This window comes from Klebsiella sp. 2680, assembly GCF_900198535.1.
GTDB lineage: Bacteria > Pseudomonadota > Gammaproteobacteria > Enterobacterales > Enterobacteriaceae > Klebsiella > Klebsiella indica.
In genome coordinates this window covers 1-57671 of record NZ_FZNJ01000009.1, presented here as the reverse complement: position 1 = coordinate 57671, position 57671 = coordinate 1, and the positions used below count along the sequence as shown (strand labels likewise).

Here is a 57671-nt window from a genome sequence, read left to right as displayed (position 1 = left end):
AAACTGGTGTCGGCGCGTCTGTCGGCTGACGTGATGGGTGTACCGACGCTGCTGATTGCCCGTACCGATGCGGATGCGGCGGATCTGATAACCTCGGACTGCGACGCGTACGACAGTGAATTTATTACCGGCGAACGCACCAGCGAAGGCTTCTTCCGCACCCGTGCCGGTATTGAGCAGGCGATCAGCCGTGGGCTGGCGTATGCGCCTTACGCAGACCTGGTGTGGTGCGAGACCTCCACGCCGGATCTCGCAATGGCACAGCGCTTTGCCGATGCTATCCATGCGAAATATCCGGGTAAACTGCTGGCCTACAACTGCTCGCCGTCATTCAACTGGCAGAAGAATCTGGACGATAAAACCATCGCCAGCTTCCAGCAGCAACTGTCGGATATGGGCTACAAGTACCAGTTCATCACCCTGGCGGGTATCCACAGCATGTGGTTCAACATGTTCGACCTGGCACACGCTTACGCGCAGGGCGAGGGGATGAAGCACTACGTTGAGAAGGTTCAGCAGCCGGAGTTTGCGGCGGCTAAAGATGGCTATACCTTCGTCTCTCATCAGCAGGAAGTCGGCACCGGTTACTTTGATAAAGTCACCACCATCATCCAGGGCGGCGCATCATCCGTGACCGCACTGACCGGCTCCACAGAAGAATCGCAGTTCTGAACCATGCCGGATGGCGCTGACGCTTATCCGGCCTACCCTGAACCGTAGGCCGGATAAGGTGCCTGCGCCGCCATCCGGCAACCGATGAGGGCAAACCATGTCGCGTGGCCTGGAATTACTGATTGCTCAAACAATTTTGCAGGGCTTTGATGCCCAATACGGCCGTTTTCTTGAAGTGACTTCCGGCGCCCAGCAGCGCTTTGAGCAGGCTGACTGGCATGCGGTCCAGCAGGCGATGAAACAGCGCATTCACCTCTACGATCACCATGTCGGCCTGGTCGTTGAGCAGCTACGCTGCATTACCGATGGCAAAAATACCGATAGCGATTTTTTGCTGCGGGTAAAAGCGCACTATACCCGGCTGCTGCCGGATTACCCACGCTTTGAAATTGCCGAGAGCTTTTTTAATTCCGTTTACTGTCGGTTATTTGACCATCGATCGCTCACTCCTGAGCGGCTTTTTATCTTTAGCTCCCAGCCTGAGCGCCGGTTTCGCACGATTCCGCGCCCGCTGGCGAAAGACTTTTTCCCCGATCGCGGTTGGGAGACGTTATTGCGCAAGGTGTTATCCGATTTGCCATTCCGCCTGCCGTGGCAAGATAAAGCGCGTGATATCGGCTATATCACCGCCTGCTTACAGGAGGCGCTCGGCAGCGATCTGCTTTCCCGCTCGCATTTACAGGTTGCGAACGAACTGTTTTATCGTAATAAGGCTGCCTGGCTGGTGGGGAAACTGGTGATGCCAATGGCGACGCTGCCTTTTCTTTTGCCAGTCCATCGTAGCGATGAAGGTGAGTTATTTATTGATGCCTGTCTGACCACCCATGCTGAAGCGAGCATTATTTTTGGCTTCGCCCGCTCCTATTTTATGGTTTATGCGCCGCTGCCCGGCGCGCTGGTGGAGTGGCTGCGCGACATTCTGCCAGGTAAAACCACCGCCGAATTGTATATGGCGATTGGCTGCCAGAAGCATGCGAAAACAGAGAGTTATCGAGAATATCTGCACTATATCTCCGGCAGCGATGAGCAATTTATTGAAGCGCCGGGGATCCGCGGCATGGTGATGCTGGTGTTTACTCTGCCGGGATTTGACCGGGTATTTAAGATCATCAAGGATACGTTTGCCCCACAAAAAGAGATGTCGGCCGCCCATGTGCGCGCCTGCTATCAACTGGTCAAGGAACACGATCGCGTGGGGAGAATGGCTGATACCCAGGAGTTTGAGAACTTTGTGCTGGAGAAGCGGCGAATCGCGCCAGCGCTGATGACGCTGTTGCGCCAGGAGGCGCCGGAGAAAATTATCGACCTGGGCGATCAGATAGTGATTCGCCATCTCTACATTGAGCGTCGTATGGTGCCGCTGAATATCTGGCTGGAGCAGGTGGAGGGCCAGCAACTGCGTGACGCGATTGAAGAGTACGGCAATGCGATTCGCCAGCTTGCCGCCGCCAATATCTTCCCCGGCGACATGCTGTTTAAAAACTTTGGCGTTACCCGCCACGGTCGGGTGGTGTTCTACGATTACGATGAAATTTGCTATATGACAGAAGTAAATTTCCGCGATATCCCGCCAGCGCGCTACCCGGAAGACGAGCTGGCGAGCGAGCCGTGGTACAGCGTGTCGCCGGGCGATGTTTTCCCGGAAGAGTTTCGCCACTGGCTGTGCGCCGACCCGCGTATCGGGCCGCTGTTCGAAGAGATGCACGCCGACCTGTTTCGTGCCGACTACTGGCGGGCGTTACAGACGCGTATCCGCGAGGGACATGTGGAAGATGTGTATGCTTATCGTCGCCGCCAGCGTTTTAGCGTGCGCTACGGCAACCTTCAGCAGGCAGGGTAAACCGGCAGCCTGGCTCAGGCTACCTCAATAACCGTAAATTCTTCGTACACCAACTCCATATCTGGCGCCCATGTGCCTTCACGTTCAAAAAACGCCTGATGCGCCGATTGCCAGTAAGCGAGGCTCAAATCACCTTCTCCTTCCAGCGCGGCGAGCTCAGGACTCATTTCGTTAAAACGGATGAGCCTGAGCGTGAGGGTGCGTATCACGCATACGGCTTTACCTTTGCCATCCAGCACTATGTGATATGCCCCTGGCGTTACGGGAGGCTGCTCTTGCTGATAGCTGGCAAGTGAGCCGCAGGTACCGCGCTTCTTTCCCTTGACGACCAGGGCCGCCAGCTCGTCGGCAAGCTCAGCTGAATCGCCGAAAGACCAGCAAAAAGCTGAAGGGTATTTATCCTGCCAGTAGGATTTCAGATCGCTCATTTATCGCACTCCACCATATGCCAGCGTTACCTCTTTTGCCGCCTTAATCACCATCGCGCCAAATTCGGTCACGCGGTCGTCGGTAATCCGGGAAATTGGCCCGGAGATAGAAATCGCGGCAAACGGCTCGCGGTGTTCATCATAAATACATGACGCTACGCAGCGCAGGCCAAGCGCGTGTTCTTCATCATCAAAGGAGTAGCCGCGCTTGCGCGTCTGGGCCAAATCCTCTTTCAGATGCACCGGTGAGACCAGGGTCGCATGAGTGTATGCGTGCAGGCCTTTACGGTGCAGCAGGTCGGTAAGCTGATTTTCACTCAATTGCGCCAGAAAGGCTTTTCCTGCCCCGGATGCGTGCATGGGCAGCTTACCGCCAATCGGCGCCGACATACGCATCAACTGCGTACACTGCACCTGGTCGATAATAATCGCCTGGTGATCGCTTTGATCCAGCACCGCCAGATTGACCGTCTCGCCGGAGTCTTCCATCAGTTTGCGCAGAACAGGATGGACAATCGCCAGCAGATTACGGCTCTGCAAAAAACTGCTGCCGACGACAAAAGCGTGAGCGCCTACCGACCAGTGCCCCAGATCGCCAACCTGGCGAACAAACCCCAGTTGCTGCATAGTGGTCAGCAGGCGGTGAGTTGTCGAATTAGGCAAACCGGCCTGTTGCGCCAGTTCGGTCAGCGCGACGCTGCCGTGAGATTCAGCAATCCATTCAAGCAGTTTCAGACCGCGAGTCAGGGACTGAACTTGTCCGCCAGCCTGAGCGGCCGCGGGAGCGGCAGGTTTTCTGCCGCGTTTTGCGGGAGCGGGAGTCGCCATCGCAGTCTCCTTTTTTCTGTATCGTGGAAATGATTTTCGTTTTATTTGGCGATAATGCAATCACTACCCGACTGATCGGATGAGTGAAGCTGAACATGTCTCATCTTATCCGCTGTTCTCTTTTCCACCTGCCATGTTTATGCCAGTATGCTTTGTTGGCCTTTTACGGTCCAGGTTGAGTGTTGTCGGGAGCAAGTCGTGAGTAGCAAAGTTGAACAACTGCGTGCGCAGTTAAATGAACGCATTCTGGTTCTGGATGGTGGCATGGGTACCATGATCCAGAGCTATCGTCTGAGTGAAGAGGATTTCCGCGGCGAGCGCTTTGCCGACTGGCCCTGCGATTTGAAAGGCAATAACGACCTGCTGGTACTCAGCAAGCCGGAGGTGATTACCGCGATTCATGACGCCTACTTTGCGGCGGGGGCGGATATCATTGAAACCAACACCTTTAACTCGACGATCATTGCGATGGCGGATTACCAGATGGAATCCCTGTCGGCGGAAATCAACTTTGCCGCAGCAAAACTGGCCCGCGCCTGCGCCGATGAATGGACGGTGCGCACGCCGGAAAAACCGCGCTACGTTGCGGGGGTGCTTGGCCCCACCAACCGCACCGCGTCCATCTCGCCGGACGTGAACGACCCGGCGTTTCGCAATATCTCCTTCGATCAGCTGGTCGCGGCCTATCGCGAATCCACCAAAGCGCTGGTGGAAGGCGGGGCGGACCTGATTCTGATTGAAACCGTGTTTGATACGCTGAACGCGAAAGCCGCCGTTTTTGCAGTGAAAGAAGAATTTGACGCGCTGGGCATCGAGCTGCCGATTATGATCTCCGGCACGATTACCGACGCCTCCGGACGCACGCTCTCCGGCCAGACCACCGAAGCGTTCTATAACTCGCTGCGCCATGCCGAAGCGCTCACCTTCGGTCTTAACTGCGCGCTGGGGCCGGATGAACTGCGCCAGTATGTGCAGGAACTGTCGCGTATTGCCGAATGTTATGTTACCGCGCACCCGAACGCCGGTCTGCCTAACGCATTTGGCGAATACGATCTTGATGCTGATACGATGGCAAAGCAGATCCGCGAGTGGGCGGAGTCGGGCTTTCTTAACATTGTCGGCGGCTGCTGCGGCACCACGCCGGAACACATTGCCGCCATGAGCCGCGCGGTTGATGGCTTAGCGCCGCGTAAACTGCCCGATATTCCGGTAGCCTGCCGCCTTTCCGGCCTTGAGCCGTTGAATATTGGCGATGACAGCCTGTTTGTAAACGTGGGGGAGCGTACTAACGTCACCGGTTCCGCTAAATTTAAGCGGCTGATCAAAGAAGAAAAATATAACGAAGCGCTGGATGTCGCCCGTCAGCAGGTGGAGAACGGCGCGCAGATTATCGATATCAACATGGATGAGGGGATGCTCGACGCCGAAGCGGCGATGGTGCGTTTCCTCAACCTGATTGCCGGTGAGCCGGATATCGCCCGCGTACCGATCATGATCGACTCCTCGAAGTGGGAGGTTATCGAAAAGGGCCTGAAGTGTATCCAGGGCAAAGGTATCGTGAACTCGATCTCGATGAAAGAGGGCGTTGCGCCCTTTATCCACCATGCGAAGCAGCTGCGTCGCTATGGCGCGGCGGTGGTGGTGATGGCCTTTGATGAACAAGGGCAGGCCGATACTCGCGCGCGTAAGATCGAGATTTGCCGCCGGGCGTACAACATTCTCACCAAAGAGGTGGGTTTCCCGCCGGAAGACATTATCTTTGACCCGAACATTTTTGCCGTAGCGACCGGGATTGAAGAGCACAACAACTACGCGCAGGACTTTATCGGCGCCTGTGAAGATATCAAACGCGAACTGCCGCACGCGCTGATCTCCGGCGGCGTCTCTAACGTCTCCTTCTCGTTTCGCGGCAACGACCCGGTGCGCGAAGCGATTCATGCGGTGTTCCTCTACTATGCCATTCGTAACGGCATGGACATGGGGATCGTCAACGCCGGGCAACTGGCGATTTATGACGACCTGCCCGCCGAACTGCGCGACGCGGTGGAAGATGTGATCCTTAACCGCCGCGACGATAGCACCGAGCGTCTGCTGGATCTGGCGGAAAAATACCGTGGCAGCAAAGCTGATGATTCCGCCAATGCGCAACAGGCGGAATGGCGTACCTGGGAAGTGAAAAAACGCCTCGAGTATTCGCTGGTCAAAGGCATTACCGAGTTTATCGAACAGGATACTGAAGAAGCCCGTCAGCAGGCGACGCGCCCAATTGAAGTGATTGAGGGGCCGCTGATGGACGGTATGAACGTGGTGGGCGACCTGTTCGGCGAAGGCAAAATGTTCCTGCCGCAGGTGGTGAAATCGGCCCGCGTCATGAAGCAGGCGGTGGCGTATCTGGAACCGTTTATTGAAGCCAGCAAAGAGCAGGGCTCCAGCAACGGTAAAATGGTTATCGCCACCGTGAAGGGCGACGTGCATGACATTGGCAAAAACATTGTTGGCGTCGTTTTACAGTGCAACAACTATGAAATCATCGATCTTGGCGTGATGGTGCCGGCAGAAAAAATCCTCAAAACTGCGAAAGAAGTGAATGCGGATTTGATAGGCCTTTCCGGCCTGATTACTCCGTCGCTGGATGAAATGGTCAATGTGGCGAAAGAGATGGAGCGGCAGGGTTTCACCATCCCGCTGCTGATCGGCGGCGCGACCACCTCGAAAGCGCACACGGCGGTGAAGATCGAGCAGAACTACAGCGGCCCGACGGTCTATGTCCAGAACGCCTCGCGCACCGTTGGAGTAGTGGCGGCTCTGCTCTCCGATACCCAGCGCGATGAGTTTGTCGCCCGTACCCGTAAAGAGTACGAAACGGTGCGCATCCAGCATGGGCGTAAAAAGCCACGCACGCCGCCGGTGACGCTGGCCGCCGCGCGCGAAAACGATCTGGCTTTTGACTGGCAAAGCTACACGCCGCCGGTTGCTCATCGTCTGGGCGTGCAGGAGGTTGAAGCCAGTATCGAAACGCTGCGCAACTACATCGACTGGACGCCATTCTTTATGACCTGGTCGCTGGCGGGCAAATATCCGCGCATTCTCGAAGACGAAGTGGTGGGCGAAGAGGCGAAACGCCTGTTTAAAGACGCCAACGACATGCTGGATAAGCTGAGCGCGGAGAAGACGCTCAACCCGCGCGGCGTGGTGGGTCTGTTCCCGGCAAACCGCGTTGGCGATGATATCGAAATTTATCGCGATGAGACGCGTACCCATGTGCTGGCGGTCAGCCATCATCTGCGTCAGCAAACGGAGAAGGTGGGGTTCGCCAACTATTGCCTGTCTGACTTTGTTGCGCCGAAACAGAGCGGCAAAGAGGATTACATTGGCGCCTTCGCCGTCACGGGCGGTCTGGAAGAGGATGCGCTGGCAGAGGCATTCGAGGCGCAGCATGATGATTACAACAAGATTATGGTCAAAGCGATTGCTGACCGTCTGGCGGAAGCCTTTGCGGAATACCTGCATGAGCGGGTGCGTAAAGTCTACTGGGGCTATGCAGCGAATGAGAACCTCAGCAACGAGGAGCTGATTCGCGAAAACTATCAGGGGATTCGTCCGGCACCGGGCTATCCGGCCTGCCCGGAGCACACTGAGAAGGGCACCATCTGGCAACTGTTGGAGGTGGAAAAACACACCGGCATGACGCTGACCGAATCCTACGCCATGTGGCCGGGCGCGTCGGTCTCCGGCTGGTATTTCAGCCATCCGGACAGCAAGTATTTCGCGGTAGCGCAAATTCAGCGCGATCAGGTGGAGGATTATGCGCAGCGTAAAGGGATGACGGTCGCGGAGGTGGAACGCTGGTTGGCTGCCAACCTGGGCTATGATGCTGACTAATTCATAAAACTGTCATTTTTTCTTACAACAAACAGGGCGCTCATCGGGCGCCCTGTCTCTTTATTGTGCCGGAACCCTTATACTGAAGGTTCATGGGGCTGCTTGCCGGATGTGACGTAAACGCCTTATCCGGCCGACAAATATCTCCGTAGGTCGGATAAGCGCAGCGCCATCCGGCAAAAAAGGCTGAACATCATAATAATGATAAGGAGTACCTGATTCTGTGCTAACTCTGCTACACCTGCTGTCTGCTGTTGCTCTTCTGGTATGGGGTACCCACATTGTGCGTACCGGCGTGATGCGTGTTTACGGTGCTCGTCTGCGAAGCGTGCTGAGCAGTAGCGTGGAGAAAAAGCCGCTCGCCTTCTGCGCGGGGATTGGCGTTACCGCGCTGGTCCAGAGCAGCAATGCCACCACCATGCTGGTTACTTCTTTTGTCTCCCAGGATCTGGTGGCGCTGGCCCCGGCGCTGGTGATGGTGCTGGGGGCCGACGTCGGTACCGCGCTGATGGCGAGGGTGCTGACTTTCGACCTGTCATGGCTTTCGCCGCTGCTGATTTTTATCGGCGTGATTTTCTTTCTTGGGCGTAAGCAGACGCGTGCGGGCCAGCTTGGACGCGTGGGGATTGGCCTTGGGCTGATACTTCTGGCGCTGGAACTGATCGTCCAGGCGGTGCATCCCATCACTCAGGCCAGCGGCGTACAGGTTATTTTCGCTTCACTGACCGGCGATATTTTATTGGATGCGCTGATCGGCGCGGTGTTTGCGATCATCAGTTATTCAAGCCTGGCGGCGGTGTTGCTGACCGCAACCTTAACCGCAACCGGCGTGATTTCATTTCCGGTCGCGCTGTGCCTGGTGATTGGCGCGAACCTCGGCTCCGGGCTGCTGGCGATGCTTAACAATAGCGGCGCTAATGCTGCGGCGCGGCGCGTCGCGCTGGGTAGCCTGCTGTTTAAGGTGGTGGGTAGCCTGATTATTCTGCCATTTGTCCATGTGCTGGCGGCGGTCATGCAGAAACTGCCCCTGGCGGAATCTGAACTGGTCATCTACTTCCATGTTTTTTACAACCTGATTCGTTGTCTTGCCATGGTGCCGTTAGTCGGGCCGATGGCGCGATTCTGTAAGCGTTTAATTCGCGACGAGCCGGAGCTGGATGCTCGTCTGAAGCCGAAGCACCTTGACACCTCGGCACTCGATACCCCTGCGCTGGCGCTGGCTAATGCCGCCCGCGAAACGCTGCGTATTGGCGATGCCATGGAGCAGATGCTGGCCGGTTTGCACAAGGTGATGCACGGTGAGCCGCGCGAGGAGAAGGCGCTGCGGCGAATGGCGGACGATATCAACGTACTGTATACCGCCATTAAGCTCTATCTGGCGAGGATGCCGAAAGAGGAACTGGCGGATGAGGAATCCCGTCGTTGGGCGGAGATTATCGAAATGGCGCTTAATCTTGAGCAGGCGTCGGATATCGTTGAAAGAATGGCCAGTGAAATCGCCGACAAATCTCTGGCGGCGCGTCGGGCGTTCTCTATGGAGGGGTTAAAAGAGCTGGATGCGCTCTACGACCAACTGCTCAGCAACCTGCAACTGGCGATGTCGGTATTTTTCTCCGGCGATGTGCCCAGCGCCCGCCGTCTGCGCCGCAGCAAGCACCGTTTTCGCATTATGAACCGTCGTTACTCTCATGCCCACGTTGACCGCCTGCACCAGCAAAACGTGCAGAGTATTGAAACCAGCACGCTGCATCTGGCGTTGCTGGGAGATATGAAGCGTCTGAATTCGCTGTTCTGTTCGGTGGCCTATAGCGTGATGGAACAACCGGATGAAGATGATGAGCGGGATGAGTATTAGGCTGTGCTCCGCACCAGGTCGTGACACAGCCAGGGTTGATAGCCTGAACCGGGAGGAAGCGCCGCTGCCGGGAAAAATCCCCGGGCGATGGCTGGCGCCTTACCCGGGGGTTATGCTTACGCTCTGGCAAATGCGGCCGCTTCAGCGACCAGCGCATCATCCGGGCGCACGCCGGTGTAGAGTACGAACTGCTCCACCGCCTGCAGGGCAATCACTTCCGCGCCGCTGATAACCTGCTTATCCAGCTGCTGCGCCAGTTTGATCAGCGGCGTTTCCGGCGGCAGAGCGACCACGTCAAATACCACGCTGGCCTGTTCCACCATCGTCTGGCTGAAAGCCAGCGTTTCGCTTTCCGCACTGCCCGCCATGCCGAGCGGGGTGACGTTGACCAGAATATCCACCGCATTTCCTTCCGGCTGCGGCTGCCACTGGAAGCCGTACTGGTTCGCCAGCGTCAGGCCATTATCGCGGTTGCGGGCAGCGATAATGACGTCGCGGAAACCGGCATCGCGAAAGGCGGCGATCACCGCTTTGCCCATCCCGCCGCTGCCCTGGATCATCACTTTCGCGGAGGAATCGAGCTGGTTGCTGTCAATCAGGCTTTTCACTGCGATGTAGTCGGTATTCAGCCCGGTCAACCTGCCGTCGTCATTAACGATGGTGTTGACCGAGTCAATCACTTTTGCCGAAGGATCGATAGCGTCGAGAAACGGCATGCAGCTCTCTTTAAACGGCATTGATACCGCGCAGCCGCGAATACCTAACGCGCGCACGCCTTTTACCGCCGCTTCAATATCCTTTGTTGTAAACGCTTTATAGATGTAGTTCAGTCCCAGCTTCTCATATAAATAGTTATGAAAGCGGGTGCCGAAGTTGCCGGGACGACCGGCCAGGGACATGCACAGTAGCGTATCGCGATTAATCATGGGTAATATCCTCTGTATGGGCCAGAAGATACTCTTCCGCCTCTTTTGACCAGATACCGTGATGGCGTTCCATTATCGCCGCCAGTTCCGGGTCGGTAATTTCCCCCAGCGGTGTTAACGGTATGTTTTTCCCGGTATACACTAATTTTTTACCGCCGCCAACCTTCGGTAAATCCAGCGTCGTCTCGCCCGCCGCGTTCAGCCCCAAAATATGGGTCACCACTTTCGCGGTCTGAACTTTTTTCGCCTGCATTATTTCACTGGGTAAAGTTGCCTCCGGTTTAATGGCTCACTTTTGTGTTGAAAGGCGCGATAGATCACATTTAGCGTGAAGCGGCGAGAACGCGATTATTTTTTATTGTCCGCAAGGTAGGATATATTTCGCGTTTTAAACATAAACGCATTCAAGTTTTATCAGGGCGGCATGCGCGTAAATTCCTGGAGGTATAGATTTCTATGCCTCCGGGATGAGTGAACGTAGCCAACACAGAGACAACTTGAAGGATAATCTGTTTCAGGAGAGTTATGCTGCCCGATCCATCAACCCGACTTAACAAATACATCAGTGAAAGCGGAATCTGCTCGCGCCGCGAAGCGGACCGCTTTATCGAACAAGGTAACGTTTTTATCAACGGCAAGCGCGCCACTATTGGCGATCAGGTTAAGCCGGGCGATGTGGTTAAGGTCAATGGCCGATTGATTGAGCCGCGTGAAGCGGACGATTTAGTACTGATTGCGCTGAATAAACCCGTCGGTATTGTCAGCACCACCGAAGATGGCGAACGCGACAACATCGTTGATTTCGTTAATCACAGCAAACGCGTTTTTCCGATCGGTCGTCTGGATAAAGATTCCCAGGGGCTGATCTTTCTGACCAACCATGGCGATCTGGTTAACAAGATCCTGCGTGCCGGCAACGATCACGAAAAAGAGTATCTGGTGACCGTGGATAAGCCGGTAACCGATGAATTTGTGCGGAGTATGGGGGCGGGTGTGCCGATCCTCGGAACGGTGACCAAAAAGTGCAAAGTCAAAAAAGAAGCGCCGTTCGTGTTTCGCATTACGCTGGTGCAGGGGCTAAACCGCCAGATCCGCCGGATGTGCGAACACTTTGGCTATGAAGTGACGAAGCTTGAACGTACGCGGATTATGAACGTTAGCCTGACCGGCATCCCTTTGGGCGAATGGCGCGATTTGACCGATGATGAGCTGGTTGATCTGTTTAAGCTGATTGAGAATTCATCATCGGAAGCGAAACCGAAGGCAAAAGCCAGGCCGAAAGCGACCGGTATTAAACGCCCGGTGGTGACGCTCGAAAAAACCAGCGGGAAACCCGCTCGCCCGGCAACGAATGGCAAGCGCTTTACCGCGCCGGGGCGTAAAAAGAAAGGGCGTTAACGCCTGCCGCGCGTTGATGTATTTGCCGACCAGGAAAACGACGCTTCAGTATCCGGTTTATAAGCCTGCTTTTTCTTTAGCTGGCGGGCCTTTTTGGCTTCGGCTTCGCGTAGCGCCATCAGTTTATCGATGTACTCTTTTTTCACGCTGTTGGTTTCCGCATTGGTCAGCGGACGCCCATGAGCGATGCGCGCGCGGTCGAGCAACGTTTTCAGTTCGCGCTGCTCGCGCTCGGTCATCTCTTTTTGGGTGATGCGGGGGAGTGCCATAATGGTGCCCTCAGGTAGCTGATGGCTTCAGTGTACGGTAAAGAGGCAGACGTCTCACTGTAAATCGTCGTGCGTCGAGGAAAATTCCGGCGGCGCTGCGCCGCCGGGGGTTGTCGATTCTCTACCGTTATTCGCGTTCTTGTGCCCTGTTGCGCGCTTTATCAGAAATCGGTTTCCCTGACCAGTAACCGGCCAGCAACGACCCGGAAAGGTTGTGCCAGACAGAGAACAGCGCGCCTGGTAGTGCTGCCAGCGGGCCAAAGTAGATTTTCCCCAGCGCGGCGGCAAGCCCGGAATTCTGCATCCCAACCTCAATCGCCAGCGTGCGGCAGGTGGATTCGTCAAAGCCAAACAGACGCCCGCCCCAGTAGCCGCCGAGCAGGCCAATGGTGTTGTGCAGGATCACCGCGATAATCACCACCAGGCCGACGGAGGCGATATGCGAAGCGGAACCCGCCACCACGGCGCAGATAATCGCCAGAATACAAACCATTGAAAACGCCGGGAGGAATGGTTCCACCGCCCTCACCACTTTTGGCAGTAGGTGATGCACCACCAGCCCCAGCGCAATCGGGATCACCACGATTTGCAGAATACTGAGCAGCATCCCCATCACATCCACCTGAATATGCGCATCCACGTACAGACGCGTCAGCAGCGGCGTCGCCACCACGCCGACCAGCGTGGAGACCGATGAGATAGTCACCGAGAGCGCGACATCGCCTTTAGCCAGAAAGATCATGACGTTGGATGCCGTACCGCTGGCGACGCTACCGACCAGCACCATCCCGGCAGAAAGCTCCGGCGGCATCTGAAAAATCAGCGCCAGCAGCCAGGCGGCAAATGGCATCACCAGATAGTGCAAAAAAATCCCCGCCGCGACCGGCGCGGGACGGGAGAGAACGCGTTTAAAGTCATCCACTTTCAGGTGCACGCCCATGCCGAACATAATCAGCATCAGCAGCGTGGGAACCCACGGACCAACGGGAGTGAAAGTGGCGGGTGTGTAATACGCGATAACGGAGAGCAGTAGCGCCCATAATGGGAACAACCGCGTAAGCGTGGCGAGCATAGTGTTTTCCTTGCGATTGACTTGCCATACTCAGGAAAACCCAAGTGATGGTGAGTCCGTTGTGTTGATCTTGTTATAAATAGGCCGGGTCACGCCCGGCCAGAGGTATTGTTTATCGTGAGAAGGGAGATTATTCAAATAAATTATGGTGAAGTTTCTGCACCACTTTCTCTGCATCCGCCCCCGGCACCAGGAAGCACAGGTTATGGCTGGAGGCGCCGTAGCAAATCATACGAATGTTGAACGGCTCCAGCACAGAGAAGACCTCTTTACCAACGCCGCAGGCTTTTGACAGTTCGTTACCAATCAAGGCAATCAGCGCCAGGTCCTGCTCGACCTCTACGCGGCACAGGGACGACAGTTCGGTCAACAGCGCCTGGGTCAGCAGCGTATCGCCAACCGAGGTTGAGCCGGTGGTATCCAGGGTTAGCGCCACGCTGACTTCTGAGGTGGTGATCAGATCCACGGAGATATTATGCCGCGCCAGAATACTGAAGACTTCGGCGAGAAATCCGCGTGAGTGCAACATATTCAGGCTGTGCAGCGTCAGTAGCGTCTGTCTGCGACGTAGCGCCAGAGCGCGGAATAGCGGAGGGTGTTCGGTGGTTTTGCACACCAGCGTGCCGCCGGCCTCAGGCGCTTTGCTGGAACCGACAAATACCGGAATATCGCTGCGCACGGCGGGAAGCAGGGTCGCCGGATGCAGCACTTTCGCGCCGAAGGTCGCCATTTCCGCTGCTTCTTCAAAGGCGATAACGTCAATGCGCTTGGCTGCCGGAGCGACGCGCGGATCGGTGGTGTAGATGCCCGGAACATCGGTCCAGATATCAACGCGGGTCGCCTTTAACGCTTCGCCCAGCAGAGCGGCGGTATAGTCGCTGCCGCCACGGCCCAGGGTGGTGGTACGGCCTTTGGCCTCGCTGCCGATAAAGCCCTGGGTGATCACCAGCCCTTCCGCAAGACGCGGAGCCAGCAGTTGCTGAGTTAATTCAGCAAGCGCGGCGATATCCGGTTCCGCACGACCAAAGCGATCGTTGGTGCGCATTATTTTACGCACGTCGAACCACTGGGCGGCGATACCGCGCTCACGCAGGATTTCGACAAACAGCAACGTGGACATCAATTCACCGTGGCTGACCAGTTCATCCGTCAGCGCGGTCGAACTGGCCAACGATGCGGCTTCCGCCAGCGCGGTGATATTTTCCAGCAGGCGCTCAATTTCCTCGCGAATTACGTTCGGATAGCGCAGGCGTTCCAGAATATTGAACTGGATCTGGCGTATGGCATCGAGCTTTTCGAAGCGTTCGGTCGGCTCCAGCCCTTCCGCCAGCGCGACCAGAAGGTTGGTCACGCCCGCAGAGGCGGAAAGCACCACCACGCGGGTACTGGCATCGAGCAGCGCGACCTCTATGCTGCGGTTCATGGCATCGAAATCGGCAACGCTGGTGCCGCCGAATTTGGCTACAACTAAATCTGTCATAACAACCTCGTGTCAGGGGCCTGACTTATTAAAACGCTTCCTGACAATTCATACTGATGGGGCAGGAGGCCGCCGGATTGCAAAAAATGTCTTAATAAGTCAGGCCAAATTATTCAGCCATGGCACAAGGGAAGAGCGAAAAACAGGGTGGGCGCAGAGCGATAAACAAACTACGATGTCACCCAGAAGTGCTCCACCTTGTAGACTCGCATCGCTGATGCGGCGAGTATGAAACGCCCGACTGCGAACGTTTCTGGTGACAACCCAGGGGATTCAGCCCCTGCGGCCGGTGATGGGCGTAACCAGACGCTTTTCACCTCGGCGTTGCTCCCCCTCACGTATTTTCTCCGGACTGGTTCCTCCAATACGGTTACCTGGGCAACGCACCTCTTCTGGCAATTACCGACGTCTTTCACTTTGCCTGGGGTCATCCCCCTGCAATACTCTTTCGCTGTAGCGTGAAATTCGCGATCGATACATACCGACGTCTTGTCGGTACTGCCGTTATATAAAGGCTTCAGACGAAGTATGTCAATGTCAGGGTTATGCGGATTTTTCATGCTCAAGTTACTGACAGAAAAAAGCCTTATGATGGCTATACTGGCAGAGACATTTTGCGCCAAATAGCCTCTGTTCCTGACGCGTATCATAGGCATAACACAAAAATCATCACAATTTTTCGCCACCGGCGCTACAATCGACCGCAGTCACAATTCTCAAATCAGAAGAGTATTGCTAATGAAAAACATCAACCCAACGCAGACTTCTGCCTGGCAGGCATTACAGAAACATTTTGATGAAATGAAAGACGTTACTATCAGCGATCTTTTCGCCAAAGATAGCGACCGTTTCTCTAAATTCTCTGCGACCTTCGACGATCTGATGCTGGTGGATTTCTCTAAAAACCGCATCACCGAAGAGACGCTGGCAAAATTGCAGGATCTGGCGAAAGAGACCTTCCTGGCCGACGCCATTAAATCAATGTTCTCCGGCGAGAAGATTAACCGCACAGAGGACCGCGCGGTGCTGCACGTTGCGCTGCGTAACCGTAGCAATACGCCGATTCTGGTTGATGGCAAAGATGTGATGCCGGAAGTGAACGCGGTGCTTGAGAAAATGAAAACCTTCTCAGAGGCCATTATCTCCGGCAGTTGGAAAGGCTATACCGGCAAAGCCATTACCGATGTGGTTAACATCGGTATCGGCGGATCTGACCTTGGTCCGTTTATGGTGACCGAAGCGTTGCGTCCGTACAAAAACCACCTCAACATGCACTTTGTCTCTAACGTCGATGGTACCCATATCGCCGAAGTGCTGAAGAAAGTGGACCCGGCAACCACGCTATTCCTGGTGGCTTCCAAAACCTTTACCACGCAGGAAACCATGACCAACGCCCACAGTGCGCGCGACTGGTTCCTGGCGACCGCGGGTGATGAGAAACACGTGGCGAAACACTTCGCTGCGCTTTCCACCAACGGTAAAGCGGTTGGCGAGTTCGGTATTGATACCGCCAATATGTTTGAGTTCTGGGACTGGGTCGGCGGTCGCTACTCTCTGTGGTCGGCGATTGGTCTGTCTATCATCCTGTCTGTCGGCTTTGACAACTTCGTTGAACTGCTTTCCGGCGCGCATGCGATGGACAAACATTTCTCCACCACCCCGTCTGAGAAAAACCTACCGGTGCTGCTGGCGCTGATTGGTATCTGGTACAACAATTTCTTCGGTGCCGAAACCGAAGCGATTCTGCCGTACGATCAGTATATGCACCGTTTCGCCGCCTACTTCCAGCAGGGCAATATGGAATCCAACGGCAAGTATGTTGACCGTAACGGCAATGCCGTGGATTACCAGACGGGCCCAATCATCTGGGGCGAGCCGGGCACCAACGGTCAGCACGCGTTCTACCAGTTGATCCATCAGGGGACCAAAATGGTGCCGTGCGATTTTATCGCCCCGGCGATGACCCACAACCCGCTGTCTGACCACCATCAGAAACTGCTGTCTAACTTCTTTGCGCAGACCGAAGCGCTGGCGTTCGGTAAATCCCGTGAAGTGGTTGAGCAGGAATATCGCGATCAGGGGAAAGATCCGGCGACGCTGGAGCACGTGGTGCCGTTCAAAGTGTTTGAAGGCAACCGCCCGACCAACTCCATCCTGCTGCGTGAAATCACGCCGTTCAGCCTGGGGGCGCTGATTGCGCTGTATGAGCACAAGATCTTCACCCAGGGTGTGATTATGAACATCTTCACTTTTGACCAGTGGGGCGTTGAGCTGGGTAAACAGCTGGCTAACCGCATTCTGCCGGAGCTGAAAGATGGCAGCGAAGTGAGCAGCCACGACAGCTCGACCAATGGCCTGATTAATCGCTACAAATCCTGGCGCGTATAATCAGACGGATGCCTGAATGCCGGCCCATGTGGCCGGCATTTTTGTTTAGAGTCGTCGCAACAGTTTCGCCGGATTTCCTGCCCACACGCCTTTCTCGGTAATTGACCGGGTAACCACGCTGCCCGCGCCTATCACTACGCCATCGCAAATGCTGATCGCCAGAATGGTCGCGCCGCTGCCGATCGACACATCGTTGCCAAGGACAATTCTTCCCCAGCTTTCGCGGTCGGCATTCGGTTTGCCATCGCGGAACATATCGTTGGCGAACATCACTCCGTGACCGATAAAGCAGCGTTCGCCGATGGTGACATACTCGCAAATAAAAGTATGGGACTGAATTTTGCTGTCTCTGCCAATATGAGTATGGCCCTGAATTTCAACGAAGGGACCAACAAAAACGTTATCGCCGAGCGTGCAGTCGTAGAGGTTAGCGGGTTGGTAAATCACCACATTCTCTCCGCTGGTGACGTTGCGAATAGCGGTTTCACGAAAGGTATGCATGTTGCCTCTCAGAGTGGTTTGGCCAGAATATGTAGCGTGCTGTGTTGGGTAGCGGAATGAAAAACGGTGTCTTTGATGTGCCGCATTCCCTGACGTTCATAAAAACGTCGGGCACCGGGATTTGCCGCGAGCACCTCCAGCCATAGCCAGCTTTCGCCGGCCTCTTTTGCTTGTTTTTCGATGGCGCTAAAAAACTGCTCGCCATAGCGTAGCCCCGTCGCGCCAGGCATCAGGTAGAGCTTATGCAGCAGCGTGCCGGATGGACCCCCTGGGTTAATATCCTGGCGGCAGGTATATTTAGCGAAGCCGATGGGCTGCTCTGCCTGCGCAATCAACCAGCGGGACTTCTTATCGGAGAGGCTGCGCGCCAGCGAGGCGACGGAATACTCCTGCTCCAGGAAAAGCGCCAGTTCGTCGGCGTTATGCCAAAGGTGAGCGAAGTGGTGGCGGTAGCTGGCGTTGCCCATTTGATTGAGCAGGGCTGCGTCTTTTGGTCGCGCAGTGCGAATTTTCAGCATGATTATTTCCTTTTTAACCCGCAAACCTGACGAACGATTGTTACATTTACGCCAACGGTGGCAAAAATCTAACGAATAATGTCGATCTTGATCACATTTTTACGTTATACAGGTTACATGGAATCATGATGATGAGGTGTGTATATGGCGCCGGTTTATCGTCCGTTGGTCAATTTTATCGCCACGGCAATGCAAACGATTTTGAATCTTGGCCTGGTATGTCTCGGGATCATTCTGATCGTTTTCCTGGGCAAAGAGACGCTGCATCTGGCGCACGTATTGTTCACCCCCGATCCGGTCAGTAAGTACAAGCTGGTGGAAGGGCTGGTGGTCTATTTTCTCTATTTCGAGTTTATTGCGCTGATTGTGAAGTATTTCGAATCGGGGTTTCACTTCCCGCTACGCTATTTCGTCTATATCGGGATCACCGCTATCGTGAGGCTGATTATTATCGATCATGAGTCGCCGATGGCGGTGCTGATTTACTCCGCGGCGATCCTGATTCTGGTGATTACGCTCTGGCTGTGTAACTCCAACCGTCTGAAACGCGAGTAAAAAAAAGCGGCCACAAGGGCCGCTGACCAACAGTCACAAATATCATTTATGTCGGGTCCAGTTGAGGGTCGCAGTGGCATTTGCCTTACTTTTTCAGATGAGGGCGGTGGCTGCCGTACCCGGTTGGGGGCGCGTACGGCGACTGAACCACCGACCCTCTTCTGAAATTTGGGGCGGTATACTCGTCATACTTCAGGTTGTTGATGCATTGACCGCTCCCGTTTGCCCCGGTCACATAGCGCTCTATGCTCCGGGGATAAGCGGGGGGTATCGCCTTCCCGCAACCTGAATTATTTAGAGTATCTAACAATAAAACTTAACCTTTCACTCCGCCTGCCGTCAGACCGTTAACTAACCAGCGCTGGGCCAGCAGGAACACCACGGTAATCGGGATGGCGGAGAGTACCGCGGCGGCGGCGAAGTCGCCCCACAGATAGTTCTGCGGGTTGAGATACTGCTGCATGCCGACGGCCAGGGTGTAGCTGTTCACATCGCGTAGCAGTAGCGAGGCGACCGGCACTTCAGTAATCGCAGCGATGAACGACAGAATAAACACCACCGCCAGAATCGGCACCGACAGCGGGAGCAGCACCAGGCGGAACGCCTGCCACGGGGTGGCGCCATCCAGTGCCGCCGCTTCTTCCAGAGAGCCGTCGATGGTTTCGAAGTAGCCTTTAATCGTCCAGACGTGCAGCGCAATACCGCCCATATAGGCGAAGATTACGCCGCCGTGGGTATTCAGACCGACGAACGGAATATACTGACCGAGACGGTCAAACAGGGCATACAGCGCGACCAGCGACAGAACCGCCGGGAACATCTGGAAAATCAGCATCCCTTTCAGCAACGTGGCTTTACCCGGAAAGCGCATGCGGGCAAAAGCGTATGCGCAGGTGGTAGAGAGCGCGACGATGCCAATGGCGGTAATACCGGCCACCTTGATGGAGTTCCACAGCCACAGCAGGACCGGGAAGGGGGGCGGCGTAACCCGGCCATCAGCATGTTCAACGCTAAAACCTAACGCCAGCCGCCAGTGCTCCCAGGAGATACGTTCCGGGATCAGGCTACCGGTGGCGAAGTTACCTTCGCGCAGAGAGATAGTGATAACCATCAGCAGCGGGAACATAATCGCCGCGATAAAAATCAGTAGCAGGAGATGCGTGATGAACAGGCGCAGCTTCTGAGATTTGGGTTGAACCATAGCCATAATATTTTTACTCCCCTTGATACCGCTCCAGGTTATTTTGCTTGCCATTTTGAACTCAGGCAGTGCTCAGACAAAAGTCACCGCGTTTTGAACGTCCTTCAGGACGACCCGAAGGGTGAGCGTAGCGAATAATCCTCACGTACTACCTGTACGCGCCGGTTCTTCCACGCTGGCCGAGCTCTGGCTGGCCGCGCCAATGACGTCTGGTTATTCCAGTTAATCAAACTTCATACGTGTGGCTTTCAGGTTAACAATCGCCAGCGCGCCCACCAGCAGGAAGATCAGCGTGGCGATGGCCGCAGCCAGGCCGAAATCCTGACCACCGCCGCCTTCAAAGGCGATACGGTAGGTGTAGCTCACCAGCAGGTCGGTATAGCCCGCAGGCGTGGTCGTGCCGAGGCGATCCGGTCCGCCGTTGGTTAACAGTTGAATCAGCACGAAGTTGTTAAAGTTGAAGGCGAAGCTGGCGATCATCAGCGGCGTTAGCGGTTTAATCAGCAGCGGGAACGTGATCTTAAAGAAATTCTGCAACGGGGTTGCGCCGTCCATTGCCGAGGCTTCATATAAGTCTTCAGGAATCGCTTTCAGCAGGCCCATGCACAGGATCATCATGTATGGATAGCCCAGCCAGGTATTGACGATGATGATCATGGCGCGCGCGGTGGTCGGGTCGCTAAACCAGGCCGGTTTGATGCCGAACAACGCGCTGAGCATCATGTTGATCTCACCGAAGCTCTGGTTGAATAACCCTTTGAAAATCAGAATCGAGATAAATGACGGTACGGCGTAAGGCAGAATCAGCAGGACGCGATAAATCGCTTTGCCTTTTAAGGCTTCCCACTGGACGAGGCAGGCGAGCACCATGCCTACCGCCACGGTCAGGATAACGGTCAGGAGGGAGAAGACCACTGTCCAGACGAAAATGGCGAAGAAGGGTTTCTGGATACCTTCATCCTGGAACACGCGGGTGAAGTTGTCCCAGCCAATGGCGACGGTATAGCCAGGACTCAGCTTCTCACTCCCCCAGCTACCGTCGGCGTTAATCGCCTGGTAGAAACCGATTCCGGCGTTAGGGCGATATTTCACGCCATTCTGGTTATTCGTCAGCGTACCGTCCCCGGAGAGCGTATACAGCGGCTGCGTGCCGGAGAACTGACGCAGGGAGCTCATAATGACTTTGCTTGCGTCCGGCAGTACGGCGGTCAGTTGGTTCAGGGCGATACGGTTTTGCGTAATGATGCGCAGGTTAGCGCGTTCGCCTTCTGGCAAGGTATCGGCTTCTTTAAGGGCAAGCTTCTGCTCGCCACCGAATTTAAAGACGTCGGAAAGATAATGTTTACCGCTTTCGCTATCGGTCAGCGCCAGCTTCCACTCCTCTCCCGCCGGGTAAAGCGCGAAGTTGTAGGTTTTACCCGCCTGGAAGGTGCGATCCATCAGTACCTGCTGCGCGCGTTCGAAGGTCAACTGGTTGGTGCTGCTGTAGTTGGTGAAGGCGATGGCGATGGTGCAGACCAACGGGAACAGAACGAACAGCCCCATCCCGGCGAGACCCGGATAAACGTAGCGCCAGGCATAGGTCTTGCGGTTTGAAAAAATGTACAGGCCAACCGAGCTTAAAATCAGCGTCATGATGGCAAACAGGTACTCCCCCTGGGCATACATCAAAACAACAAGGTAACCTATCAACAGGCCAAGCAAACCAATCACAGACCATGTCAACTGCGGGCTTTGCCACCAGTGTTTCTTTTTTACGACATCCATGGGGATCTTCCTCTTTACACTTTTTCTTTCGTGCTACCTCTTTGTTGGCTGCGAATGCGCACCCCAGTCACATACTTATGTAAGCTCCTGGGGATTTGCATCCTTGCCGCCTCGATGTAGCGCGAATGATTTCGTGTAACAACGTATTCAATAAACCTTATTTCTTAAGAAATAAGAGAAACTGTATTACTTGGTGATACGAGCTTGTGCATCTTTCAGCGCGGCGTCGACGGTCTGACGACCGCTGGCGGCGTTGATCACTGCGGTACGAACGGCATACCAGAACGCGGACATCTGTGGGATGTTCGGCATGATTTCGCCTTTCTGGGCGTTCGCCATGGTGGCGGCGATACGCGGATCTTTTTCCAGTTTCTCCTGGAAAGATTTCAGAGCGACGGCGCCCAGCGGTTTATCCTTGTTCACTGCGTCCAGGCCCTGGTCGGTCAGCAGGTAGTTTTCGAGGAACTCTTTCGCCAGTTCTTTGTTCGGGCTGGAGGCGTTAATACCGGCGCTCAGTACGCCAACGAACGGTTTGGACGGCTTGCCTTTGAATGTCGGCAGCAGCGTCACGCCGTAATTGATTTTGCTCTTGTCGATGTTTGACCACGCCCACGGACCGTTGATGGTCATCGCGGTTTCGCCTTTATTGAATGCCGCTTCCGCGATGGAATAATCGGTGTCGGCGTTCATGTGTTTGTTTTTGATCAGGTCGACCAGGAAGGTCAGGCCCGCTTTCGCGCCAGCGCTGTCCACGCCAACGTCCTTCACGTCATATTTGCCGTTTTCAAATTTGAATGCGTAGCCGCCGTCGGCAGCAATCAGCGGCCAGGTGAAGTACGGTTCCTGCAGGTTGAACATCAGCGCGCTCTTACCTTTCGCCTTCAACGTTTTATCTAGCGCTGGAATTTCTTCCCAGGTTTTCGGCGGATTCGGCACCAGATCTTTGTTATAAATCAGCGACAGCGCTTCTACGGCGACCGGATACGCGATCAGTTTGCCGTTATAGCGAACCGCATCCCAGGTGAACGGATAGAGTTTGTCCTGGAAGGCTTTATCCGGGGTGATTTCCGCCAGCAGTCCGGACTGCGCATAGCCGCCGAAACGGTCGTGGGCCCAGAAGATGATGTCCGGACCGTCGCCAGTCGCGGCAACCTGCGGGAATTTCTCTTCCAGCTTGTCCGGATGTTCTACGGAAACGTGAATACCGGTATCTTTTTCAAACTTTTTACCCACTTCAGCGAGGCCGTTGTAGCCTTTGTCGCCGTTAATCCAGATAACCAGCTTACCTTCTTCAATTTTTGCGAGGGCAGAGGCGGAAAACATCATCGTGGTCAATGCAGACAGCGCGAGGATGCGAGCGCCAGTTTTGATTTTCATATACCCGTCCTATTTGGTGATGTGCTCGTGGATACACTTAAGTGGCTTGACGATAATGAGTGTCCTTTTTTAACAACCTCTTTCCATCCTCCCCATCTCTACGCCCCTTCCTTCGTTTATGTGATCTCCATTACAGAAATGCCATTTATGCGCTCTGGAGCACATAAAAATGCTGCTCATTTTGTCGTCCATATCACGAAATGAACCGCATCCCGTTCTCCCAACCAGCGAGATGGCATCTCTCATCCTCCCGCCTCCTCCCCCATAAAAAAGCCGGGGGTGGAGGATTTGCCGGATTCACGAATGCCGCATAGTCAGCCCATCTTGAATGTGTCGTTAAGTGACAGGTTGTAACGAAGGGAGAAGGGCATGGCGAGCGTACAACTGCGGAATGTAACGAAAGCCTGGGGCGAGGTGGTGGTCTCGAAAGACATTAACCTTGAGATCCAGGATGGGGAATTCGTCGTGTTTGTTGGCCCATCGGGCTGCGGTAAATCCACTCTGCTGCGTATGATTGCCGGGCTGGAAACGGTGACCAGCGGCGATCTGCTGATTGGCGATACCCGCATGAATGATGTCCCGCCCGCCGAACGTGGTATCGGGATGGTGTTCCAGTCCTATGCGCTTTATCCCCACCTTTCCGTCGCGGAAAACATGTCTTTTGGCCTGAAGCTGGCCGGCGCGAAAAAAGAACTTATTAACCAACGTGTTACTCAGGTGGCGGAAGTCCTGCAACTGGCCCATCTGCTGGATCGCAAACCGAAAGCCCTTTCCGGCGGTCAGCGGCAGCGTGTGGCGATTGGTCGTACCCTGGTTGCCGAACCACGGGTTTTCCTGCTGGATGAACCGCTTTCTAACCTCGATGCCGCGCTGCGCGTGCAGATGCGTATTGAGATTTCCCGGCTGCATAAGCGCCTCGGGCGCACGATGATTTACGTCACCCACGACCAGGTCGAAGCGATGACCCTTGCCGACAAGATTGTGGTGCTGGATGCCGGTCGCGTCGCGCAGGTCGGCAAGCCTCTTGAACTCTATCACTATCCGGCGGATCGCTTTGTCGCCGGTTTTATTGGCTCGCCAAAGATGAACTTTCTGCCGGTTAAAGTCACCGCCACCGCCATTGAGCAGGTGCAGGTGGAACTGCCTAACCGTCAGCAAATCTGGTTGCCGGTGGACGGCGCCCGCGTTCAGGTCGGCGCCAATATGTCCTTAGGTATTCGCCCGGAACATCTGCTGCCCTGCGATATCGCCGATGTCACCCTCGAAGGTGAGGTTCAGGTGGTCGAGCAGCTTGGTCACGAAACGCAAATTCATATCCAGATCCCATCCATCCGTCAAAACCTGGTGTACCGCCAGAACGACGTGGTGCTGGTAGAAGAGGGAGCCACATTCGCCATCGGTTTGCCGCCTGAGCGTTGCCATTTATTCCGTGAGGATGGCACCGCCTGTCGTCGGTTGCATAAAGAGCCGGGCGTGTAGGGCTTCTAATTAAAAAAAACGTGCACCCTGGCGCGCCGCTAAACCGGCGCAACAACAGGTGAAGCGTTCAAAGAAAAGCAATGATCTCAGGAGATAGAATGATGATGACTCTGCGCAAACTTCCACTGGCGGTCGCCGTTGCGGCAGGCGTTATGTCCGCCCAGGCGTTGGCCGTTGATTTCCACGGCTATGCGCGTTCCGGTATCGGCTGGACCGGCAGCGGCGGTTCACAGCAATGTTTCAAAGCCACGGGCGCTCAAAGTAAATACCGTCTCGGTAATGAATGTGAAACCTATGCTGAGCTGAAGCTGGGCCAGGAATTATGGAAAGAGGGTGACAAGAGTTTTTATTTCGATACTAACGTCGCTTATTCCGTAGACCAACAGGATGACTGGGAAAGCACCTCTCCGGCGTTCCGTGAAGCCAATATCCAGGGTAAAAACCTGATTGACTGGTTACCCGGTTCAACCCTGTGGGCCGGTAAGCGCTTCTACCAGCGGCATGACGTTCATATGATCGACTTCTACTACTGGGATATCTCTGGCCCGGGTGCCGGTCTGGAAAACGTCGACCTTGGCTTCGGTAAACTCTCTCTGGCGGCCACGCGTAACTCAGAAAGCGGCGGTTCGTATACTTTCTCCAGCGATGACACTAAGAAATACGCATCTAAAACCGCGAACGATGTTTTCGACGTGCGACTGGCAGGTCTGGAAACTAACCCGGGTGGTGTTCTGGAATTAGGTGTCGATTACGGTCGCGCCAACCCGCAGGATGACTATCATCTGGCCGATGGCGCGTCGAAAGATGGCTGGATGTTCACCGGTGAACATACGCAGTCTCTCTGGGGTGGCTTTAACAAGTTTGTGGTTCAGTATGCTACTGACTCGATGACTTCTTCGGGTAACGGTCACTCTCAGGGCACCAGTATTGATAACGATGGCAGCATGATCCGCGTTCTGGATCACGGTGCGATGGACTTCAATGACGACTGGGGCCTGATGTACGTTGCGATGTATCAGGACGTCGATCTGGACAGTAAAAATGGTTCGACCTGGTACACTGCGGGTATTCGTCCAATGTATAAATGGACGCCGATTATGAGCACCCAGCTGGAAATCGGTTACGACAACGTGAAATCCCAGCGAACCGGCGAACGCAACAACCAGTACAAAATTACCCTCGCTCAGCAATGGCAGGCAGGTAGCAGCGTTTGGTCCCGCCCGGCGATCCGTATTTTCGCCACCTATGCCAAATGGGATGAAAACTGGGGTAACAGCACAACCACAGGTCTGCAAACGAAAGATAGCAGCGGTAATGGTCTCCTGACCGACAGCCGTGGCAGCGATAGCGAAGTAACCTTCGGCGCGCAGATGGAAGTCTGGTGGTAATACCGTCGTAATCACGTAGTGACACGGAGGGGCTTACACCCCTCCTGATTATTCAGGATTAGCGCGCTATTGCCTGGCTACCGCTGATCCGATGCTATCCGAGGTGAAAACAATGAAAATGAAGAAAACGCTCGTCGCCCTGTGTTTATCCGCAGGAATGTTGGCCTGCGTGCCGGGGATGAGCCTTGCCGATGTCAACGTTGTCCCGCAAAACATCAGCGCCGCCCCGGCCATTCCCGGAACGGCTCTGCAGAAACTGGTCTGGACGCCAGTCGATCAATCTAAAACGCAATCCGTCGATTTGCTTACGGCAGGGCAACGGCTGGATGTCGCCGGTATCTCCGGCCCGGTTGCGGCCTGGAGCGTGCCGGCGAATATTGGCGAACTGACCCTGACGCTCAGTAGCGAAGTGAATAAGCAAAAACAGATTTTTGCGCCGAACGTGTTGATTTTAGATCAGAATATGACCCCGTCTGCGTTTTTCCCCAGCAGCTATTTTACCTATCAGCAGCCCGGCGTCATGGCAGCGGATCGGCTTGAGGGTGTGATGCGCCTGACGCCAGCATTGGGGCAGCAGAAGCTCTATGTGCTGGTCTTTACGACGGAAAAAGATTTGCAACAAACGACCACCCTGCTGGATCCGGCGAAAGCCTATGCCAAAGGCGCGGGCAATGCCATCCCGGATATTCCAGACCCGGTTGCGCGACACACCACCGAGGGTGTACTGAAGCTGAAAGTGAAAACCAGTAGCGGCTCCAGCGTGCTGGTCGGCCCGCTGTTTGGCTCTTCCGGACCTGGCCCTGTCACCGTAGGTAATACGGCGGCGCCAGCCTATAGCGCACCCGCCCCGGCTTCCGTTCCGGCAGCGAAAAGCGAACCGATGCTCGATGATACTGAAACCTATTTCAACAACGGCATTAAACAGGCGGTCGCGAAAGGTGATATCGATAAGGCCCTGAAATTGATGAACGAAGCTGAACGTCTCGGTTCGAAATCTGCTCGTTCCACCTTTATCAGCAGTGTAAAAGGCAAGGGGTGACCGTCTCCCCACAATGCTGATGTTTAGGCTCAGCCTTTCGGTGCGTCCATTGGGGCGCACTTTTTTTATCGCGCGGCGGCGTCTGTTGCATGGCTGTTGCGTGGATGATCGGATATTGACGTTTGCCCGCCCTCAGTGTCTCATTCTGCGATACAATACTGTCATGTTATGTACCGGAGATTCAGGCATGCCACATCCTGCGCTTACGCAACTGCGTGCGCTGCGTTATTTTGCTACGATGCCCTCGTTGGATTCGCCTCTGCGCGACTGGTTATTGCTGGAAGACTCAATGACCAAACGCTTTGAGCAACAGGGGAAAAAAGTCAGCGTAATGATGGTTAACGAAGGTTATGTTGGCCGCGAAGCGCTGGCGGATGAAGCCTCTTTGTTGCCGGATGAACCGCGCTACTGGCTGCGGGAAATTATACTTTGCGCCAATGATACGCCCTGGCTGGCGGGCCGCACTCTCGTCCCTGAGTCGACGCTCAGCGGCCCCGAAATGGCGCTACAACAGTTGGGGCAAACGCCGCTGGGCCGTTATCTGTTTACGTCATCTACGCTAACCCGCGATTTTATTGAAATTGGTCGCCATGCTGGTCTTTGGGGGCGGCGTTCCCGTCTGCGGCTGAGCGGCAAACCGCTGTTGTTAACGGAACTGTTTTTGCCTGCATCACCGTTGTATTAAGAGGAAAAATAAAATGGAGTGGAGTCTGACGCAGAATAAGCTGTTGGCGTTTCACCGCTTGATGCGTACTGACAAACCGATCGGCGCGCTGCTGTTGCTGTGGCCGACGCTGTGGGCGCTATGGGTCGCGACGCCGGGAATGCCGCCGCTGTGGATCCTCGTGGTTTTTGTTGCGGGTGTCTGGCTGATGCGCGCCGCAGGTTGCGTGGTAAATGATTATGCCGACCGCAAGTTTGACGGCCACGTCAAGCGCACCGCTCACCGTCCGCTGCCGAGCGGGGATGTCACCGAGAAAGAGGCGCGTACGCTATTTATCGCGCTGGTGCTGGTCTCGTTTCTGCTGGTGCTGACCCTCAACACCATGACTATCCTGCTGTCGATTGCGGCGCTGGCATTAGCCTGGGTCTATCCGTTTATGAAACGCTACACTCATCTGCCGCAGGTGGTGCTGGGCGCGGCGTTCGGCTGGTCGATTCCGATGGCATTCTCGGCGGTAACGGAATCGCTACCGCTGAGCTGCTGGCTGCTGTTTCTCGCCAATATTCTGTGGGCGGTGGCCTACGACACCCAGTATGCGATGGTCGATCGCGACGACGACGTAAAAATCGGTATTAAATCGACGGCGATTCTGTTCGGCGATAGCGATCGTTTAATTATTGGTATGTTACAGGTGGCGGTACTGGCGTTGATGGCGACGGTTGGCTGGCTGAACGGGTTGGGCTGGGAATATTACTGGTCGTTGTTTATCGCCGCGGCGCTGTTTGTCTGGCAGCAGAAGCTGATTTTCAGGCGCGAACGCGATGACTGTTTTAAAGCGTTTTTAAATAACAACTACGTTGGGATGGTGCTGTTTCTTGGCCTGGTGATGGGATATATGCGCTAGATTCGACGCTCTACCCGGCTTGCTGGCATCGTGCGCAAGCCGGGCGCTTTCTTCACGCGTTACGCTTCATCCTGGGTAACGCTTTCAATCGTTAAACGCACATCGGACGTAACCAGCGCAGCCAGCATACGGTAGATCTTCAGCGTCTCTTCCGGTTCCGCATCCCCGGTATCGCTGATATAGCCTTCGTCGCGCAGGGTCAGCACCAGCGTGCTAAATACCGCCTTATCGAAGAACTCCGGCGCATTGATGCCGTGCAGTACCGACAGACGTTGCGCGACGGTACGGCTCTCTTTCTCCAGCGAACTGCGGTTGATTGCCGGGTTGGCGCTCAGCAGCCAGAAGGTAATCGCGTAGCGCTGTAGCGTTTCGCGCGCGCCTGCGGCCAGCAGTTGTAGCGCGCGAGCATGAGAAGGGTTCACGCTTACATCATCGCCATTCACGACGATCAGGCTCTGACGCTGCATTTCGGCAATCAGCGCATCGACAACGCCCGCCAGCTCGGCTATCTCCCAGCGCAGGAACAGCTCGGCCTTGAGGAACGGATAGAACATCTCGACGTGGCGCAATATTTCTGCGCGGGTAATATGACGATGCTGGGTGACGATGGCGGCTAACAGCGACGGCATAACCAGCATATGGGCGATATTGTTACGATAGTAGGTCATCAGTACCGCCTGCTCGCGCGGCAAAATGATGATATCGCCAATGGTGTCTTTCTCGACTTCAAACTTGTTCATTTGCAGCGCGTGGTCGATAAGAGCGCTGGCCGAGACCGCAGGCGTGGTCGCATCCGTTGAATAGGGCACATTGCGCAGCAGGGCAAGATAGCACTCCAGCTGTTCGGTTAGCTGCTTGCGGGTCAGGGAACGCTGACGCGACGCGAGCAGCGCGGTGCAGCACAGGTTCATGGCGTTTGCCGCACCGGCATTGTTAATCCGCACCATCAGATCCGAAGCGATGTTATTCACCGTCGGTGTGAGCCACGATGGACGAACGGCTTCGATAGGATCGATAGACTCGCGCCATTCAGGTACATGCTGGTTCAGGTAGCTCATCAGCGGCAGCGGCTCGCCGAAGTTCACGTAACCCTGACCGAGATTACGCAGTTTGCTTAATCCGCGTAGCATCTGCGGCAGGTTTTCTTTCTCTTTCGTCGCGCCGCGCAGCTCTTTGGCGTAGGTCCCGACCTCCATCACATGCTCGTAGCCGATATAAATCGGCACCAGCGTGATAGGACGATTACCGCCACGCAGCATCGCCTGGATGGTCATCGACAGGGTGCCGGTTTTCGGATCCAGCAGACGACCGGTACGCGAACGACCGCCCTCCACGAAATATTCCACGGAATAGCCGCGGCTGAACAGCTCGCCCAGGTATTCGCGAAAGACGGTGGAGTAGAGCTTATTGCCCTTAAAGGTACGGCGAATAAAGAACGCGCCCAGGCGGCGGAAAATCGGGCCCGCAGGCCAGAAGTTCAGGTTGATGCCGGCGGCGATATGCGGCGGCACCAGCCCCTGGTGATACAGCACGTAGGAGAGCAGCAGATAGTCCATGTGGCTGCGGTGGCAGGGCACATAGACAATTTCATGCCCGTCGTGCGCCAGCTGACGAACGCGCTCGGCGTTATGGACGTTAATCCCTTGATAGAGACGGTTCCAGGTAAAGCCCAGAATACGGTCGGTCAGACGGATCATCTCGTAGGAGAAGTTGGCGGCAATCTCTTCCATCAGCGCGATGGCGTTTTGCTGCGCTTTTTCATGGGAGATTTTCTTGCTGCGTGCTTCATCTTCCACCGCGCGGGCAATGGCTTTTGACGCCAGCAGTTTATTGAACAGATCCTGACGGGCTGGCAGACGCGGCCCGACGGCTGCCAGACGCTGGCGGGCAAAGTGCATGCGCGCCACGCGGGCCAGTTTCTGAGCGATAATTTTGTCGGTGCCGTGCTCGTCCGCCATCTTACGTAGAGAGACCGAAGGCGAGAAACGCACAAAGCTGTCGCGTCCCAGCCAGGAGACGGCAAAGAATTTCTGCACGCCGTTGAGCATACGTAAAGGCGGGTTTTCTTCTCCCTTTTCGCGCCCCGGAGCACGACCGAACATCACTGAAACTGGCACCATCTGTACATCCAGATCGGGATGATTACGGTGCAGGTCCAGATAGTCATGGAACAGCTTGATGGACTCTTCCTTTGGCGTGTAATAGGTAAATACGCGCGGGCCGCCGTGGATAAATACATAGCGCGGAAGCAGAGAGCCATCGATTTCCAGCGGCTCCAGAGGATCGGGTAACTCATGTGCCAGACACTGAGCGCGTAGCGTCAGCAGGTCCGCCTTCGAATTGTAAGGCAGGACGTACATAATAGGGCGCGAGGTATCCAGGCCTAATTCCTCGGCAGGTTGCGCCGGAATAGACTTGCTTTTTACCAGCACCCTTAATGGTAAATTCAGTAATTTATAGTAAATTCGTTGCCAGCCAGACATAGACGATATGAAGCCCCTGGTTAATCATGCAAATGCGCGGCAAGAATAACAGAAAGTGCGCAAAATTTCCGGTGTAACGCGGCAAACGCGTACACTCATTGGCGTTATTTACATTAAAAGGTTCGTTTGATGGCCAATAATACCACCGGGTTAACCCGAATTATTAAAGCCGCAGGGTATTCCTGTAAAGGATTTCGCGCGGCGTGGATCAACGAGGCCGCATTTCGTCAGGAAGGTATCGCGGCCATTATTGCCGTGGCAATAGCCTGCTGGCTGGACGTCGATGCCGTCACCCGGGTTCTGCTGATTGGTTCGGTTCTGCTCGTGATGATAGTTGAAATTATCAATAGCGCCATTGAAGCCGTCGTCGACCGTATTGGTCCTGAGCGTCACGTCCTTTCGGGACGGGCGAAAGATCTGGGGTCCGCGGCGGTTCTGCTGGCGATTATTATCGCGCTGATGACCTGGGGAATGCTGTTGTGGGCGAACTATCGCTGACTCTTGCCGTATCGGTTCGCAAAATGGAAAGAAACTGCTGATTTTTGTGTGAAATATGGTTCCAAAATCACCGTTAGCTGTATATACTCACAGCATAACTGTATATACACCCAGGGGGCGGAATGAAAGCGTTAACGACCAGGCAGCAGGAGGTGTTTGATCTCATTCGGGATCATATCAGCCAGACGGGCATGCCGCCGACGCGTGCGGAGATTGCTCAGCGCTTGGGGTTTCGTTCCCCAAACGCGGCGGAAGAACACCTGAAGGCGCTGGCGCGTAAAGGCGCAATCGAGATCGTTTCTGGCGCTTCTCGCGGTATTCGCTTGCTGACGGAAGAAGAGAGCGGTCTGCCGCTAATTGGCCGCGTTGCCGCAGGTGAACCGCTGCTGGCGCAGCAGCATATTGAAGGCCACTATCAGGTGGATCCATCCATGTTTAAGCCGAGCGCCGATTTTCTGCTGCGCGTCAGCGGTATGTCAATGAAAGACATCGGGATTCTGGATGGCGATCTGCTGGCGGTGCATAAAACGCAGGATGTGCGCAACGGTCAGGTGGTTGTGGCGCGCATTGACGAAGAAGTCACCGTGAAGCGGCTGAAAAAGCAGGGCAACGTCGTTGAGCTGCTGCCTGAAAATAGCGAATTTTCCCCGATCGTGGTCGATCTGCGCGAACAAAGTTTTACCATTGAAGGCCTGGCTGTCGGCGTTATCCGCAACGGCAACTGGCAATAACCTCGCCATTCCGCAGCATTATCCTCTGATGCATGATGCTGCGTCGTTTACTTCCATTCAGGCTCCTCTTCCATGCTTTTTAACTCTGCTGACAGAGCCCTGTGGCGCTTAGCGTTACCGATGATCTTCTCCAATATCACCGTTCCGCTGTTGGGACTGGTGGATACCGCCGTTATTGGTCACCTCGACAGCCCGGTTTATCTGGCAGGCGTGGCGGTTGGCGCAACGGCCACCAGCTTCCTTTTTATGCTGCTTCTGTTTCTGCGCATGAGCACTACCGGACTGACGGCGCAGGCATTTGGCGCAAACGATCCGCAGCGGCTGGCGCGCGCGCTGGTGCAGCCGATTGTTCTGGCGCTGGCCGCCGGGGTAGCGATCGTCCTCTTCAGGGGGCCGTTAATCAATCTGGCGCTACATATTGTCGGCGGCAGTGAATCTGTGCTCGTACAGGCCCGGCACTTTCTTGAGATTCGTTGGCTAAGCGCGCCCGCCTCGCTGGCGAATCTGGTCCTGCTGGGCTGGCTGCTTGGTGTGCAGTATGCCCGGGCGCCGGTGATCCTGCTGGTGGTCGGCAATGTTCTTAACATTGCGCTCGATTTATGGTTGGTGATCGGCCTGCATATGAATGTTCAGGGAGCGGCGCTGGCGACGGTCACGGCAGAATACGCCACCTTCTTTATTGGACTGTTAATGGTGAGACGCGTGCTGGCGCTGCGTGGCGTTCCCCTGTCGATGTTGAAAAACGCCTGGCGTGGCGACATACGCCGTTTGCTGGCGTTAAATCGCGACATCATGCTGCGTTCGCTGCTGCTACAGCTTTGCTTCGGGGCGGTGACAGTATTCGGGGCCCGTCTCGGCGCCGATGTGGTGGCGGTCAATGCGGTACTGATGACTATGCTGACCTTTACCGCCTACGCACTGGATGGTTTTGCCTATGCCGTTGAAGCGCATTCCGGGCAGGCCTACGGCGCGCGCGATGACGGTCAACTGCTTGTCGTCTGGCGTGCGGCCTGTCGCCAGTCAGGGATGGTGGCGCTGGCGTTTACGCTGATTTACAGCCTTGCCGGTGAGCAGATCATCAGCGTGTTGACGTCTCTGTCTTCATTGCAGCAACTGGCCGACCGCTATCTCATCTGGCAGACGATACTGCCGGTGATTGGTGTCTGGTGCTATTTGCTGGACGGTATGTTTATCGGCGCGACGCGCGGGGCGGAGATGCGTAATAGTATGGTTGTGGCGGCGGCGGGATTTGCCCTGACGCTGTTAACGCTACCGGTTCTCGGGAATCACGGCTTGTGGCTGGCGCTGACGGTTTTTCTTGCCCTGCGCGGGGCGTCGCTGGCGCTCATCTGGCGGCGACACTGGCGGTATGGAACCTGGTTTTCGTAGCGGGTTTTATTTATCTGCTGGTTAAAGATTCTGAATAATAAATTCTACTCAGAATACTCATCTATAGTTAAGTCATGCCCGGCCCATAATGGGCTGTTCATTCACCGAACGATGAGGATTGCATGATGAATAAAGACGAAATCGGCGGTAACTGGAAACAGTTGAAAGGTAAAGCAAAAGAACAATGGGGCAAACTGACCGACGACGATATGACCGTCATCGAGGGTAAACGTGACCAGCTTGTCGGTAAGATTCAGGAACGTTATGGCTACGCCAAAGACCAGGCCGAGAAAGAGGTCACGGAGTGGGAAACCCGTAACGATTATCGCTGGTAGCGAAAGCGTCGTGTTTTAACCCACTGTTAGTGCCTGCCTTGACGGTATCCGGAGGTACCGTTAGCCTTGATTCCCGCTGCGGCTCCCCCTCAGCGGGCTTTCTTTTTAATCTGTATGGTGTGATCGTGATGGCAGTGCCCCGGCGTGCTGCAGGCTTCGACTTCAACGCAGGCTGCACACAGGCCGTGAGCTTCAATCACATTGTGGCGCAGAGCGAAGCCCATCTTCGCCGCCAGGGAATGCATAATATCTTCTACACCTTCCGCACACTCTTCTTTGACGCCACCGCAGCGGTCGCAGATAAACATCGCTGAGCTGTGGGTTGGCTGATCGAAAAGGTGACACAGCACATAGCTGTTGGTGGATTCCACCTTGTGCACGAGTCCCTGCTCCAGCAAAAACTCCAGCGCCCGGTATACCGTTGGCGGTTTGGCCTGCGGTTCTGTTTCCCGGAGCAGATCGAGCAGATCGTAGGCGCTGATAGCCCCTTGCTGCAGGCTCATCAAACGCAACACTTCAAGGCGCTGAGGGGTCAGGCGTACGCCACGTTGTGCACAGAGCTTTTCAGCATGCGCTAACATTTGTTGCGAAGTAGTCTTATCCATGGCGTCCTCTGGTCGCGTGAATGTGAAACTGTTACTTTATCACGTTCCAGATAAAACACCGAGTCCCTGGGACTTATACCGGTCACACTTCACGTTGCCCGTGCTCGCCGGAGGCGCCTTTCTGGCGGGACAAATTTGTTTCTGACGAATTTGTCGCTCACTTTCCGCTGTCTGCAACGCGAATTATTTAGGGTTATGCTATATCCGATGCATCTCATTTTCGGGAGAAAACGATGAAACGACCTGATTGCATTCGACACTGGCGTGAACTGGAGGGGGCGGATGATTCCACCTATCCCGATAGCACAGAGCTGTTCTCCATCGGTGCGCCGCTGGCGCGCGGCCTGCGGTTGAATCGTCTGGGGATCCATCACGAACGTCTTCCGCCCGGGCGTCGTACCTCCTATCCGCACGCGGAAAGCGACGAAGAAGAGTTTATCTATGTGCTGGAGGGGTATCCGGACGTGTGGATTAACGGCTATCTCTGGAAGCTGGAGCCCGGTGATAGCGTCGGCTTTCCTGCCGGAACCGGCGTTTGCCACACCTTCCTCAATAATACCGACCACGAAGTTCGCCTGTTAGTCGTCGGCGAGGCGAACAACAAATTCAACCGTATCTACTATCCGCTTAATCCCGGCTATGCCGCTACCCGTCAGGATCGTTGGGTTGATCATCCGCCGCAGTTTTTCGGCCCGCACGACGGCAAGCCGCGGAGAAAGTAACGTTTGTTGTCCGATAGAAAAAGCCCGCGCCGGGGCGATGCGCCAGTGATGTATCTTTGTGCTATAGTAGCGCCCCTTTTTACCCGGATGCTTATTTATTCGCCATGATGTCAGAATCAACGCCAACTGCTTTTGCCGCCCACCGTTTTTCCATCGCGCCGATGCTCGACTGGACAGACAGACACTGCCGCTATTTTCTGCGCCAGCTCTCGCGCCATACGCTGCTGTACACTGAAATGGTGACCACTGGCGCGATTATTCACGGTAAAGGCGACTACCTGGCCTATAGCGAAGAAGAGCATCCGGTCGCTCTGCAACTGGGTGGCAGCGATCCGGCGGCGCTGGCGCACTGCGCAAAGCTGGCGCAGGCGCGCGGCTATGATGAAATAAACCTCAACGTTGGTTGCCCGTCCGATCGCGTGCAAAACGGCATGTTCGGCGCTTGCCTGATGGGCAATGCCCAACGGGTTGCCGACTGCATTAAAGCGATGCGCGACGTGGTGTCGATTCCGGTAACGGTAAAGACCCGCATCGGTATTGATGACCAGGACAGTTACGAATTTCTGTGTGATTTTATCGAAACGGTTTCCGGGAAAGGCGAGTGTGAGATGTTTATCATCCACGCGCGTAAGGCGTGGTTATCCGGCCTGAGCCCGAAGGAGAATCGTGAGATCCCGCCGCTGGATTATCCGCGCGTCTACCAGCTTAAACGCGATTTCCCGCATCTGACGATGGCGATTAATGGCGGCATTAAGTCGCTGGCGGAGGCGAAACGGCATCTGGAGCATATGGATGGGGTGATGGTGGGCCGCGAGGCTTATCAGAATCCGGGCATTCTGGCCTCGGTCGACCGGGAAATTTTCGCCGTGGACGGTATAGATGCCGATCCGGTTGCCGTGGTCCGCGCGATGTATCCCTATATTGAACGTGAACTCAGCAACGGAACATACCTGGGACACGTGACGCGCCACATGCTGGGACTGTTTCAGGGGATTCCGGGCGCGCGCCAGTGGCGCCGCCATCTGAGCGAGAATGCGCATAAAGCCGGTGCGGATATCAATGTGCTGGAGCAGGCGCTGCGATGGGTTGCCGACAAGGGTTAATTTTTCACTAAAACCTGGTCAAATTCACCACTTTACGTATAAGTGATGTGATAAATTTTGTTTATATTCAATAAGTTATATTTGGCATAGTTCTTGTAATACCCAGGAAGTGATAGAAAAATTTCTTTGGGGAGAAGATGATGCTGGAACTCTTATTTGTGATTGGCTTTTTTGTCATGCTGTTGGTCACCGGCGTGTCATTATTGGGTATTATCGCCGCCATCGTGGTGGCGACAGCGGTGATGTTTGTCGGCGGACTCTTTGCTTTAATGATTAAATTACTGCCGTGGCTGCTGTTGGCCGTTGTCGTGGTGTGGGCGATCCGGGCGATAAAATCGCCGACTGAGAGTCGTTATCGGAGTAATAACCGCTGGCATTACTAAGGTATTGAGCGCTATGTCACAACCTGAAGATTTTTGCCTAAAACAGCGTAGGCTTTGCTAATTAAATCTGCCACTATTAACAAGTTAATGAATTCATCGAGCTGTACCCTACATACAGCCGAAACAAAAAAAGTAAGGGCTTCCTGTGTGGAAGCCCTAAACTTTTGAGGCTGATGACAAACCGATATTAGATATGTCTCGTATTTCCGCCAGGTGGCGTCTGGCACCTGATTAGACCTATAAATCATTTAATATTAATATGTTATGAATTTCCTGCAAGCCTGCGTAAGCGAAGCGCCGCCGGGAAATTTCAGAAAAACGCGCTTTGTCAGCACGCTGAACCTTTTCTGCTTATTCCGGCATACGACAGGCTACAGGGGCGCTGGCTGTGGTTGCCCGGCTTTTATCCATCACTCCAGGCAACACATCCGAACTACGGCAACAACAAACTTGAACCCTGCGTCGCCCGGCTTTCCAGTACCTCATGCGCGCGTCTGGCCTCGGTTAAGGCATATTTCTGATTCTCTGCGACATCCACTTTTATCACGCCGCTGGCGATCAGCGAGAATAGCTCGTTGCTGGCTTCCGTCAGCTCTTCGCGCGTGGTGATATAGCCTTGCAGCGAAGGGCGGGTGACATACAGCGAACCTTTCTGGTTGAGGATGCCAAGATTGACGCCGGTTACCGGGCCTGATGAGTTGCCGAAGCTGACCATCAGCCCCCGCCGCTGCAGGCAGTCAAGGGAGGACTCCCAGGTATCTTTGCCCACGGAATCATAGACCACATGGACTTTCTTGCCGTCGGTGATCTCCTTCAGACGTTCGACGATGTTCTCTTCGCGGTAGTTAATGATTTGCCAGGCCCCGGCCTGTCTGGCGCGTTCAGCCTTTTGCGCGCTGCCGACGGTGCCGATCAGTTTAGCTCCCAGCGCTTTTGCCCACTGGCAGGCAATCAATCCCACGCCGCCAGCCGCCGCGTGAAACAGGAACGCTTCGCCTGCTTTGATTTCATAGGTTTTACGCAGCAGATACCAGACCGTCAGGCCTTTCAGAAATGAGGCTGCCGCCTGCTCGAAAGTGATCGCCTTGGGTAAAATGGCGACTTTATCGGCGGCGACGTTATGCACGGAACTATAGGCGCCCAGAGCCGATTGGGCGTAAACCACCCGATCGCCGACCTTGATATGGGTTACGCCGCTGCCGACCTGGCTGACCACGCCAGCGGCTTCGGTACCCAGGCCGCTCGGTAATGAGGGCGGCGGATAGAGGCCGCTACGGATGTAGGTATCAATGTAGTTGATGCCTATAGCTTTATTTTCTACCTGAACGTCGTATTCTGCGGGAGGCTGCGGCGTGAACTCCACCGTTTGCAGAACGTCAGGCCCTCCGTGCTTGTGAAATTCAATACGTGTTGCCATGCTCCCTCCATTAAATAATGTGGTAATCTTTCGAACCATTCACTATCTCGGTAACTCCATTCACTATGGCAGGAAATAAACCCTTCAACAAATCACAGACTGAACCCAGAGAGCGCGATTATCAACTCGACGGGTTGAAAGTCCCGCCGCACTCGATTGAAGCGGAACAGTCGGTGTTGGGCGGTTTAATGCTGGATAACGAACGCTGGGATGATGTTGCCGAACGCGTCGTTTCAGACGATTTTTATACTCGTCCGCACCGCCATATTTTTACCGAAATGGCGCGTCTGCAGGAGTCGGGGAGTCCGATTGACCTGATTACGCTCGCGGAATCGCTGGAGCGTCAGGGGCAACTGGATAGCGTCGGCGGATTCGCCTATCTGGCGGAATTATCGAAAAATACGCCAAGTGCGGCGAATATTAGCGCCTATGCCGATATCGTGCGGGAACGTGCGGTTGTGCGTGAAATGATCTCGGTGGCTAACGAAATCGCCGAAGCCGGTTTCGATCCGCAGGGCCGCACCAGCGAAGATCTGCTGGACCTGGCCGAATCGCGAGTTTTCAAAATCGCCGAAAGCCGCGCCAATAAAGATGAAGGCCCGAAGAATATCGCTGACGTGCTGGATGCCACCGTGGCGCGCATCGAACAGTTATTCCAGCAACCTCACGACGGCGTCACCGGCGTGAATACCGGTTATGACGACCTCAACAAAAAGACCGCCGGTCTTCAGCCGTCGGATCTGATTATTGTCGCCGCGCGTCCGTCGATGGGTAAAACGACATTTGCGATGAACCTCGTTGAAAATGCGGCGATGTTGCAGGATAAACCGGTATTAATCTTTAGCCTTGAGATGCCCTCGGAACAGATTATGATGCGTTCTCTGGCTTCCCTGTCTCGCGTTGACCAGACCCGCATTCGTACCGGTCAACTGGATGATGAAGACTGGGCGCGCATTTCCGGCACCATGGGGATTTTGCTGGAAAAGCGTAATATCTATATTGATGACTCCTCCGGCCTGACGCCAACGGAAGTACGCTCCCGCGCGCGGCGTATCGCGCGTGAGCACGGCGGGATTGGCCTTATCATGATCGACTACCTGCAACTGATGCGCGTGCCGTCGCTCTCCGATAACCGTACCCTGGAAATCGCGGAAATATCGCGTTCCTTGAAGGCGCTGGCGAAAGAGCTGCAGGTGCCGGTGGTGGCGTTGTCGCAGCTTAACCGCTCCCTGGAACAGCGAGCGGACAAACGCCCGGTGAACTCCGACCTGCGTGAATCCGGCTCCATCGAGCAGGATGCCGACTTAATCATGTTTATCTATCGTGACGAGGTGTATCACGAGAACAGCGATTTAAAAGGCATCGCTGAAATTATTATTGGTAAACAGCGTAACGGCCCCATCGGGACGGTGCGCCTGACGTTTAACGGTCAGTGGTCGCGCTTTGATAATTATGCTGGGCCACAATACGACGACGAATAAATAATTTGGCTATTTTATTTGCGATTTTGGGATTGGGCAGTGCTCGCCATCCTCACGTACTTCAGTACGCTCCGGTGGCTGCGCGCTGGCCGCACCCAAACTCGCTGCATCAATAACGCCAAATTTGAGATAAATAATTCAAGGAATTTAAATGCAAGCGGCAACTGTAGTGATTAACCGCCGCGCTCTGCGACACAACCTGCAACGTTTACGCGAACTGGCACCTGCCAGCAAACTGGTTGCGGTGGTGAAAGCGAACGCCTACGGACACGGTCTTCTTGAGACCGCGCGAACGCTCCCTGACGCCGATGCTTTTGGCGTCGCTCGCCTCGAAGAAGCGCTGAGTCTGCGCGCTGGCGGTATCGTCCAGCCGATTCTGCTGCTGGAAGGCTTCTTCAATGCCGCTGACCTGGCGGTGATTTCCGCCCAGCGTCTGCACACGGCGGTACACAGCCCGGAACAGCTGGCGGCGCTGGAAGAGGCTGATTTACCGGAGCCGGTAACCGTATGGATGAAGCTGGATACGGGCATGCATCGTCTTGGCGTGCTGCCGGAGCAGGCCGAAGAATTTTATCAGCGCCTGAGCCAGTGTAAAAACGTCCGCCAGCCGGTAAATGTCGTCAGCCACTTCGCCCGTGCTGATGAGCCTGAGAGCGGGGTTACGGAACGTCAGCTGGATATCTTTACTTCCTTTACGGAAGAAAAACCGGGGCTGCGCTCTATTGCTGCCTCCGGCGGGATTTTGCTGTGGCCGCAGTCGCATTTCGACTGGGTGCGCCCGGGGATTATTCTTTACGGCGTATCGCCGCTGGATAACCGCTCCACTGGCGCGGATTTTGGCTGCCAGCCGGTGATGACTCTGGCCTCCAGCCTGATTGCGGTTCGCGAACATAAAGCCGGCGAACCGGTTGGCTACGGCGGGACCTGGGTTAGCGAGCGCGATACGCGTTTAGGCGTGGTGGCGATGGGCTACGGCGATGGTTACCCGCGCGCCGCGCCGTCCGGAACGCCGGTGCGGGTTAATGGTCGCGAGGTGCCGATTGTCGGGCGCGTGGCGATGGATATGATTTGCGTCGATCTTGGGCCCGAAGCGCAGGATAAATCTGGCGATCCGGTGGTGTTCTGGGGAGATGGTCTGCCCGTGGAGCGTATTGCCGAAATTACAAAAGTAAGTGCTTACGAACTTATTACGCGCCTGACTTCAAGAGTGTTGATGAAGTATGTGGATTAACCGGCGTTCAGCTGGCTGCGACACCTCCTGATGCATTTATACCCAGAATAATTCGAGTCGCAAGGCGGGGCGAATGACTGGCTGCGCATACTGAACTTGAAGTGCGGCGGGGGCATCAGGCTTTGTCCCCGCCGGGGAGGAGCAACACTCCAGATTATCCGCTGCACCGGCCAGCGTGACGCCACATCCGCTCTGTTTTGTTGAATCCGCTAACATCCTCTCGATCTTCTTTCACATCCAGTTTATTGTGTTATGACTAGCCTCATGTAAATCCGGAGAAACATCTCGTGTTTCAAAAAGTTGACGCCTATGCCGGCGATCCCATTCTCTCCCTGATGGAGCGTTTCAAAGAAGATCCGCGCAGCGACAAAGTAAACCTTAGCATTGGCCTCTTTTACAACGAAGACGGCATTGTTCCTCAACTTCAGTCGGTTGCCGCAGCGGAAGCGCGCCTGAATGCCCAGCCCCACGGCGCTTCGCTCTATTTGCCGATGGAAGGGCTGAACACCTACCGTCAGGCGATCGCGCCGCTGCTGTTTGGCGTCGATCATCCGGTACTGGCGCAAAATCGCGTCGCATCGATTCAAACTCTGGGCGGTTCCGGCGCGCTGAAAGTGGGGGCTGATTTCCTGAAGCATTATTTCCCGGCGTCGCGGGTATGGGTTAGCGATCCGACATGGGAAAACCACATTGCTATATTTGAAGGGGCTGGATTCGAAGTAAGGACTTACCCCTGGTTTGATGATGAAACCAATGGCGTGCGTTTCGAAGCCTTGCTGGAAAAACTCAATACGTTGCCGGAGGGCGACATCGTGCTGTTGCATCCGTGCTGCCACAACCCGACCGGAGCCGATCTCAGCAACGCGCAATGGGATGACGTGGTTGAGGTATTACAAACGCGTAATCTGATCCCCTTCCTCGATATCGCCTATCAGGGATTCGGTGGCGGAATGGACGACGATGCCTATGCCATTCGCGCCATTGCCCACGCCGGCATGCCAATGCTGGTCAGTAATTCCTTCTCAAAAATTTTCTCCTTGTACGGGGAGCGGGTTGGCGGGTTGTCGGTGGTGTGTGAAGATGCGGAAACCGCGAGCCGCGTGCTGGGGCAACTGAAAGCGACCGTGCGTCGTAACTACTCCAGCCCGCCGAATTTTGGCGCGCAGGTGGTTGCGGCGGTATTGAACGACAGCGCGCTGAAAGCCTGCTGGCTGGCGGAAGTTGAAGGGATGCGTACCCGCATTTTGACCATGCGTCAGGCGCTGGTTAACGTACTTAAAGAGGCGGTGCCGGGCGGCGATTTTGAGTACCTGCTTAAGCAGCGCGGGATGTTTAGCTATACCGGTTTTAGCGAGGCCCAGGTTGACCGTCTGCGCGATGAATTCGGCGTCTACCTGATTGCCAGCGGCCGCATGTGCGTGGCGGGGCTGAACCCACGTAATGTGCAGCGCGTGGCGCAGGCTTTTGCTGCGGTGATGTAAGTCACGCCTTCAAGGCCTGGCGTCAGCGCCAGGCTGGTAACCAACCCACTCTGAATATTTTGCCAGCATTTCTGGACTGGCTTGATGTCATCACCTCTGTTAATCCGAACGGCTGTGCCTGATGCCGGACATCTTCTTATTACCTGTTCCTGTTTCCGCCCAGATTTACGCATCAAATTATTGATAACCATTTGAATATAAAGATTTATCCTTGTTGGTATGGATGCTGCATTACTCCGGCAGGTTATTAACCACAAGGAGAATCATATGGAAAACACGACCTCGCCCGGTGCGCTGCTCAGCGGCGAGAATGCGGCCTGGCTTGAAGAGTATTACCAGACCTGGCTGCACTCCCCCGAGCAGATCCCGGAAGACTGGCGGCGTTTTTTTCTTTCTCAGGAACAGGATCCCGGCGTTGAACCGTCAACGGTAGCGACCACAGGCACGACCTTAAAAAAACAGGCTGCCGTGACGCAGTTGATTTACGCCTGGCGAAATCTCGGACACCTGCGCGCGAAACTGGATCCGCTCGCGCAATCGGCGGTTGCGGAAGTGCCGCAGCTGACGCTGGCATTTTGGGGATTGAGCGAAGAGGATCTGACCCAGGAGTTCAGCGTCACCTTCGGCGAACATACAACGCTGATGCCGCTTAAACAGCTGCTTACGATGCTGGAGCAGAGCTGGGCGGGAAGCCAGGGGTATGAGCTGGCCCATCTGGATAACCGTGAGGAAGTGGCCTGGCTACTGGCGCGAATTGAACGCAACGCTCCGCAGCCGGATGCGCAGACCTGTATAGCGCGTTTTACAAAGCTGGTGGCGGCGGAGACGCTGGAGCGTTACCTGCATACGCGCTATGTCGGGCAGAAGCGCTTTTCTCTGGAGGGAGGAGAGAGCGCGATCCCCGCGCTGCATACGTTGGCGCAGCGCCTGCGTGAACAGGGCGTGGAAGAGTTAGTGATCGGCATGGCGCACCGTGGGCGGCTGAATGTGCTGGTCAATCTGTTGAATAAAGATCCGGCCCGGTTGTTTGCCGAATTTGAAGGGAAACTGCCTGTTGGCCACGGTTCCGGCGACGTGAAATATCATATGGGTTACTCCAGCAATCTGGAGACACCGGCTGGGTCGCTACATGTGGCGCTGGCCTATAACCCGTCGCATCTGGAGATTGTCAATCCGGTCGTACAGGGACAGGTGCGCGCGCGGCAGAACCGGCGTGGCGAAAAGGGACGGGAGCGGGTCGCTGGCGTGCTAATCCACGGCGATTCAGCGCTGGGCGGCCTCGGGGTCAACCAGACAACGCTTAATCTGTCGCAAACGGAGGGGTATGGTACCGGGGGCACGATTCATCTTGTTATTAATAACCAGATTGGCTTCACCACCTCCCGACAGCAGGATATGCGTTCATCGCGTTACTGTACCGATATCGCCAAAATGGTTGCGGCGCCGGTGATCCACATCAACGGCGACGATGTGGACGCGGTATGTCAGGCGATAGCGCTGGCCTGCGACTGGCGCAATACTTTCCACCGCGACATCATGGTCGATCTGGTTTGTTTTCGTAAGCACGGTCATAACGAAAGCGATGAACCGCGCCTGACCCAGCCGCAGATGTATCAGGCTGTTGATGCTCATCCCGGTACGCGTACCCGCTATGGTGAAGTGCTGATGCGTCGCGGCGTTTTGACGGCGGAGCAACAGGAGCAATTGATTGGCCGTTACCGAGACTGGCTGGATGCCTGCCATGAGCGTGAGCCGCTTCCCGTACCGTGTGCAAAACACGCATTCAGCGCCAACTGGGAGGGGTTATCCAACCCACAGTGGAGCGCGCCGGTTTCCACCGCGCTGCCTCGTGAGACGCTGACCGGCTACGGCGAGATCATTGCCACGCTGCCGGAAGATATCGTCGCGCATCCTACTATCAAGCGGCAGTTGGCTTTGCGCAAGAAGATGGCGGCAGGCGCGCAACCCGTCGATTGGGGGATGGCGGAAATGTTGGCCTATGCCTCGTTGGTCGATTACGGATATGGCGTGCGCCTGTCCGGAGAAGATTCTGGCAGGGGAACATTCAGCCACCGCCATGCCGTCATTCATCATCAGACGCAGCCGATTTGCTACTCACCTTTGCAACATATCCGCGCGGGACAAGCGCCTTTCGAGGTATTTGATTCGGTTCTGAACGAAGAGGCGTTGCTGGCCTGGGAGTACGGTTATTCCACCTCCGCGCCGCAGCAACTGGTGATCTGGGAGGCGCAGTTTGGTGATTTCGCCAACGGTGCGCAGGTGGCGATCGACCAGTTTATCTCGTCCGGTGAAACCAAATGGGACCGCTATAGCGGGCTAACGATCCTCCTGCCGCACGGTTACGACGGTCAGGGCCCGGAACACTCTTCCGCTCGTCCTGAGCGCTGGCTGCAACTGTGTGCTGAAAACAATATGCAGGTGGTGATACCCAGCGAGTCGGCGCAGATGTTCCATCTGCTGCGTGGACAGATGTTGCGACCGATGCGTAAGCCGCTGGTCATCTTTATGAGTAAACGTTTACTTCGTCTTAAGGGCGCGATGAGCGAGCTTTCACAACTGAGCGAAGGCGCTTTCCGGCCGGTGATTAACGATCCGCTGGCGCAGGATCCGGCGAAGGTTAAGTGCGTCATTTTGTGTAGCGGCCAGGTGTATTACGACGCGCTGGACGCGAGGAAGCAGCGTGGCCTTGATGACAGCGTGGCGATCGTACGTGTTGAACAGCTTTATCCGTTCCCGGCGGACGAACTGAACGCTTTGCTGGCGGTATGGCGGCATTGCCCAAATTGGGTCTGGCTCCAGGAGGAACCGGAGAATCAGGGCGCGTGGCGGCAGATTTGCCAGCAACTGGCCGCACTGGCGCTTGATAACCCCGTCTGGCGCTATGTCGGGCGACCTGCCGCCGCCGCACCGGCGACGGGTTACGGGCGAGTGCATAAACAACAAATTGACGACTTTCTGACGGATGCGTTCGCAGATATCCCGTTATCACAAGGAAAATAAACAATGATGGAAATTACAGTCCCTCAGCTTCCCGAGTCCGTGGCGGAAGGTACCTTGACGACCTGGTGCAAGAAGGAAGGCGATTGGGTGAAACGTGATGAGGTTGTGGCGGAGCTGGAAACCGATAAGGTGATCCTCGAAATTCCCGCACCGCAGGATGGCATCCTGACGCATATTCTGGTTGACGAAGGCTGTACGGTGACCTCGACTCAACTGCTGGCCCATCTGGAGCCGCAGGCTGCCGCCGTTGTGGAAGCCGCTTCCGCGCCAGTCGAAGCGGCAGTGATGCCGTCGGCGAGGCTGGAAGCGCAACGTAGCGAGGTGGCGCTCGCCGATGTGTCGGGAAGCGGCCGTCAGGGGCGGATCCTGAAAGAAGATGTGTTGCGATTTGTTCCCGCTTCAGCGCCGGAGCCCGTCCGGACGCCAGAAACCGTGCGTCCGGCCCCTGCACTATCTGGCTCCAGGGAAGAGCGTCGCGAGCCGATGTCGCGCCTGCGTACACGCATTGCCGAACGTCTGCTGGCATCGCAGCGGGATAACGCGATTCTCACCACCTTCAATGAAGTGAATATGCAGCAGGTCATGGAGCTGCGCGCTCGCTGGAAGGAGCGCTTTGCGGAAAAACACGGCGTGAAGCTTGGTTTTATGTCGTTCTTTGTTAAGGCGGTGACGCGCGCGCTGGAACGCTTCCCAATCGTCAATGCCAGCGTTGATGGTCACGATATTATCTGGCGCGATTATTGCGATATTGGCATTGCGGTGAGCAGTAATCGCGGGTTGGTGGTACCGGTACTCCGCAACGCGCAAAATCTCTCTTTGGCCGATATTGAACGGCAAATCGCAGAATATGCCACTCAGGCCCGCGCCGGGAAGCTGCCGCTTGAGGCGCTTCAGGGCGGTACTTTCTCGATCACCAACGGCGGTACGTTCGGTTCGATGATGTCAACGCCAATTATCAATCCACCGCAATCAGCCATTCTCGGTATGCACGCCATTACGCCACGCCCGGTGGCGGAGAACGGCCAGGTGGTGGTTCGCCCGATGATGTATCTTGCGCTGAGCTATGACCATCGCATTATCGATGGCCAGGAGGCAGTGCAGACGCTGGTGACGATCCGCGAGCTGCTGGAAGCGCCGGAACAACTGCTGCTTGATCTGTAAGGAGAGCGTTGATGAATACGATTTTTGACGTAGCGGTGATGGGGGGCGGTCCCGGAGGCTATGTGGCGGCCTTGCGGGCGGCGCAACGCGGGCTGTCGGTGATTTGTATCGATGATGGCGTTAACGAGCAGGGCGAACCCTCACCGGGCGGCACCTGCCTGAACGTTGGCTGTATACCGTCGAAGTCGCTGCTGCAATCATCCGAACTGTATGCACAGATTCAGCATGAAGCGAGCGTCCATGGGGTTAAGGTCGAGAGCGTCGCCTTTGATGTCGCCGCCATGATCCGACGTAAGGACGCCATCGTACATCGCCTGACTCAGGGGATTCGCCTGCTGTTTGATAAAAACAAAGTCACCTATCTTTCCGGGCTGGCGACGCTGTGCGGGCAACAAGACGGTCTGTGGCAATTGGCGGTCAATGAGCAACGGATTGGCGCCCGGAATGTGGTGATCGCCACCGGCTCGCAGCCACGGCAACTGCCTGGCGCCATCGTGGACAATGTGCAGATTCTTGATAACCGCGGCGCCCTGGCGTTAGGCGAATGCCCGGCACGTCTGGGAGTGATTGGCGCCGGGGTGATAGGTCTGGAACTGGGGTCTGTCTGGAACCGGTTGGGCGCGCAGGTCACGTTGTGGGAAATGGCGGAAACCTTCCTGCCCGCGCTGGAGCCGCGACTGGCTGGCGAGGTCCGTAAAGCGATGACCGCCAGCGGCATGGAGATGCAGTTCGGTGTGGCGATTGACGCTGTTGAACCACAGGAGAATGCGGTCGTCATTCGCTGGCGGCAGGGCGATGAGGTACAGGAAACCCGCGTCGACAAGCTGATTGTCGCGATTGGCCGGGAGCCGCGCTTGTCCGGCGTCGATCTGACCGCGTTGGGTCTGACGTCTGATGGCCGGGGAGGCATTGAGGTGGATGCGCTATGCCGGACGGGTCAGACCGGCCTGTGGGCAATCGGCGATGTGGTACGCGGGCCAATGCTGGCGCACAAAGCGATGGCGGAAGGGGTGGTTGTCGCCGATCAGATTGCAGGGTTACCGGTGGAGCCCGTTAATTTCGCGCTGATCCCGTCCGTTATCTATACCCAGCCGGAAGTGGCGTGGATTGGCAACAGCGAAACCGCGCTTAAAGCAACGGGGATTCCCTTTACAAAAGGCCATTCGCTGTTTGTCGGCAACGGACGGGCGCTGGCCCTGGGGCAGGAGGGGGGCCGCTGCGTATTGTATGCGGATAAGCACACCGATCGCCTGCTGGGCGGGGCAATCGTCGGTCCACAGTCCTCTGAATTAATTAATGAAATTGCGTTAGCGATGGCGTTCAGCGCGGCGGGTGAGGATATTGCCTGCGCGGTACATGCCCATCCGACGCTCAGTGAAGTGATACACGAAGCCGCGATGGCGCTGAATAAACAGGCGCTGCATGGATAACGTTGAGGGACATTATGAATTTACATGAGTATCAGGCCAAATCCTTACTGGCCGGCATGGGAATGCCGTGCCCGCAAGAAGTGGCAATCCACGATAAAGCGCAATTGCCGGAGGCGTGGCGGGAGATTGCCAGCGAAAGCAAAGGTGCGGTACTGAAGGCGCAGGTCCATGCGGGAGGCCGCGGCAAAGCAGGTGGTGTGAAGGCGTTGACGCAGTACGCACAGGCGGAAACGTTTGTTGAGCAGATGCTGGGATCGCAACTGGTGACTTACCAGACCGGACCGGAAGGCCAGTATGTGAGTCATATCCTCGTGTGCGAGAACATCTATCCGGTACGCCAGGAATTGTACTTCGGCATGGTGATTGATCGGGAAAGCCAGCGCGTGACGTTTATCGTCAGCCCGGAAGGCGGCGTGGAGATTGAGAAAGTCGCCCACGAGACGCCGGAGAAGATAGGTAAAGTGAGTGTCGATCCGCTCACCGGTGTTCAGCCCTGCCATATCCGTGAGCTGTTTGCGGTGCTGCAGCTCGATCATGCCCTCTTCCCGGCTTTCAGTAGTCTGGTGAATCAGGCATGGAGAGCCTTTAACGAACTGGATTTCTCGTTGCTGGAGATCAACCCGCTGGTTTTGCGCGAAAGCGGCGATTTTATGTGCGCCGACGCTAAAGTGACTCTGGATGACAACGCGCTGTATCGTCACCCGGAATTACAAGCGCTGCGCGATGAAACTCAGGAGGATGAGCGGGAAAACCAGGCGGCCAGACTCGATCTTAACTATGTCTCGCTGGATGGCAATATTGGTTGCATGGTCAATGGCGCGGGCCTGGCGATGGCGACGATGGATATTATCAAACTCTACGGTGCGCAACCCGCTAACTTTCTCGACGTTGGCGGCGGCGCGACCCAGGCGCGCGTGAGCGAGGCCTTCCGCCTGATTGTCTCCGACAACAAAGTACGGGCGATTTTGATCAATATTTTCGGCGGGATTGTCCGCTGCGACATGATCGCCCGCGCCATCATATGTGCGCTGCAGGAAGAAGAGATCGCGCTGCCGGTGGTGGTGCGCTTGTCAGGTAACCGTGCGGCTGAAGGACAGCGTCTGCTGAGCGAGAGCGGCCTGGCGGTGGAAGCTGTTGATTCTCTGGATGATGCCGCGAAGCGCATTATCGCATTGCTAAATTAAGGAGGTTAGCGTGAGCGTTTTGATAGATAAGCACACCAGGGTTCTGGTCCAGGGGATCACCGGTAAAAATGGCTCGTTTCATACCGAGCAGGCGATCGCCTATGGTACGCAAATCGTCGGCGGCGTGACGCCGGGTAAAGGCGGGCAGCAGCATCTGGGGTGCCCGGTGTTTAATTCCATGAAGGAGGCGATGCGCCAGACAGACGCAGATGCCAGCGTGATTTATGTTCCCGCTCCGTTTGTCCTTGACTCTGTCGTGGAAGCCGTTGAGGCTGGCGTGAAGCTGATTGTGGTGATCACCGAAGGTGTGCCGACGTTAGATATGGTTAAAGTGCGCCGCCTGCTGGATTGCCATCCCGAGGTCCGGTTAATTGGGCCTAACTGCCCCGGTATTATTACCCCGGAAGCCTGTAAGATTGGCATTATGCCGGGCGATATTCATCGTGCGGGGCGCATCGGCATTATTTCCCGTTCCGGGACGTTGACCTATGAAGCCGTCGCGCAGACCACCGCGTTGGGGCTGGGACAATCGACCTGTATTGGTATCGGCGGCGATCCGGTACCAGGGACGAATTTTATTGACGCATTACGTTTATTTGCCGACGATCCGCAAACGGATGCGGTCATTATGATCGGGGAAATAGGCGGCAATGCCGAAGAACGTGCCGCAGAATTTATTCGTTACGAAATGAATAAACCCGTTATTGGTTATATTGCTGGCGTGACTGCGCCGAAAGGAAAACGTATGGGGCATGCCGGGGCGATTATTTCCGGGAGCAGCGGCAGCGCGGAAGATAAATTCCGTGCCTTCGATAAGGCAGGAATGACGTGGACGCGAAACCCGGCAAAAATTGGCGAGACGCTGTGGAACGCGATTAAGTAATCAATATTAAGGGGAGCGATGGCTCCCCTTAGAGCCTATCCCATTAGGGCTATTTTGCTTGTCATTTTGAACCTGGGCAGTGCTCAGAATCCTCACGTACTACGTGTACGCTCCGGTTCTTCCGCGCTGGCCGTGTTTAAACTGTCTGCGCCAATAACGCCTGGTGGGATAGGCTCTTAATCGTGTTGATGAAAAGTAGAGCGTATTTTCCCCGAACGTTATTAGCCAAAATTTATCTGGCGTAACGATTATTCCTGACCATGTTATCCTGCCTTTACCGTCTCTGACCGCCTGTCCTCGATGCATATCTGTTTTTTCACTAAAATCACCTGCAAAGATATTTCCGCTGGTAAATGAAAATGCATAACATTTTCAATGTGTTGTGCAGCGAGTTAATATTAAACCAATGACGCTTTAGCAGGTGTGCGGTTTTATATTCACTTTTTTACCACTGTGCGGTAAACCGCGCATTATCGAAGGCCAGTTTTTAAATAAATCAATAAACAACAACGAGTTATATTTTAAAGATAGTTGGCATAGCAACTGCAATACCGGAGCAGGTCTTTTATCCTTCACAGTGAGGTGAATATGTCTTCAGTCTCTAATGACGCTCCGCACAAGCGTCAAATTATTCCTAACCCCGGTTTATGGTTGGCTATTATTGCCGGTCTGATTATTACTTTTTTGCCATTGGGTGATGCATTACCGGTCGCCGGTCAACATATGATCGCCATTCTGGTCTTTGCGATTATCGTGTGGATCAGCGAAGCGATGGATTATACGGCAAGCGCGATCGTTATTTCCGCGCTGATTATTTTTATGGTGGGATTTGCGCCGGATATTCATCATCCGGAAAATATGTTAGGCACCTCGAAAGCGCTTAAACTGGCGCTATCCGGTTTTTCTAATTCCGCTCTGGCGCTGGTTGCCGCGGCAATGTTTATCGCCGCGGCGATGACCATCACTGGACTGGATAAACGAATTGCGCTGTTTACGATGTCGAAAATTGGCGCCAGCAGCCGCAGCATTATTATTGGCGCAATTGCCGTCACCATCGTGCTGAGCCTTGTGGTGCCGAGTGCCACCGCGCGTACCGCCTGCGTGGTGCCGATCATGATGGGGGTTATCGCAGCGTTTAAGGTTGATAAACAATCCCGCCTCGCGGCCTCAATGATGATTGTGATTGCACAGGCGACCAGCATCTGGAATATCGGCATCCAGACCTCCGCCGCGCAAAACCTCCTCGCTATCGGTTTTATCAATAAAACCTTCGGTGCGGATAATACGATTAGCTGGCTTAACTGGCTGCTGGCTGGCGCGCCCTGGAGCCTGATGATGTCGGTGATCCTCTATTTCCTCGCCCGGAAATTGTTGCCGCCGGAAACGGAAAGTGTTGAAGGGGGCAGTGAAGCCATTAAAAAGGCGCTGGCGGAGCTGGGACAAACAACGGGCAAAGAAAAACGCCTGATCGCGATTTCTCTGCTGTTGCTGGTGTTCTGGGCAACGGGCGGAAAACTGCACAGCATCGATACCACCTCGGTGACGTTGGCCGGGCTTGCTGTGATGTTGCTCCCTGGCATCGGCGTGATGAAGTGGAAAGAGGTTGAGAAGCGGGTACAGTGGGGAACTTTGCTGATGTTTGGTATTGGTATCAGTCTGGGCTCAACTCTGCTTGATACCCAGGCTGCTTCCTGGATGGCCAACTATGTGGTGCAGGGCTTTGGTCTTGACGCGTTACCGCCGCTGGCAATCTTTGCTATTCTCGCCGCCTTCCTGATTTTGATCCATCTCGGATTCGCCAGCGCCACGGCACTGACCGCCGCGCTACTGCCGATTTTGATTAGTCTGCTCAGTAGCCTGCCGCCTGAGCTGGGCGTAAATCCTATCGGAATGACCATCATGTTGGCTTTTAGCATGAGTTTCGGCTTCATCCTGCCAATTAACGCGCCGCAAAATATGGTGTGTCTGGGAACGGATACATTCACACCGCGCCAGTTTACCCGTGTGGGGATTTGGCTCACCGTAATTGGCTACCTATTGCTGCTGCTGTTTGCCTCCACCTGGTGGAAGCTATTGGGCCTGATGTGAGGAAGCATACGATGTCATTACAAATCGCAATAGAGAAGGTGCGCTGGTTAGTCGCCGGTCTTCTGGAGCTAAATGGTTGTGATGCCGATATCGCCCAGGATGTGGCTGAACATATGATTGAGGCTGAGCGTTATGGTTTTACCAGCCACGGCGTCACGTTACTGCCGAAGTATCTTGATAACATCGCCAGAGGCGATGTGACCGTTAACGCCCGACCGAAATGTACGGCGAATGAAGGTAACTTGCTGCGTTTCGATGGCTGCAATGGTTTCGGGCAATATGCCGGGAAGATTGCGTTAACGGCGGCGATAGAGCGGGCGCGGCAGCAGGGATTTTGTCTGCTTACCTTGTGCCATGCACACCATCTGGGACGTCTCGGACACTACGGACAGATGGCGGCGGATAAGGGGCTGGCTATGCTGGCGATGAGCAACGTGACCGGTCGACCCGCGCTCGTCGCCCCCTGGGGAGGGGCCGAAGCGCGTATGACCACGAATCCGTTCTGTTTTGCCTGGCCGTTTAAAGATGGACGTCCGGCAATTCTGGTGGATTTCGCCACCAGTAGCATGGCGTTAAATAAAGCGCGCGTCTTGTCAGCGCAGGGCAAGACGGTCAAACCGGGACAACTGATTGACGCACAAGGCCATCCCAGTCTTGATCCTGGTGTACTGTTTACGTCGCCCGCGGGGGCGCTGCTGCCGTTTGGCGAACATAAAGGTTTCGGCCTGGCGCTGGCGATCGAGATGATGGCGGGGATCCTCTCCGGCGGCGAGACAATCGCTGAAGATCACCGTCCGGATGGATCGGCGCATAACCATCTGTTTGCTCTGCTGATCGATCCGGATAAATTCTCGGTTCTGGCGGACGAGAAAGGGCAGTTCTTTGCCGATTATCTGCTGGCGACGCGTCCGCAGCCGGATGGAAAAGGCGTAATCTATCCCGGAATGCCGGAAGCGGCCATCCGGGAACGTAATGACAAAACCGTTCCCATTCCGGCGACATTCTGGTCCTGGGTGGTGGAACATTATGCTGAAAAAGGGATCGATCTTCATTTACACGCTCAGCCTGCCGCGCTAGCTGGTTGATTCCGTAAAGCGGAAGACTTGTGGGTGAATATGGTGCTTATTCAGTTTGTCGTATAACGTCTTGCGCGGCAGTTGTAATAGCCGCGCAGTTAAACTGACCTGCCCCCCTGTTTGCCGCAGCATATCTTCAATCAGCTTTTTCTCGAATGCGTCGATACAGGCGGTCAGACCGCGCTCTTCCTGCTGTGTCATAGGCACGGTCTGATGTTGGGCCAGCAGCCCCAGAACAAAGCGCTCGGCGGTGTGTTTCAGCTCCCGCACGTTGCCGGACCAGCTCTGTGATTGCAGCCAGGCGAGCAACATGGGAGAGATATCCGGCAGGGGACGGTTATATTTTTGCGCCGCCTGGCTGGCAAACCAGTAAAAAAGCTCGGGAATATCTTCCCGCCGCTGCCGCAGCGGGGGGATGTTCAGGCTGACGACGTTCAGGCGGTAATAGAGATCTGAACGAAAATGATTTTCTTCACTCCGGCGCAGCAGATCTTCTTTGGTCGCCGCAATAACACGGCAGTTCACCGGGATTAACTGATTGGCTCCCAGACGCTCAATAGTACGCTCTTGTAATACGCGCAGCAGTTTGGCCTGCATGCCCAGCGGCATCCCTTCTATTTCATCGAGGAACAATGTGCCGCCGCTGGCGTGTTCTATTTTTCCGATGCGTTTTTTGACTGCTCCGGTAAATGCGCCGGCTTCATGACCGAAAATTTCGCTTTCGAACAGGGTTTCCGGCAGCCCGGCGCAGTTCAGTGCGACGAAGGGGCCGCCGCTGCGTGTGCTCCAGTGGTGAAGCATACGCGCGACAACCTCTTTACCACTGCCGGTTTCGCCGTAAATCAGCACGTCCACGTCGGTGTCGGCCACGTTCATTATCGTCTTGCGCAGTTGCTGCATTGCCGCGCTGCGGCCAATCAATAGCGGACCTCTTTCTTGCTGTAACTGCGCGAGAAGCTGATGATTGTCTACCACCAGACGGCGTTTTTCCGCGGCTCTGGCGATAATATCGAGTAATTTCTCACTGCTGCACGGCTTTTCAATAAAGTCCCACGCGCCGTTGCGCATGGCCTCCACGGCCATCTCGACATCACCATGTCCGGTAATTAAGATAACCGGAATTTCGGCATCTATTTCAATAACATGTTGAAGTAAATCCAGACCGGATAAGCCGGGGAGCCGCACGTCGGTCAGGACGATGATATTTGTTCGGCGGCGGATTTCCGCCAGGCTTTGTTCGGCATTTGAAAAGGAAATAACGTGATAGCCTGATAACATTAGCGTTTGTTCACAGGCAAAACGAACATCGTCACTGTCTTCAATATAAATAATGGACACATCATTATTTATTTTCATTGTCGCTTCCTCGCCATTCTGGCCATGAGAGCGTAATAATCGCGCCGCCTTCCGGGTGATTATCGGCTCGAATTATTCCATTAGAATTCCTGATAATTTCGCTGACGATCGCCAGACCTAACCCAATACCTCTGCGTTTGGTGGTGAAAAAAGGTTCGAATACGCGATCGATCGCCTGGGAAGAGAAACCCGGACCGGTGTCTTTTAACGTGACGATGACCCGGTGTTCCAGACAATATATCGCGATATCCAGGCGTTTATTCTGCTGCTGCTCCATTGCATCAAGGGCGTTAGAAATCAGATTGCTGAATATTTGCTCTAACCCCAATTCATCGCAGCCGACGAAAAGCGGTATTGAAGGCGCTTTGATACGCCGCTCGACATGATTTTTTTCCATACTGTGATTCAGCAGAGCGACGGCGCTGTACATCACTTTGATGACATCGGCGGATCCCTTCGGTACCCGGTGACGAGAGGCGAACGTTTTCAATTCCGACATCAGTTGCGTCATGCGTTCGATGACGGAAATGGTGTATTTAAGGTTTTGATCAACCTGCGAATACATCCCTTTAGCCAGCATTATACGCGCATTGTCAGTCAGCGAATGGATGGCTGCCAGCGGTTGATTTTGCTCATGAGCGATTTCGGTAGCCATTTGCCCCAACGCTGCCAGTTTACTGGATTCCGCCAGTTTGCTACGAGTGAGTTGCAGCACCTGCTCAGCCTGATTGCGTTCTTTCATTTCCCGAATCAGTTTTTGGTTAATTGATTCCAGTTCCTGAGTTCGTTCCTTAACCTGCTTTTCCAGTATTTCATTTGCCTGTGCGAGCAACTGTTGGTTTTTCAGACGCATCCGCCAGTATTTAATAAATATCAGCACCAGCAGGTATGTGGCGATGGTGATCGCCAGAGTCACGCCAAACGTCCAGTAGGCATTTTCTAACGGCACGATGATCATCATATTCCAGTTAAATTCCGGGATAGCGATCTGTTGAGTGTAAAATACCGGGAAAATGCATGATTGATGCGCCTCATTTTTTAAAAAAACAAAGCCCCCTAATGTAAAGCAGGGGTAGTAATCTGCGGGCGCCAGATTGTTGATGCTGTACTGACGGGTAGATTGTAGTTTTTTCATAATATTTATCGGTAGCGGCTGCAAAGATTTCAGTCGCCAGTGTGGCTGTGAGCTGAGAAATATAATACTGTGCTCATCGGTTACGATAATATTTTCTGGCCCCTCTGACCAGATATTCTCAATTTCATTAAGGCTAATTTTAACGACAATGACGCCAATAATTTCGCCATTTTGTTTGATGCTGGTGGAGAGAAAGAAACCAGGCCTGTTGGTCGTATTGCCGATGCCGTAAAATTTCCCGTTTAGCCCGGCCATCGCCTGTTTATAGTAGGGGCGATAGCTGTAATTATGACCGACATAGCTGCCTGCTTCCTGCCAGTTGCTGGACGCGATGGCTTTACCCTGTGCGTCCAGGATAAAAATAGCGGCGGTTTTCAAATGACGGTTAAGGTATTCAATTTTTTTATTTAACGAGTTTTTTTGTATATCGTTACTGTCTGCTATTGATTGTATTATGTCTTTATCAATAGATAACATATAAGGCAGGATGTAATATTGTTCGATAGTGGAGTTTAGTGTTGATTTATACATTTCAAGGCGCATTCTGTCCGTGCCTGATAATGTGATAAATCTTTCGTGCAGGAATAGTGTGGAAATAGCCAATAATACCAAAAATAAAATAACGCTGGCCGTTCGGTATGGCCATTTGCTGTCGGTGTTATTTGTATATGATATTATCATTTGACATCCATGCGACTATGTAAAAATTTAGTATATTATCATCGTCTGGATCGCGAGAAGGAGAACGATACAATACTGTGAATACGGATACAGAATGATGACCGGGGTGTGTGGTTTATCACACAAGATAATTAGTTCAAGAAATATTACAAAATGTAAACATGCGCGCTGAGAAGATTAATAAGCCAGTTATAACAATGTGATCATGATTGTTTCCTCTGATAGTTTTGCAAAAGATGTTTATGCGGCACGACGCACGGTGTATGGTGCATAATGCGTTTAATCTGTTGCGCTATTAGCGATAATAATTAACTGATGATTTAAGGATAAATATGCGTAAGATCACCCTTGCCTTTGGCGCCGTCTGCTTACTGTTTACGCTAAATAGCGCCGTTGTTGCTCGTGCCTCCACACCGCAACCGCTGTGGGTGGGCACAAATATGGCGAAACTCGCCGAACAGGTGCCCATCCACTGGGTCTCCGTCGCCCAGATCGAGAATAGCCTGTTGGGGCGCCAGCCGATGGCCGTCGGCTTTGATATTGACGATACCGTCCTGTTTTCCAGCCCGGGCTTCTGGCGCGGGCAAAACACCTTTTCTCCTGGCAGCGATGATTACCTGAAAAACCCGGAATTCTGGGAAAAAATGAATAACGGCTGGGATGAATTCAGTATGCCGAAAGAGGTGGCCCGGCAGTTGATCGCCATGCATGTCAAACGTGGCGACAGCATCTATTTTGTCACCGGCCGCACGCAGACCAAAACAGAAACGGTGTCAAAAACGTTACAGAATGATTTCCACATCCCGGCGGCGAATATGAACCCGGTTATTTTTGCCGGTGATAAACCGGGTCAGAATACCAAAACGCAGTGGTTGCAGGAGAAAAGAATTAAAGTTTTCTATGGTGATTCAGATAACGATATTTCTGCTGCCCGGGAGGTAGGGGCGCGCGGGATCCGTATTATGCGCGCCTCAAACTCTTCTTATAAGCCTCTGCCAATGGCGGGCTCTCAGGGAGAAGAGGTGATCGTGAATTCAGAATATTAAGCGGTCGTCATGCATTGCTAAAACGGCAGTCACTACGCTGTAATGCTTGTCAGTTAAGGGCTGTCAGTTGCGTTTATGGCTGGCTGAGCGGTTCCGTTAATCGGTGGTTCTGGCGAGCATGACGCATTTTTCGTTTTCACCCATTCAGATTCCGTGGTCTGTTCCGTTCACGATAAATACGCGGATATTCGTTATATCCACAGCGTGTGAACGGGCAGGGGGACGTTTCGCCCGTCCCCCTGCACCCCCGGCATTGCGCTGAAAACCTGCCGCTGCGCGGTCCGCTCCACTCCGGCTTCATCTGGCGGACCGGCTGAGAC

The 57671-nt window shown here is 54.8% G+C and carries 46 protein-coding genes, 1 pseudogene and 1 riboswitch (1 of these 48 running past the window's edge); of the genes and pseudogenes, 30 read left to right on the top strand and 17 right to left on the bottom strand.

All coding sequences use genetic code 11. The annotated features are described in order from the left end of the window. Window positions 1-672, top strand: partial view of an isocitrate lyase gene (gene aceA, locus FN037_RS23815; protein WP_142503295.1) — the 3' portion only. Its footprint begins 633 nt before the window's first position; 672 of the gene's 1305 nt are visible here — the last part of the coding sequence; its start codon lies beyond the left edge, outside the window; its stop codon occupies window positions 670-672. A gap of 97 nt (window positions 673-769) precedes the next feature. Continuing rightward, the gene (gene aceK / locus FN037_RS23810; RefSeq protein WP_142503294.1) at window positions 770-2512 is read left to right on the top strand and encodes a bifunctional isocitrate dehydrogenase kinase/phosphatase; all 1743 of its coding nucleotides are present in this window, start codon (window positions 770-772) and stop codon (window positions 2510-2512) included. A 14-nt stretch (window positions 2513-2526) separates the two neighbouring features. Here aceK and FN037_RS23805 read toward each other — a convergent pair whose 3' ends face one another. Further along, window positions 2527-2931, bottom strand: coding sequence for an ASCH domain-containing protein (locus FN037_RS23805; RefSeq protein WP_142503298.1), 405 nt, complete (start codon window positions 2929-2931; stop codon window positions 2527-2529). 9 nt (window positions 2932-2940) lie between these two features. Beyond that, complete coding sequence (gene iclR, locus FN037_RS23800) at window positions 2941-3768, bottom strand: glyoxylate bypass operon transcriptional repressor IclR (protein WP_138360888.1); 828 nt, start codon at window positions 3766-3768, stop codon at window positions 2941-2943. A 198-nt stretch (window positions 3769-3966) separates the two neighbouring features. On the opposite strand from iclR, the gene metH reads away from it, so the two are divergent. Both metH and FN037_RS23790 read left to right on the top strand, forming a co-directional pair. Further along, entirely contained in the window at window positions 3967-7650 is a 3684-nt protein-coding gene (metH, locus tag FN037_RS23795; RefSeq protein ID WP_142503293.1) for a methionine synthase, read from the top strand. Between the two features lie 223 nt (window positions 7651-7873). Next, on the top strand, window positions 7874-9505 hold the full coding sequence (locus tag FN037_RS23790) for a Na/Pi cotransporter family protein (protein ID WP_142503292.1): 1632 nt from the start codon (window positions 7874-7876) through the stop codon (window positions 9503-9505). Between the two features lie 116 nt (window positions 9506-9621). Here FN037_RS23790 and FN037_RS23785 read toward each other — a convergent pair whose 3' ends face one another. Continuing rightward, window positions 9622-10431 carry a shikimate 5-dehydrogenase gene (locus tag FN037_RS23785; RefSeq protein ID WP_138360885.1) on the bottom strand — a complete coding sequence of 270 codons (810 nt, stop codon included), beginning with the start codon at window positions 10429-10431 and terminating at the stop codon, window positions 9622-9624. Then, window positions 10424-10687 (bottom strand): annotated as a pseudogene (locus FN037_RS23780) (L-sorbose 1-phosphate reductase); the annotation flags it as partial. The gene FN037_RS23785 and the pseudogene FN037_RS23780, both read right to left, overlap by 8 nt. Before the next feature lie 269 nt (window positions 10688-10956). Here FN037_RS23780 and rluF point away from each other — a divergent pair. Continuing rightward, window positions 10957-11829 (top strand): 23S rRNA pseudouridine(2604) synthase RluF, encoded by an 873-nt coding sequence (rluF, locus tag FN037_RS23775; RefSeq protein WP_142503291.1) that lies wholly within the window; start codon window positions 10957-10959, stop codon window positions 11827-11829. Here the strand turns inward: rluF and FN037_RS23770 are convergent. The 3 genes from FN037_RS23770 to lysC form a co-directional block, all read right to left on the bottom strand. Beyond that, window positions 11826-12098: a DUF3811 domain-containing protein gene (locus FN037_RS23770; protein ID WP_138360876.1), complete on the bottom strand. Its 273-nt coding sequence runs from the start codon at window positions 12096-12098 to the stop codon at window positions 11826-11828. The two genes, rluF and FN037_RS23770, sit on opposite strands and share 4 nt — an antisense overlap. Window positions 12099-12225: 127 nt before the next feature. Continuing rightward, a complete protein-coding gene (gene panS, locus FN037_RS23765; protein WP_142503290.1) occupies window positions 12226-13170 on the bottom strand; it encodes a ketopantoate/pantoate/pantothenate transporter PanS in 945 nt (314 codons plus the stop codon). A gap of 130 nt (window positions 13171-13300) precedes the next feature. Further along, complete coding sequence (gene lysC, locus FN037_RS23760; protein ID WP_138360874.1) at window positions 13301-14650, bottom strand: lysine-sensitive aspartokinase 3; 1350 nt, start codon at window positions 14648-14650, stop codon at window positions 13301-13303. Between the two features lie 178 nt (window positions 14651-14828). Further along, a riboswitch (Lysine riboswitch) is annotated at window positions 14829-15050 on the bottom strand. A 338-nt stretch (window positions 15051-15388) separates the two neighbouring features. Between lysC and pgi the strand changes: the two genes are divergently transcribed. Beyond that, the gene (gene pgi, locus FN037_RS23755; protein ID WP_138360873.1) at window positions 15389-17038 is read left to right on the top strand and encodes a glucose-6-phosphate isomerase; all 1650 of its coding nucleotides are present in this window, start codon (window positions 15389-15391) and stop codon (window positions 17036-17038) included. A 45-nt stretch (window positions 17039-17083) separates the two neighbouring features. Here the strand turns inward: pgi and FN037_RS23750 are convergent, their stop codons facing one another. After that, window positions 17084-17539: an acyltransferase gene (locus tag FN037_RS23750; RefSeq protein ID WP_138360872.1), complete on the bottom strand. Its 456-nt coding sequence runs from the start codon at window positions 17537-17539 to the stop codon at window positions 17084-17086. 8 nt (window positions 17540-17547) lie between these two features. Further along, window positions 17548-18057 (bottom strand): GNAT family N-acetyltransferase, encoded by a 510-nt coding sequence (locus FN037_RS23745; RefSeq protein WP_138360871.1) that lies wholly within the window; start codon window positions 18055-18057, stop codon window positions 17548-17550. Window positions 18058-18201: 144 nt separating this feature from the next. Here FN037_RS23745 and psiE point away from each other — a divergent pair, with 144 nt between their 5' ends. Continuing rightward, the gene (gene psiE / locus FN037_RS23740) at window positions 18202-18612 is read left to right on the top strand and encodes a phosphate-starvation-inducible protein PsiE (protein ID WP_138360870.1); all 411 of its coding nucleotides are present in this window, start codon (window positions 18202-18204) and stop codon (window positions 18610-18612) included. Window positions 18613-18928: 316 nt separating this feature from the next. On the opposite strand, the gene malG is transcribed toward psiE, so the two are convergent. From malG to malE, 3 genes are all read right to left on the bottom strand, one after another. Next, entirely contained in the window at window positions 18929-19819 is an 891-nt protein-coding gene (gene malG / locus FN037_RS23735; RefSeq protein ID WP_138360896.1) for a maltose ABC transporter permease MalG, read from the bottom strand. Window positions 19820-20035: 216 nt separating this feature from the next. After that, entirely contained in the window at window positions 20036-21580 is a 1545-nt protein-coding gene (gene malF / locus FN037_RS23730; protein ID WP_142503289.1) for a maltose ABC transporter permease MalF, read from the bottom strand. A 186-nt stretch (window positions 21581-21766) separates the two neighbouring features. Continuing rightward, window positions 21767-22957 (bottom strand): maltose/maltodextrin ABC transporter substrate-binding protein MalE, encoded by a 1191-nt coding sequence (gene malE / locus FN037_RS23725; RefSeq protein ID WP_142503288.1) that lies wholly within the window; start codon window positions 22955-22957, stop codon window positions 21767-21769. Window positions 22958-23326: 369 nt separating this feature from the next. Between malE and malK the strand changes: the two genes are divergently transcribed. The 5 genes from malK (at window position 23327) to ubiA (ending at window position 28431) form a co-directional block, all read left to right on the top strand. Then, window positions 23327-24436 (top strand): maltose/maltodextrin ABC transporter ATP-binding protein MalK, encoded by a 1110-nt coding sequence (gene malK / locus FN037_RS23720; RefSeq protein ID WP_138360867.1) that lies wholly within the window; start codon window positions 23327-23329, stop codon window positions 24434-24436. 98 nt (window positions 24437-24534) lie between these two features. Then, window positions 24535-25824, top strand: a complete 1290-nt coding sequence (locus FN037_RS23715; protein WP_142503287.1) for a maltoporin — start codon at window positions 24535-24537, stop codon at window positions 25822-25824. A gap of 112 nt (window positions 25825-25936) precedes the next feature. Beyond that, entirely contained in the window at window positions 25937-26863 is a 927-nt protein-coding gene (malM, locus tag FN037_RS23710) for a maltose operon protein MalM (RefSeq protein WP_138360865.1), read from the top strand. 187 nt (window positions 26864-27050) lie between these two features. After that, the gene (gene ubiC / locus FN037_RS23705) at window positions 27051-27548 is read left to right on the top strand and encodes a chorismate lyase (protein ID WP_138360864.1); all 498 of its coding nucleotides are present in this window, start codon (window positions 27051-27053) and stop codon (window positions 27546-27548) included. A gap of 13 nt (window positions 27549-27561) precedes the next feature. Continuing rightward, window positions 27562-28431 carry a 4-hydroxybenzoate octaprenyltransferase gene (gene ubiA / locus FN037_RS23700; protein ID WP_138360863.1) on the top strand — a complete coding sequence of 290 codons (870 nt, stop codon included), beginning with the start codon at window positions 27562-27564 and terminating at the stop codon, window positions 28429-28431. A 59-nt stretch (window positions 28432-28490) separates the two neighbouring features. Here the strand turns inward: ubiA and plsB are convergent, their stop codons facing one another. Next, window positions 28491-30914: a glycerol-3-phosphate 1-O-acyltransferase PlsB gene (gene plsB, locus FN037_RS23695; protein ID WP_138360862.1), complete on the bottom strand. Its 2424-nt coding sequence runs from the start codon at window positions 30912-30914 to the stop codon at window positions 28491-28493. A gap of 129 nt (window positions 30915-31043) precedes the next feature. On the opposite strand from plsB, the gene FN037_RS23690 reads away from it, so the two are divergent. The 4 genes from FN037_RS23690 to FN037_RS23675 all read left to right on the top strand — a co-directional run bounded on the left by FN037_RS23690 (window position 31044) and on the right by FN037_RS23675 (window position 33867). Continuing rightward, window positions 31044-31412, top strand: a complete 369-nt coding sequence (locus FN037_RS23690; RefSeq protein ID WP_138360861.1) for a diacylglycerol kinase — start codon at window positions 31044-31046, stop codon at window positions 31410-31412. Between the two features lie 122 nt (window positions 31413-31534). Next, window positions 31535-32143, top strand: coding sequence for a transcriptional repressor LexA (lexA, locus tag FN037_RS23685; RefSeq protein ID WP_138360860.1), 609 nt, complete (start codon window positions 31535-31537; stop codon window positions 32141-32143). Window positions 32144-32215: 72 nt separating this feature from the next. Continuing rightward, entirely contained in the window at window positions 32216-33532 is a 1317-nt protein-coding gene (gene dinF, locus FN037_RS23680) for an MATE family efflux transporter DinF (RefSeq protein ID WP_142503286.1), read from the top strand. A 125-nt stretch (window positions 33533-33657) separates the two neighbouring features. After that, complete coding sequence (locus tag FN037_RS23675; RefSeq protein WP_138360895.1) at window positions 33658-33867, top strand: CsbD family protein; 210 nt, start codon at window positions 33658-33660, stop codon at window positions 33865-33867. A gap of 89 nt (window positions 33868-33956) precedes the next feature. Here FN037_RS23675 and zur read toward each other — a convergent pair whose 3' ends face one another. Further along, window positions 33957-34472: a zinc uptake transcriptional repressor Zur gene (zur, locus tag FN037_RS23670; protein ID WP_138360858.1), complete on the bottom strand. Its 516-nt coding sequence runs from the start codon at window positions 34470-34472 to the stop codon at window positions 33957-33959. Window positions 34473-34705: 233 nt separating this feature from the next. Between zur and FN037_RS23665 the strand changes: the two genes are divergently transcribed. The 3 genes from FN037_RS23665 to pspG all read left to right on the top strand — a co-directional run bounded on the left by FN037_RS23665 (window position 34706) and on the right by pspG (window position 36680). Continuing rightward, window positions 34706-35194: a cupin domain-containing protein gene (locus tag FN037_RS23665; protein ID WP_138360857.1), complete on the top strand. Its 489-nt coding sequence runs from the start codon at window positions 34706-34708 to the stop codon at window positions 35192-35194. 104 nt (window positions 35195-35298) lie between these two features. After that, a complete protein-coding gene (gene dusA / locus FN037_RS23660) occupies window positions 35299-36297 on the top strand; it encodes a tRNA dihydrouridine(20/20a) synthase DusA (RefSeq protein WP_138360894.1) in 999 nt (332 codons plus the stop codon). 140 nt (window positions 36298-36437) lie between these two features. Further along, window positions 36438-36680 (top strand): envelope stress response protein PspG, encoded by a 243-nt coding sequence (gene pspG / locus FN037_RS23655; RefSeq protein ID WP_142503297.1) that lies wholly within the window; start codon window positions 36438-36440, stop codon window positions 36678-36680. A 433-nt stretch (window positions 36681-37113) separates the two neighbouring features. Here the strand turns inward: pspG and FN037_RS23650 are convergent, their stop codons facing one another. Then, window positions 37114-38097, bottom strand: a complete 984-nt coding sequence (locus FN037_RS23650; RefSeq protein ID WP_138360856.1) for a quinone oxidoreductase — start codon at window positions 38095-38097, stop codon at window positions 37114-37116. A gap of 65 nt (window positions 38098-38162) precedes the next feature. Here FN037_RS23650 and dnaB point away from each other — a divergent pair, with 65 nt between their 5' ends. The 10 genes from dnaB (at window position 38163) to FN037_RS23600 (ending at window position 53142) form a co-directional block, all read left to right on the top strand. Then, on the top strand, window positions 38163-39578 hold the full coding sequence (gene dnaB, locus FN037_RS23645; RefSeq protein ID WP_138360855.1) for a replicative DNA helicase: 1416 nt from the start codon (window positions 38163-38165) through the stop codon (window positions 39576-39578). 151 nt (window positions 39579-39729) lie between these two features. Beyond that, window positions 39730-40809: an alanine racemase gene (gene alr, locus FN037_RS23640; protein ID WP_138360854.1), complete on the top strand. Its 1080-nt coding sequence runs from the start codon at window positions 39730-39732 to the stop codon at window positions 40807-40809. A gap of 287 nt (window positions 40810-41096) precedes the next feature. Next, the gene (gene tyrB / locus FN037_RS23635; RefSeq protein ID WP_142503285.1) at window positions 41097-42290 is read left to right on the top strand and encodes an aromatic amino acid transaminase; all 1194 of its coding nucleotides are present in this window, start codon (window positions 41097-41099) and stop codon (window positions 42288-42290) included. Between the two features lie 267 nt (window positions 42291-42557). Then, window positions 42558-45311, top strand: a complete 2754-nt coding sequence (locus FN037_RS23630; protein WP_142503284.1) for a 2-oxoglutarate dehydrogenase E1 component — start codon at window positions 42558-42560, stop codon at window positions 45309-45311. A 3-nt stretch (window positions 45312-45314) separates the two neighbouring features. After that, window positions 45315-46472 carry a 2-oxoglutarate dehydrogenase complex dihydrolipoyllysine-residue succinyltransferase gene (gene odhB, locus FN037_RS23625; RefSeq protein WP_142503283.1) on the top strand — a complete coding sequence of 386 codons (1158 nt, stop codon included), beginning with the start codon at window positions 45315-45317 and terminating at the stop codon, window positions 46470-46472. 11 nt (window positions 46473-46483) lie between these two features. Beyond that, window positions 46484-47902, top strand: coding sequence for a dihydrolipoyl dehydrogenase (gene lpdA, locus FN037_RS23620; protein ID WP_138360850.1), 1419 nt, complete (start codon window positions 46484-46486; stop codon window positions 47900-47902). Between the two features lie 14 nt (window positions 47903-47916). After that, entirely contained in the window at window positions 47917-49086 is a 1170-nt protein-coding gene (gene sucC / locus FN037_RS23615; protein ID WP_142503282.1) for an ADP-forming succinate--CoA ligase subunit beta, read from the top strand. A 10-nt stretch (window positions 49087-49096) separates the two neighbouring features. Further along, window positions 49097-49969, top strand: coding sequence for a succinate--CoA ligase subunit alpha (sucD, locus tag FN037_RS23610; protein WP_138360848.1), 873 nt, complete (start codon window positions 49097-49099; stop codon window positions 49967-49969). Window positions 49970-50557: 588 nt separating this feature from the next. Further along, window positions 50558-52057 (top strand): DASS family sodium-coupled anion symporter, encoded by a 1500-nt coding sequence (locus FN037_RS23605; protein WP_138360847.1) that lies wholly within the window; start codon window positions 50558-50560, stop codon window positions 52055-52057. Window positions 52058-52068: 11 nt separating this feature from the next. Further along, window positions 52069-53142 (top strand): Ldh family oxidoreductase, encoded by a 1074-nt coding sequence (locus FN037_RS23600; protein ID WP_142503281.1) that lies wholly within the window; start codon window positions 52069-52071, stop codon window positions 53140-53142. Here FN037_RS23600 and FN037_RS23595 read toward each other — a convergent pair. After that, window positions 53131-54489, bottom strand: a complete 1359-nt coding sequence (locus FN037_RS23595; RefSeq protein ID WP_374043486.1) for a sigma-54-dependent transcriptional regulator — start codon at window positions 54487-54489, stop codon at window positions 53131-53133. The genes FN037_RS23600 and FN037_RS23595 overlap by 12 nt on opposite strands. Continuing rightward, a complete protein-coding gene (locus FN037_RS23590; protein ID WP_138360846.1) occupies window positions 54476-56305 on the bottom strand; it encodes an ATP-binding protein in 1830 nt (609 codons plus the stop codon). The genes FN037_RS23595 and FN037_RS23590 overlap by 14 nt, the downstream gene beginning before the upstream one ends. A 332-nt stretch (window positions 56306-56637) precedes the next feature. On the opposite strand from FN037_RS23590, the gene aphA reads away from it, so the two are divergent. Further along, window positions 56638-57351: an acid phosphatase AphA gene (aphA, locus tag FN037_RS23585; RefSeq protein WP_142503280.1), complete on the top strand. Its 714-nt coding sequence runs from the start codon at window positions 56638-56640 to the stop codon at window positions 57349-57351. Window positions 57352-57671 lie beyond the last annotated feature (320 nt).

Excerpts from the sequence above, each read along its gene's own strand:
- malG (WP_138360896.1), bottom strand. The coding sequence starts at position 19,819 with ATGGCTATGGTTCAACCCAAATCTCAGAAGCTGCGCCTGTTCATCACG.
- FN037_RS23750 (WP_138360872.1), bottom strand. The coding sequence starts at position 17,539 with ATGCATACCTTTCGTGAAACCGCTATTCGCAACGTCACCAGCGGAGAG.
- FN037_RS23590 (WP_138360846.1), bottom strand. The coding sequence starts at position 56,305 with ATGATAATATCATATACAAATAACACCGACAGCAAATGGCCATACCGA.
- zur (WP_138360858.1), bottom strand. The coding sequence starts at position 34,472 with ATGGATAAGACTACTTCGCAACAAATGTTAGCGCATGCTGAAAAGCTC.
- lpdA (WP_138360850.1), top strand. The coding sequence starts at position 46,484 with ATGAATACGATTTTTGACGTAGCGGTGATGGGGGGCGGTCCCGGAGGC.
- ubiC (WP_138360864.1), top strand. The coding sequence starts at position 27,051 with ATGCCACATCCTGCGCTTACGCAACTGCGTGCGCTGCGTTATTTTGCT.
- ubiA (WP_138360863.1), top strand. The coding sequence starts at position 27,562 with ATGGAGTGGAGTCTGACGCAGAATAAGCTGTTGGCGTTTCACCGCTTG.
- FN037_RS23600 (WP_142503281.1), top strand. The coding sequence starts at position 52,069 with ATGTCATTACAAATCGCAATAGAGAAGGTGCGCTGGTTAGTCGCCGGT.
- panS (WP_142503290.1), bottom strand. The coding sequence starts at position 13,170 with ATGCTCGCCACGCTTACGCGGTTGTTCCCATTATGGGCGCTACTGCTC.
- FN037_RS23595 (WP_374043486.1), bottom strand. The coding sequence starts at position 54,489 with ATGAAAATAAATAATGATGTGTCCATTATTTATATTGAAGACAGTGAC.
- malF (WP_142503289.1), bottom strand. The coding sequence starts at position 21,580 with ATGGATGTCGTAAAAAAGAAACACTGGTGGCAAAGCCCGCAGTTGACA.
- malE (WP_142503288.1), bottom strand. The coding sequence starts at position 22,957 with ATGAAAATCAAAACTGGCGCTCGCATCCTCGCGCTGTCTGCATTGACC.
- FN037_RS23650 (WP_138360856.1), bottom strand. The coding sequence starts at position 38,097 with ATGGCAACACGTATTGAATTTCACAAGCACGGAGGGCCTGACGTTCTG.
- FN037_RS23770 (WP_138360876.1), bottom strand. The coding sequence starts at position 12,098 with ATGGCACTCCCCCGCATCACCCAAAAAGAGATGACCGAGCGCGAGCAG.
- sucC (WP_142503282.1), top strand. The coding sequence starts at position 47,917 with ATGAATTTACATGAGTATCAGGCCAAATCCTTACTGGCCGGCATGGGA.
- pspG (WP_142503297.1), top strand. The coding sequence starts at position 36,438 with ATGCTGGAACTCTTATTTGTGATTGGCTTTTTTGTCATGCTGTTGGTC.
- FN037_RS23785 (WP_138360885.1), bottom strand. The coding sequence starts at position 10,431 with ATGATTAATCGCGATACGCTACTGTGCATGTCCCTGGCCGGTCGTCCC.
- psiE (WP_138360870.1), top strand. The coding sequence starts at position 18,202 with ATGGCGCCGGTTTATCGTCCGTTGGTCAATTTTATCGCCACGGCAATG.
- FN037_RS23630 (WP_142503284.1), top strand. The coding sequence starts at position 42,558 with ATGGAAAACACGACCTCGCCCGGTGCGCTGCTCAGCGGCGAGAATGCG.
- aceK (WP_142503294.1), top strand. The coding sequence starts at position 770 with ATGTCGCGTGGCCTGGAATTACTGATTGCTCAAACAATTTTGCAGGGC.
- FN037_RS23665 (WP_138360857.1), top strand. The coding sequence starts at position 34,706 with ATGAAACGACCTGATTGCATTCGACACTGGCGTGAACTGGAGGGGGCG.
- dnaB (WP_138360855.1), top strand. The coding sequence starts at position 38,163 with ATGGCAGGAAATAAACCCTTCAACAAATCACAGACTGAACCCAGAGAG.
- dinF (WP_142503286.1), top strand. The coding sequence starts at position 32,216 with ATGCTTTTTAACTCTGCTGACAGAGCCCTGTGGCGCTTAGCGTTACCG.
- pgi (WP_138360873.1), top strand. The coding sequence starts at position 15,389 with ATGAAAAACATCAACCCAACGCAGACTTCTGCCTGGCAGGCATTACAG.
- malM (WP_138360865.1), top strand. The coding sequence starts at position 25,937 with ATGAAAATGAAGAAAACGCTCGTCGCCCTGTGTTTATCCGCAGGAATG.
- rluF (WP_142503291.1), top strand. The coding sequence starts at position 10,957 with ATGCTGCCCGATCCATCAACCCGACTTAACAAATACATCAGTGAAAGC.
- alr (WP_138360854.1), top strand. The coding sequence starts at position 39,730 with ATGCAAGCGGCAACTGTAGTGATTAACCGCCGCGCTCTGCGACACAAC.
- odhB (WP_142503283.1), top strand. The coding sequence starts at position 45,315 with ATGATGGAAATTACAGTCCCTCAGCTTCCCGAGTCCGTGGCGGAAGGT.
- FN037_RS23690 (WP_138360861.1), top strand. The coding sequence starts at position 31,044 with ATGGCCAATAATACCACCGGGTTAACCCGAATTATTAAAGCCGCAGGG.
- FN037_RS23605 (WP_138360847.1), top strand. The coding sequence starts at position 50,558 with ATGTCTTCAGTCTCTAATGACGCTCCGCACAAGCGTCAAATTATTCCT.
- lysC (WP_138360874.1), bottom strand. The coding sequence starts at position 14,650 with ATGACAGATTTAGTTGTAGCCAAATTCGGCGGCACCAGCGTTGCCGAT.
- dusA (WP_138360894.1), top strand. The coding sequence starts at position 35,299 with ATGATGTCAGAATCAACGCCAACTGCTTTTGCCGCCCACCGTTTTTCC.
- aphA (WP_142503280.1), top strand. The coding sequence starts at position 56,638 with ATGCGTAAGATCACCCTTGCCTTTGGCGCCGTCTGCTTACTGTTTACG.
- FN037_RS23715 (WP_142503287.1), top strand. The coding sequence starts at position 24,535 with ATGATGATGACTCTGCGCAAACTTCCACTGGCGGTCGCCGTTGCGGCA.
- FN037_RS23745 (WP_138360871.1), bottom strand. The coding sequence starts at position 18,057 with ATGCTGAAAATTCGCACTGCGCGACCAAAAGACGCAGCCCTGCTCAAT.
- malK (WP_138360867.1), top strand. The coding sequence starts at position 23,327 with ATGGCGAGCGTACAACTGCGGAATGTAACGAAAGCCTGGGGCGAGGTG.
- lexA (WP_138360860.1), top strand. The coding sequence starts at position 31,535 with ATGAAAGCGTTAACGACCAGGCAGCAGGAGGTGTTTGATCTCATTCGG.
- iclR (WP_138360888.1), bottom strand. The coding sequence starts at position 3,768 with ATGGCGACTCCCGCTCCCGCAAAACGCGGCAGAAAACCTGCCGCTCCC.
- FN037_RS23675 (WP_138360895.1), top strand. The coding sequence starts at position 33,658 with ATGAATAAAGACGAAATCGGCGGTAACTGGAAACAGTTGAAAGGTAAA.
- plsB (WP_138360862.1), bottom strand. The coding sequence starts at position 30,914 with ATGTCTGGCTGGCAACGAATTTACTATAAATTACTGAATTTACCATTA.